Raw genomic sequence first — 56,795 nt, forward strand, 5'->3', positions numbered from 1 at the left:
TCGCCCAGCGTCGTCACCGAAACGGCCTGGACGATGCCGCCGACCGGGGCGGTCAGGGTCTGCAGGCCGCGCTTCTGCTGGGCCTTGCGCAGGGCGTCGCCCCGGGTGGCGGCCAGGCCTTCGGCCTCGGCCCGTTCCTGGGCGGCTAAGCCGCCTCCCCCCGCGCCTTGGCGCCGGGGTCGTAGTTGAGGATCGGCGACAGCCACTTCTCCGCATAGGCCAGGTCCCAGCCCTTGCGGCGGGCATAGTCCTCGACCTGGTCGAGATCGACCTTGCCGACGCCGAAATAGTGGCTCTGCGGGTGGCTGAAATAGAAGCCCGACACCGCCGCCCCGGGGCTCATGGCGTAGCTCTCGGTCAGGATCATGCCGGTGGCGGCCTCCGCGTCCAGCAGCTTGAACAGCGTGCCCTTTTCGGTGTGGTCGGGCTGGGCCGGATAGCCGGGGGCCGGGCGGATGCCCTGGTATTTTTCGGCGATCATCACGTCGGTGTCGCGGGCCTCATTGGCGGCGTAGCCCCACAGCTCGACGCGGGCCTGGTAGTGCAGCCACTCGGCGAAGGCCTCCGCCAGGCGGTCGGCCAGGGCGCTGGCCATGATGGCGCTGTAGTCGTCGCCGGCGTCCTTGAAGCGCTTGACGATCTCGTCCTCGCCATGGCCGGCGGTGACGGCGAAGCCGCCGACATAGTCTGGGCCGTGCCCGATCGGCGCGACGAAGTCAGCCAGGGCGGCGTTCATCTTGCCGGCGCCCTTGTCCATCTGCTGGCGCAGGGTGAACAGGCGCGACAGCTCGGTCTTGCGACTTTCGTCAGTGTACAGAACGATGTCGTCGCCGTCGGCCTGGGCCGGCCAGAAGCCGATCACGCCCTTGGCCCCGAACCACTTTTCGGCGACCACCTTGTCGAGCATTTCGCGGGCTTCGCGATAGAGGTCGGTGGCGGCCACGCCGACCACGTCGTCCTCCAGGATCTGTGGGAAGCGGCCGATCAGCTCCCAGCTGGCGAAGAACGGCGACCAGTCGATGAACGGGACCAGCTCGGCCAGCGACGGCTCGAAGGTCCGCACGCCGATAAAGCTGGGCTTGGGCGGCTGGTAGCCGGCCCACTCGATCTCGAACTTCTTCTTGCGGGCATCGGCGATGCTGGTGCGCGCCTTGTTGCTCTGCCCCCGCGCATATTGCTCGCGGATGCGGACATACTCAGTGCGCGTCTCGGCCTGCAGGCGGTCGCGCTCGCTGAGCGACAGCAGGCCCGAGACCACGCCCACCGCCCGGCTGGCGTCCAGCACATAGGTGGTCGAGCCCTTAGAATAGGCCGGCTCAATCTTGACCGCCGTGTGAGTGCGGCTGGTTGTGGCGCCGCCGATCAGCAGCGGCATGGTGAAGCCCTGGCGCTCCATCTCGGCGGCCACGAACACCATCTCGTCCAGCGACGGGGTGATCAGACCCGACAGCCCGATCATGTCGACGTTGTGCTTCTTGGCCTCTTCCAAGATGCGGTCGGCCGGGACCATCACGCCCAGGTCGATGACCTCGTAATTGTTACACTGCAGCACCACGCCAACGATGTTCTTGCCGATGTCGTGGACGTCGCCCTTTACCGTGGCCATCAGGATGCGGCCGGCCTGGACGCGCGGCTTGCCGGCCTTCTCGGCCTCCATGAACGGCTCCAGCCAGGCCACGGCCTGCTTCATGACGCGGGCCGACTTGACCACCTGCGGCAGGAACATCTTGCCCGAGCCGAACAGGTCGCCGACCACGTTCATGCCGTCCATCAGATGGCCTTCGATGACGTGTAGCGGTCGCTCGACCGACAGGCGCGCCTCCTCGGTGTCCGCCTCGATGAATTCGGTGATGCCGTTGACCAGGGCGTGGGTGATGCGTTCGTTGACCGTGCCCTTGCGCCATTCGAGATTGGCGGTCTGGACCTGGCTCTTGTCGCCCTTGTACTTGGGGGCCAAGTCGACCAGCCGCTCGGTGTTGGTGACGTTGGTGCGCTGCGGGCGGTTGAGGATCACGTCCTCGACGGCCTCGCGCAGTTCGGCGTCCAGCGCATCATAGACCGGCAGGTCGCCGGCGTTGACGATGCCCATGTCCATGCCCGCCGCGATGGCGTGGTACAGGAACACCGAGTGGATGGCCCGTCGCACCGGCTCGTTGCCACGGAAGCTGAACGAGACGTTCGACACCCCGCCGCTGATGCGGGCGTAGGGACAGCGCTTCTTGATCTCTCGCGTGCCCTCGATGAAGTCGACGGCGTAGTTGTCGTGCTCCTCGATGCCCGTCGCCACGGCGAAGATGTTGGGGTCGAAGATGATGTCTTCGGCCGGGAAGCCCACCTTGTCGACCAGGATGCGATAGGCCTTCTCGCAGATCTCGATCTTACGGGCGGCGGTGTCGGCCTGGCCCTGCTCGTCGAAGGCCATGACCACCACGGCCGCACCGTAGCGCAGGCATAGCTTCGCCTGTTCGATGAACTTGGCTTCCCCCTCCTTCATCGAGATCGAATTGACGATCGCCTTGCCCTGGACGCACTTCAGGCCGGCCTCGATCACCTCCCACTTGGAGCTGTCGATCATCACCGGCACCCGCGCGATGTCGGGCTCGGCCGCCATCAGGTTCAAATAGGTGATCATCGCCTGCTTGGAGTCGAGCAGGCCCTCGTCCATGTTGACGTCGATGACCTGGGCCCCGGCCTCGACCTGCTGGCGGGCCACCGACAGGGCGGCCGGATAGTCGCCGTCGATGACCAGCTTCTTGAACTTGGCCGAGCCAGTAACGTTGGTGCGCTCACCGATATTGACGAAGACAGGTCTCATTTCGCGGCACTCAAGGTCGTTTGCAGGGCGGCGATCTGGGTGAGCCACGCGTCGTGATCCTCCCCCTCCTGCCACAGTTCGTCGAGTTCAGAGGCCGGACCGACGACGCGCGCCAGGGCCGAGCGCGCCAGGGCGACCGCGCCGTCCGGAGCCGCGCCCAGCGCCGTCTTCAGGTCGCGGTGGCTGTCGGGCAGGATGGTGACGTCGCCGATCGATGCGGCGACGATCGCCGCGGCTGCCACGGCGATCTCGCCCTCGGGGGCTTCCAGATAGCCGGCCGTCTTCGTCACATGGTCCAGCATCTGGACGACCGTGCGCCAGTCCGGCGCCTCGGCCAGGTCGCCGACGAAATCCATCGCCTCGTCATTGTCGAACAGTCCGCTCGCCCAGGCCATGCTCAAACCGCCTCGGTCTTGGCGCGGGCCGTCGCCAAGGTGATCTGGCCGGCCAGGAAGTCGGTGAAGGCGATCCCCTGGGCTTTCAGCGACTTGGGATAGAGGGACGCTGCGGTCATGCCTGGCAGGGTGTTGATCTCCAGGAAGATCGGGCCGTTCGGCGTGACGATGAAGTCGCTGCGCGAATAGCCGCCGGCCCCCACGGTTTCGTGGGCCTTGAGAGCGCAAGTCTGGATGGCGGCGATGATCTCCGAGGGGAAGGTGGCGGGGCAGATCTCACGGGTCGCCGCCGCTAGATATTTGGCGGCGTAGTCGAAGGCTCCGTCGGCGGGATGGATCTCGACCGGCGGCAGAGCGATCAGCGAACCGTCGGCCTGTTCGAGCACGCCGCAGGTGGCCTCCAACCCAGCCACGAAGGGTTCGATGACATAGGCTGCCGAGCCGGCGGCCTCTTCGAGGGTTTCCAGATCGGCGGGACCGTTGACAAAGATCAGGCCGTAGCTGGAGCCATCGGCCACCGGCTTGGCGACCAGCTTACCGTACTTGGCCAGCGCCGCTTCGGCGTCGGCCAGTTCGACCGTCGAAGGCGCATCGACGCCGGCCTGAGCCACGGCGACCTTGGTCGCGATCTTGTCGAAAGCCAGGCGGCTGGACTTGGAGTCCGAACCGGTAAACGCCACGCGCCGCGCCTCGCACAGGGCGGCCAGGTCGCCGTTCTCGGCCTCGCCGCCGTGCATGCCCAGCACCAGAACGCGGTCCTCGGCCTTGGCCTTGTCGAGCGCCGCCTCGATGCCGCCAATCGACGCCCCTTCGGTGGGCAGGTCCAGCTCGAACGGCCGCTGATGGGCCTGAAGCACCGCGTCGCTGGCGACATAGACCTTGTCGTCCGGGGCCCAGAACCACAGGTCGGCGCCTGGCAAGGCCGTGGCCAAGGCCTTGGCGCTGGCTACCGAGACGAGACGCTCGCGGCTCATGCCGCCGAAGAGAATGGTGGTGCGCATCGTGAAATCTCTAAAGCATTTCAAGCCAAGCGGCGTTCGGTTCGCGTGAAGAAAATGCGTGGAAACAATGATCGAGAGGCCTGATCCGATGCGATCGGATCGGAGCCCCTAGGCCAGCTCGAACGGCTCAAGCCCCGCCAGGCGCATGGCCTTCGGGCGCTCGGGGATCGCGCGGGGCTTCACGCCGCGCACCTCGTCGGCCACATGCTTGATGTGGTCCGGCGTGGTGCCGCAGCAGCCGCCCAGGATGTTGACGATGCCGTCCTTGGCCCACTCGTGCAGTTGGTGGCCGGTCTGGTGCGGCTCCTCGTCATATTCGCCCATGGCGTTGGGCAGGCCAGCATTGGGATAGGCCGCGACCAGGGTGTCGGCGATGCGAGCCATCTCGGCGATGTGCGGCCGCATCAGGTCGGCGCCCAGGGCGCAGTTGAAGCCCACGGCGAACGGCTTGCAGTGCTTGATCGAGTTCCAGAAGGCTTCCGCCGTCTGGCCTGACAGGGTTCGGCCCGAGCGGTCGGTAATGGTGCCGCTAATCCAGATCGGCAGCTCCTCATAGCCCTCGTCGACCAGGTCCATGATCGCCTTGATCGCGGCCTTGCAGTTCAGCGTGTCGGTGATGGTCTCGATCAGGAACAGGTCCACCCCGCCGTCGTGCAGCGCCGCCACCTGCTCGCGATAGGCCTGGTAGACCTGGTCGAATGTGACCTTGCGCGCGCCGGGATCGTTCACGTCCGACGACATCGACAGCATGACGTTGAGCGGCCCCATCGAGCCGGCCACGAAGCGCGGTTTTTCCGGCTCCCTGGCCAGCCACTCGTCGGCCACGGCGCGGGCGATGCGCGCGCCGTCGTAATTGATGTCGCGCACCACGTCGGCCCCGAGGCGATAGTCGGCCTGGGCGATGGTGGTGCCGGAAAACGTATTGGTCTCGGAGATGTCGGCGCCGGCCGCGAAATACTGGTGATGCAGGTCGGCGACGATGTCGGGCCGTGTCAGGCAGAGGATGTCGTTATTGCCCTTCATCTGGCCGTCATAGTCGGCGAAGCGCTCGGCGCGGTAGTCGGCCTCGCTCAGCTTGCGCTTCTGGAACATCACGCCCCACGAGCCGTCGAGGATCAAGATCCGTTCCTTGGCGGCGGCCCTCAGGGCCGCGACGCGGCCTGTTCTTGTCGAAAGATCCGGGCGGGTGGTCAGATCGGTCACGCGGCGGCCTCCGAAGGCGCCGGGACGGTCTCGCGGACGCCCAGCACGCGGCAGATGGCGTAGACGAGGTCGGCCCGGTTGAGGGTGTAGAAGTGGAAGTCCGAAAAGCCCTGCTCTTGCAGCTTGGCGCACATCTCGGCGGCCACCGAACAGGCCAGCAGGCGACGGGTGTCGACGTCGTCGTCCAGGCCGTCGAAGAGATTGGCCAGCCAGCCAGGCACAGCCGTGCCGCAGGCCCTGGACATCTTCACCAGGCCCTTGAAGTTGGTCACCGGCATGATGCCCGGCACGATCGGGATGGTGATGCCGGCGGAGCGGACCTTGTCGACGAACCGCAGGAAGGCGTCGGTGTCAAAAAAGAACTGGCTGATGCCCAGCGTGGCCCCGGCGTCGATTTTGGCCTTCAGCACCTCGATGTCGTGCCCGATCGACGGACTTTCAGGATGCTTTTCCGGATAGACCCCGACCAGCACATTAAACGGCGCGACGGCCTTCAAGGCCGAGGTCAGCTCGGTGGCGTTCTTGTAGCCGTCTTCGCGGGGCACATAGACGCCGCCGATGCCGCCCTCGCCGGGGGGCGGGTCGCCGCGCAGCGACACCACGTGGCGTACGCCGGTCTCCCAATATTCGCGGATCACCTCATCGACCTCGGCGCGGCTGGCGCCGACGCAAGTCAGGTGGGCGGCGGGCTTGAGGCTGGTCTCTTCGAGGATGCGCTTGACCGTGCGGTGGGTGCGCTCGCGGGTCGAGCCGCCGGCCCCATAGGTCACCGAGACGAAGGCCGGATCCAGCGGAGCCAGCCGATTGATCGCCGCCCACAGGTTCTCCTCCATTTGCTCGGTCTTCGGCGGGAAGAACTCGAACGAGACGCGCGGGCGGTCGGTGCGTTCGCCGGCGCGGGCGACCGGGCCAAGGACGCGGGGGTCGAGCACACGGGGGTCGAGCGGGGTCGTCATGCGGCGCTTCTTTCGGCGGTCTTGATAGCGGGACGGCGAGCCGTCCAGATCTTGACGGTGAGCCCTTCGTTGCTGGTCGGCGGCAGGGCGATGTTGCTGTCGAGCACCAGGCCCGCAGCCTCGACCCAGGCGGTGATCTCGCCGTCGGCGAAGCCCAGGCGGCGATGCTGGTGCGCCTCACGCAGGAACTCGTGATCATGCGGCGCGAAATCGGCGATCAACAGCAGGCCGCCGTCGGCCACCAGTCGGGCGGCCTCAGCCACGGCCGCAGCCGGGTCGCCGAGATAGTGCAGCACCTGGTGAACGGTCACCAGATCGGCGCAACCGCCCGGCAGGCCGGTGGCGAAGATGTCGCCATGTCGCAATTCGCACTGGACCAGGCCTGCCTTGGCCACCTCGTCGCGGGCGATGTTGAGCATCTGTTGTGAAAGATCCAAACCCAAAGCCGTGCCCGCCCGACGGCCCAGCAGGGTCAGCATGCGACCCGCGCCGGCCCCCAGGTCGACCATCTCATCGAAGGGCCCCTCACCGGCCGCCTGCAGGATAGCGGCCTCGACCTCGGCTTCATCGACATAGAGCGAGCGAATCTCGTTCCAGCGCGCGGCGTTGCGGGCGAAATAGGCCTGGGCGCCGGCGGCGCGTTCGGTCCGCACCCGGGCCAGCTTCTCGCCGTCAGCGCGCGCGGCCGGATCTGCGGCGTCAATCAGGTCCAGCGCCTGGGCAATCAGGGCCCGGCCCGGCGATTTGGCGGCCAGACGGTAGAAGACCCAGGCGCCGTCGGGAAAGCGTTCGACGAGCCCGGCCTCGGCCAGCAGCTTCAGATGGCGTGATACGCGGGGTTGGCTCTGATCGAGGATTCGGCACAGCTCCAGCACCGACAGTTCCTCATGGGCCAGTAGCGCCAGCACGCGCAGACGGGTCGATTCCCCGGCCGCGCGCAGCAGATCCACAACCTTTTCGGATGACGCCTTCATGGGGATATAAAGATATCTTTATGTCCCATTTTGCAAGTGGATTTTGTTGCGCCGCCTCGGCTTCAGGCCTCCTCAGGCGCCGGTTGCCAGAGTTCGATCTTCACCCCAGCAGGGTCGATCAACCAGGCAAAACGGCCCAGATCCTCGTCCTGTCGACCCGTCGGCTCAACCCCTTCGGCTGCGGCCCTCGCCAGCACGCCGTCCAGGTCATCGACGATGAAATTGATCATGAACGAAGCGTCCGACGGCTCAAAATAGCCAGTGTCGGCGGCGAATGGCGCCCAACTCACGGCGCCGGTTTTCGGGTGGTTGAAGGTGGCGCCCCAGTCGTGGACTTCGAAGCCCAGCACGCGGGCGTACCAGGCGCGAACCGCGGCCGGATCCTCCGCCTTGAAGAACAACCCACCCAGTCCCAACACCTTCGCCATGCTAGCCCTCTCGCGCCCGATCGGCGGCCCCGAGGTCTTGCGCCCCAAGATCCCGGGCCCAAGCTTCCGACCAAGTCAGCAAAGGCGCAAGAGCCTCGATCAGTTCGACGCCCTTTGCTGCGCCGTTCCCCGCCTAAACCTCGACCGGCGAGGCCAGACCTTCGCCCTTGAAGAACCGCCGCAGGTTCTCCAGAGTCAGCCCGACCATGGCGGGGATGCTGTCGAGGGTCGCGCCAGCCGTGTGGGGAGTCAGCACGGTGTGCGGCACGCCGGCCCAACGCGCGGCCGGGGTCGGTTCGTGATCAAACACGTCCAGCCCCGCCATGCCCAACCGGCCGTCCTTGAGCGCCGCGATCAGGGCGTCCTCGTCGACCAGCGAGCCCCGAGCCACATTGACCAGCAGGCCCTGGGGCCCGAGCGCCTCGATCACCGCCTGGTCGATCATGTGGCGGTTGCTGGCGTCGGGCCGGGCGCAGACCACCAGGATGTCACTGTCGCGGGCCAGGTCCAGCAGGCTCGCGGCGCGCGGCCGGTCGGTGTCCTTGGGCCGGGGCGCCCACCACGAAATCTTGAGCTCGAAGGCTTCCAGCCGGCGGGCGACCGCCTCGCCGATATGGCCCAGGCCGACGATCCCGGCCTTGCGGCCGCGCAGGCCATGGCGGGGGCTCATCCGCTCCATGTTGGTCCAGTGGCCGGTGCGAAGCCGCGTGTCGCCCTCGACGACGCCCCGCCAGGCGGCCAGCACCAGACCCACCGCGTGATCGGCGACATCACCAGCATTGAGGCCCGTCGAATGGCTGACCGCGATGCCATGCGACTTGCACCACGGCACGTCGATCCCGTCATAGCCGACGCTGACGCAAGCGATCAGACCCAGCTTGGGCATTTCCGACAGCAGGTCCTTGGTCAGCACCATCTCGCCCGCATGGACGATGGCCCTCACCTCTCGTCCCGGCCCCTCCAGGAACGCCAGCCGATCGGGATAGTCCCACAGGCGGTGCACCTCGTAGGCACCCTCCAGCATCGACTGCAGCGGCGTCAGCATCTCGTGCGAGATTAGGATGTGGGGCTTGTCGGCGGGCGTTTGCGGCATGCGCTTCCTCCATCCCGGGATGGAGCCCGAGATAGAGCCGCCGGAACGCGACGCAAACTACTCCAGTTGCAACCGCGCGCCACCCAGAACCGCAGGGAGATAACTGCCTAGCTGTGTAGTCCCTTGGCGAATTCCTCAATCATCTTGGCGCAGAAGGCCGGCAGGTCGTCGGGCTTGCGCGAGGTGACCAGCCCCTGGTCGACCACCACGTCGCGATCCACCCAAAAGGCCCCGGCGTTGCGGAGGTCCATCTCCAGCGATGGCCAGGAGGTCATCTGCTTGCCCTCGACGCCGCCGGCGTTGATCAGCGTCCAAGGGCCATGGCAGATCGCCGCGATCGGCTTGCCGCTGGTCACGAAGTGCTTGATGAAGGCGATGGCCTCCGGCTCGATCCGCAACGCGTCGGGGTTGATCACACCGCCCGGCAGGACGAGGGCGTCGTATCCTGCGGGGTCGGCGCTGGCCAGGCCGCGATCGACCGGCACGACGTGACCCTTGTCCTGATGTTCCCAGCCCTGGATTTCGCCGGCCTTCGGCGAGACGATCTCGACGGTGGCGCCCGCCGCCTTCAAGGCCTCGACTGGCGTATCCAGCTCCGACTGCTCGAAACCGTCGGTGGCCAAGACGGCGACCTTGCGGCCGATGAGCGAGGGCGGACGACCGGTCAGGGGTGGGTTGGACATGGGCGACTCCTGCGAACAATGCGCCATCCAAACTCGACCAACGACGTGGGGGTTCCCGGCCCCCACCCAAGTCACGCAAGGTTAAGCTGTGAACTCCCTGTCTTGCCACGGGTTTTGTCCGTGGCGCCGCCCCGACGCCTGAAGATCCTGGAGGAATTCCCATGATGATCAGAACGCTCGCCGCCGGCGCCGCGCTGGCCATGGTCTTGTCTGGCGCCGCTTCGGCCGCGCCGCAGGCCAAGGCTTCGGCCGCAGCCGCCGCACCCAAGCAGCCGATCCCCTATTCGCAGTTGGACGCCTATATGAAGGCCTCGCCCAAGGTCCGGGCCAGCAAGGACTGGTGGAGCGGCTCGGCCTCGACCGGCATGTCGAGCGACACCTCGGCGACCATGCCCGCAGCCCCGGCCATGACCGGCGCCTCGATGGGCTCGCCGGCCGGTAGCATGCCGTCCACGACCATGCCTTCCGACAGCACGAGCAGCATGCCAGCTACACCGCCGACCATGCCAGAATCCACTGGCCCCGAGCCCGGCTCGAACCTTCCCGGCTCAAGCTCCACGCCGGGCACGATGACCGAACCAAAGTAGATTCAGAAACGATGACAGGGCGGCCCTGGCGGCCGCCCTGTCGCGGAGTCCGGAAAAAAGTCGGCGCGTTAGAGCATTTTTCGAGCGAAGTGGTTCCGGTTCTCGTGAAGAAAAATGCGTCAAAACAGAAGATTAGAGCTGACGGTCTGACGCAGTCAGGTCGGGAAATTCTCTAGCGCGCGAATTTCTGGAACTTAATGCGCTTGGGGATCAGGCTGTCGGCGCCCAAGCGGCGCTTCTTGTCTTCCTCATACATCTCGAAGTTACCCTCAAACCACTCGACGTGGCTGTCGCCCTCGAAGGCCAGGATATGGGTGGCCAGGCGGTCCAGGAACCAGCGATCGTGGGAGATGACCACGGCGCAGCCGGCGAACTCCTCCAGGGCCTCTTCCAGGGCCTGCAAGGTTTCGATGTCCAGGTCGTTGGTCGGTTCGTCGAGCAGCAGAAGATTGCCGCCGGTGGCCAGGGTCTTGGCCAGGTGGACGCGGTTGCGCTCACCGCCCGACAGCAGGCCGACCTTCTTTTGTTGGTCCGCGCCCTTGAAGTTGAAGCTGCCCACGTAAGCGCGGCTGTTAATCTCGCGCTTTCCGACGATCATGATGTCGGTGCCGCCGCTGATCTCTTCCCAGATGGTCTTGTTGGCGTCGAGCGCATCGCGCGACTGGTCGACGTACGAAAGCTTGACGGTGTCGCCGACCTTGACCGTGCCGCCGTCCGGCTGTTCGCGGCCGGTGATCAGCTTGAACAGCGTCGACTTGCCGGCGCCGTTGGGGCCGATGACCCCGACGATGCCGTTCGGCGGCAGGCGGAACGACAGGTCCTTGAACAGCACCTTGTCGCCATATTCCTTTTCCAGATTCTCGACTTCCAGCACCAGATTGCCCAAGCGCGGGCCAGGCGGGATCTGGATGTGGGCGTGGGTCTGGGCCAGACGGGCGTTGTCCTGGGCGGCGACCATCTCATCATAGCTTGCCAGACGGGCCTTGGACTTGGCCTGACGGGCCTTGGGGCTGGAACGCACCCACTCAAGTTCGCGGGTCAGGGCGCGCTGGCGGCTGTCGGACTCCGACTGCTCCTGCACGACACGCTTGGTCTTCTGCTCCAGCCAGCCGGAGTAATTTCCCTCGTACGGCACGCCCTTGCCGCGATCGAGCTCGAGCGTCCACTTGGTGACCTGATCCAGGAAGTAGCGATCGTGGGTGACCAGGATCACACAGCCCGGGAAGTTTTCCAGGTGGTGCTGCAGCCAGGCCACCGACTCGGCGTCCAGGTGGTTGGTGGGTTCGTCCAGCAGCATGATGTCGGGCTTGCTGAGCAGCAGGCGCGCCAGGGCGATGCGGCGCTTTTCACCGCCCGACAGGTCTTCGATGCTGGCGTCGTTGGGCGGGCAGCGCAGGGCGTTGATGGCCATCTCGACCTTGGAGTCGATGTCCCACAGGTCGCGGGCGTCGATGATCTCCTGGAGCTTGGTCATCTCCTCCATCAGCTCGTCGGAATAGTCCTCGCCGAGCCGGTTTGCGATCTCGTTGTACTTGTCGAAGATCAGCTTGTCCTCGCAGTCGGCGATGACATTGCCCCAGACGTCCTTGGTCGGATCCAGCACCGGCTCCTGCGGCAGGTAGCCGCGCCGGATGCCCTCGGCGGCCTTGGCCTCGCCCGAAAACTGGTCGTCAAGGCCAGCCATGATCTTCAGCAGGGTCGACTTGCCCGAGCCGTTGACGCCCACGACGCCGATCTTGGCGTCGGAATAGAACGACAGCCAGATGTTCTCGAAGATCTTCTTGCCACCGGGGAAGGCCTTGGTGAGGCCCTGCATCTGGAAAATATATTGCTGAGCCATGGGGGGCGTCGGCCTCTTGCGTATCGGATCGGGGGGTCGGGCGCTCAGATAGCCCCCGGGGCGGGATTGCGCAATGTCGGCGGTCGTGGCGGAGCGTCACGGCGGCGTCGCGCCGCCGTCGGAAACCCGACACGAAAGCGTCAAAGGACTGTCGCGCAGCGCTGTTACCCGAGGTTCCTAAGCCGGCGCCGCTCTCCCTGAGCGCCGGCGTGGGGATCCAATTATGAGACAACACCTGATGCTGGGCGCCGCCGCCTGCGCGCTGTTGCTGGCCGCGCCCGCCCTCGCCGCCGAGACCGTCTCCGCCGCCACGCCAGCGCCCGGCGCCGACGCTCCGGCCGACGCCAACGAAGTCGACGCCGTCGTCGTGTTGGGCCAAGGTCAGAGCCGGCAGGTCCAGACCCTCAAGACTGAGCAATTGCTGCTCGAAGCCGCCGGCAGCAGCCCGCTGAAGGCGATCGACAAGCTTCCGGGCGTGACCTTCCAGTCGGCCGACGCCTTCGGCGCCTATGAGTGGTCGACCCGCATCTCGATCCGCGGCTTCAACCAGAACCAGCTGGGCTTCACCCTGGACGGCGTGCCGCTAGGCGACATGAGCTACGGCAACCACAACGGCCTACACATCAGCCGCGCCATCGCCAGCGAGGACATCGGGCGGGTTGAACTGGCGCAGGGCGCCGGCGCGCTGGGCACCGCCTCGACCTCGAACCTGGGCGGTACGCTGCAGTTCTTCTCGCGCGATCCCTCCGAAGCCTTCGGCGCCCAGATCAACGCTACAGCGGGTTCGGAAAGCATGTACCGGCTGTTCGGCCGCGTCGACAGTGGCGCCATCGCCGGTCTGGGCGGCCTGCGCGGCTATCTGTCGATCGCCGACCAGAACACCGACAAGTGGAAGGGCGGCGGCGAGCAGAAGCAGCGCCAATATGACCTCAAGGTCGTTTTGCCGATCGGCGAGGGCGACTTGACCGCCTTCTACAATCGCTCGGAGCGCCGCGAGCAAGACTACCAAGACCTGTCGTTCGACATGATCAAGCGCTTGGGCCGCGACTGGGACAATTTCCAGCCCAACTGGGCGGCGGCGGTGTCCACGGCGGCTGCCTATCTGAACCCCGCGAACTACACCGCCGGCGCGGCCCGGCTGGACGGCAACGGCTGCTACACGGGCACGGGGACGAATCCCTATCCGGCGCCGGTCAAGTGCGTTGACGACTCCTATTACGCCGGGGCCGGCATCCGCGACGATGACCTCTACGGCCTGGGACTGAACCTGCCGATCACCGACAAGGTCCGCCTCACCGCCACCGCCTATGGTCACACCAACCAGGGTCAGGGCCTGTGGTACACGCCGTATGTGCCCAGCCCCGGCTTCGGAACTGCGGGTTCGACGGCCGCCCCCCTATCGATCCGCTCCACTGAGTACGATATCGACCGCAAGGGCCTGATCGCCGAACTAGCCGTCGATCTGGGCGCCCACATCGTCAGCGGCGGGTTCTGGACCGAGCAGAACGACTTCAACCAGGCACGCCGCTTCTACGCCGAGACCGCCGCGGCGCCTTCGCGCGACGCGCTGGACTTCCAGTCCAACCCGTTCTTCACCCAGTGGCAGTACAGTTTCGACACCAAGACCACGACGGCCCATATCGAAGACACCTGGACCGCGACGGATGATCTGAAGGTCAATTTCGGCTTCAAGGCCATCAAGGTCGAGAACGGCGTCAAGACCGTGGTCGGCTCTCCCCTGTCGGGCAAGATCGAGTCCAAGGACAGCTTCCTGCCGCAGTTCGGCGCGGTCTACGATCTGAAAAACGGCGGAGAGCTGTTTGCCGGCTATACGGAGAACATGGGCGCCTATGTCTCGGCGGCCACGTCCGGTCCGTTCGCCTCGCAAAGCCAGGCTCGGGTCGACTACATCGCCAAAACCTTGAACCCGGAAAGCTCCAAGACCATCGAACTGGGCGCCCGCTACCACAACGAGCGCTTTCAGGGCGTGGCGGCCTTCTATCACGTCGCCTTCGATGATCGCCTGCTGGCCTTGGCTCAAGGCGCGACGATCCAAGGCAACGCGCCGGTGCTGTCGAACGTCGGTTCGGTCGAGACCAAGGGCTTGGAACTGGCTGGAACCTATCGCCTGTCTGACGCCTGGTCGCTGTACGGCGCCTACTCCTATAACGACTCGAAGTACGAGGACGACGTCGTCGCCGCAGACGGCACGATCAAGGCCAGAACAAAGGACAAGACCGTCGTCAACACGCCCAAGAACATCTTCAAGGGCGAAGTGTCGTTCGAGCAAAGCGGCTTCTACGGCAAGCTAGGCGTCGCCTATACCGACAAGCGCTACTACACCTACGAAAACATCGGTGGTCAGGCGCCTTCAACCACCGTGGCGGACCTGACGGTCGGCTATCGGTTTCCTGATGACAATGTCTGGACCAAGGGTCTGGAAATCCAGGCCAACATCACCAACCTGACCGACAAGGACTATATCTCCACCATTGGTTCGGGCGGTTTCGCCAATAATGACGCCGCCGGCACGGCTCAGACGGTGCTGACGGCGCCGCCGCGCCAAGGGTTCGTGACGGTGAAGAAGGCCTTCTAGTCGTTCATCGCCCGAAATGAGCGAAGGGCCGGGAGCGATCCCGGCCCTTTTTCGTGCGGCGAACACTTGCCCTGCTAGGTGGGCGGACAGACGCTAACTTTCCCTGCTGACAACCGCCCCACGCACCTCTAGCGTCCCACGCCATGATCAGACCCTCGCTCCTGGCCATCACGGCCGCCCTCGCCCTCTCCTCGCCGGTCCTGGCGCAAAACCTCACCCCCGAACGCGTTTTCGCCGATCCGGCCCTGTCGGGCCCCACCGCCAAGGGCGTAGCCCTGTCGCCGGACGGCAAGCGCGTCACCTATCTGAAGGGCAAGGCTGACGCGGCCAATGTCCAGGACCTGTGGGCGGCCGACGTGGCGGGCGGCGAGCCCTATCGCCTGATCGACTCGGCGGCCCTGTCCTCGGGCGCCAAGGCGCTGTCGGAAGCCGAGCTGGCCCGCCGCGAACGGGCCCGCGTCTCGGCCCGCGGCATCGTCGAATATAGCTGGGACAGCCAGGGCCGCTTCATCCTCGTGCCGCTGGACGGCGACCTCTATCTGGACAGCGTCGCAAACGGCAAGGTCAGCCGGCTGACCGAGACCCCCGGCGACGAAGTCGACGCCAAGGTCTCGCCCAAGGGCGGTTTCGTCTCCTATGTCCGCGACCAGAACCTCTACATCAAGCCGATCACCGGCGGCGCCGAGAAGGCCTTGACCGCTGGCGGCAAGGACGCTCTGTCGTTCGGCGTGGCCGAGTTCGTCGCTCAGGAGGAAATGGACCGTTTCACCGGCTACTGGTGGAACCCCAACGAAACGAGCATCGCCTATACCCGCGTCGATGAGAGCGGCGTCGATGTCGTGCCGCGCGCCGACATCGGTCCGGGCGGCGCCACGGTGGTCGAGCAGCGCTATCCGCGCGCCGGCCGTCCCAACGCCGTGGTCGACCTGTTCGTCCAGGACATGGCTTCGGGCAAGACCATCCAAATCGACCTGGGTTCGAACAAGGACATCTATCTGGCCCGAGTCGACTGGTCGGCCGACGGCAAGACTCTCTATGTCCAGCGCCAGGCCCGCGATCAGAAGACGCTCGAGCTGATCGCCTATGACCCCGCGACGGGCGTGGGCAAGACGATCCTGACCGAGACCGACGCCCACTGGCTGGAGCTGAACGACGATTTCAAGCCGTTGAAAGACGGAAGCTTCCTGTGGTCGTCGGAGAAGTCTGGCTACAAGCACCTCTATCACCACGCCGCCACCGGCAAGTTGATCGCCCAGGTCACCAAGGGCGACTGGCCCATGGCCGACCTGGAAGGCGTCGACGAGGCCCGCAAGGTGGCGATCTTCAGCGCCTCGATCGAGACGCCGCTGGAGCGCCGCATCTACGAAGTCTCCTACGGGAAGCCCCCCAGCGGAAAGAATGGCGCGCCCAAACCCCTGACCTCGGCCGGCGGCTGGTGGAGCGCCAAGGTCGCCCCCAACGGCGCCTTCGCCGGCAGCTATAGCGACATCAAGACCCCGCCCCAGACCGCGCTCTACGCGCCCGACGGCCAGCGCGTGCGCTGGATCGAGGAAAACAGGCTGGCCGAGGGCCATCCCTACTGGCCCTATGCCGCGACCCTGCCGGTTCCGGAATACGGCGTGCTGAAGGCCGCCGACGGCGAGGTGCTGCACTACGAAATCCTCAAGCCGATCGGCTTCGATCCGGCGAAGAAATACCCGGCCATCGTTTCGGTCTATGGCGGCCCACACGCCCAGACGGTGAACAAGGGTTGGCAGAGCGTGCGCGAGCGGCCCTATCTCGAAGACGGCTACGTCATCTTCAAGCTGGACAACCGCGGCAGCACCAACCGCTCCGCCAAGTTCAAGCGGGCGCTGGACCGCCGCATGGGGACGGTGGAGGTCGACGACCAGTTGGTGGGGGCCAAGTTCCTGCAGACCCTGGCCTATGTCGACGCCGGGAATCTGGGTGTCATGGGCTGGTCATACGGCGGGTTCATGACCCTGATGCTGATGACGGCGCCCGACACCCCGTTCAAGGCCGGCGCGGCTGGCGCCCCGCCCACGGCCTGGGGCCTGTACGACACCCACTATACCGAGCAGTTCATGGGCAAGCCGGACGAGAACAAGGACGGCTATGCCAAGTCCGACGCGCTCAATCGCCTGAAGAACCTCAAGCCCAACAGCTTGCTGCTGCTGCATGGCATGGCCGATGACAACGTGATCTTCGAGAACAGCACCCGCCTGATCGCGGCCCTGCAGAAGAACGCCACGCCGTTCGAGATGATGCTCTATCCCGGCGAGCGCCACAGCGCCCCCGGCAGCCGTACCAAGGGCCTGCACGTGCTGAAGACCCACCTGGACTTCTTCGATCGCCAGTTGAAGGGGAAGTAGTCGCCAAAAGAACATATCCTTCCCTCCCCTCGCGGGAGGGTGGCCCCGAAGGGGTCGGGTGGGGGGAGCTGGCCGCATGGAGCGCCGGGCGCCGGAGCCCCACCCGTCGGCTTCGCCGCCACCCTCCCCATAAGGGGAGGGACAAGAAACAAATCCATGCTCCCGTCTCCCGCCGTGTTTCCCAAGCAAAATCAACGCCTGAAAAAGACTTATCCTCCGTGACTCCCGGCGCCCGTATCCTTCTCTCACCTCGTCGCGAGGAAAGGGCGCATGGCCAGCGACCGATGCGGCGGCGGGGGGCGATCGAGCGGGACTGGGCTGAAGGGGGTTACTTCAGCGTGTCCGGGGACTCCCATCGTTGGGGAGCCCGCCCGCCGTCGGCGTCAGCTGGGGAATCGGCGTGCGTGTCTTCTGGATCCGCGTCCCCCGGCGCCGGCCCTCGTCGGAAACGGCGAACCGGTCATCCGGCTAGGCCTTAACAGGGCCGCCTACCGGACGCGGACGGATAACGATGGCGCGGAGCGATCGGCTTCGTCGAAACGGTATACACTAGAAAACACTCCGGACGATGTCCGGCGCTCCGCGACCCTTTCCACCTCTTCAGCGGCCGTCCGCGTGAAGTCCTCCCCCCGTGGCGGAGATGTCGGCGAAGCCGACGGAGGGGGGCGTGATCGGACGCCGGCCAGTCCCGCGATCTTCGATCTGAAAACTCCCCCACCGGTCGCTGCGCGACCCCCTCCCCCACGGGGGGAGGACTGTCCGTTTGACTTCCGTAGCGAAAGAAGACGAACCTTGGCCGCGAACCAAAAGGACCCGCCGTGACCATCTATACCGACCTGATCGCCGCCCTCGCCCCGACCGACACCGGCTTCACCGCCCAGGTCACCCCCGACTGGCAGCAGGGCCGCACCACCTATGGCGGGCTGTCGGCGGCGCTGTGCCTGGAGGCGGCGTTGAAGGCCGCGCCGGACGCTCCGCCCCTGCGTTCGGGCCAGTTCGCCTTCGTCGGACCGGCGGCGGGCGAGTTGGCGATCAGCACGCAAGTGCTGCGGCGCGGCAAGTCGACCCTGTTCATGGGCGTCGACCTGTTCGGCGAGCAGGGCCTGGCCACCCGCGCCATCCTGACCTTCGGCGCGGCGCGGGACTCGCGGCTGAGCCATCTCGATCTGCCCATGCCAGCCGCCGCGCCGCTGGCCGACGCTCCGGACTTCTTCCCCAGCGGGGCAGGTCCCAACTTCACCCAGCAATTCGAGTTCAGGCTGGCGGGCGGCACGCGGATCGGCACGCCCGGCGCGCCGGATTTCCTGGTCTGGATCCGCCACAAGGACCCCGCCGCCCGGTCGCTGGCCGCCCTGGTCGCTTTGGCCGACGCCCTGCCCCCGCCGGCCATCACGCTCTTTCCCGAACGCGCCCCGATCTCGACCATGACCTGGTCGCTGGACGTGCTGGCCGAGCCCTCGGCGGACGACGACGGCTGGCGCCTGATGAAAAGCCGGGCGGACACGGTGCTGGACGGCTACTCCGCCCAGGACATGGCGGTCTGGGACGCGGCCGGAACGCCATTGATCGTTGCGCGCCAGTCCGTGGCGGTGTTCATCTGATTCCCCACACTCCGTTCCTCCCGGCGAAAGCCGGGATGAACGGAATTAAGGGACAGAATTGAGTGGGAGACCGCGTGATCCGAAAGAGCTTGTTGATTGGCGCCGCGACCGTCTGCGTTGTGGCCTTACCGTGCCAGCCGGCGCTGGCGGATCCGGCGAAGGCCAAGGTCGCGTCCAAGGCCCCTCAGGTCGAGGAGGTCATCACCGCCTATCGCCCCCAAGGCCCGCCGCCGGCCAGCCAACTCTGGGCGGTCCCTGAGTTAATGACCTCCGAAGCGGCAACCGCGCAGCGCCTGGGCTGGATCCGATCGCTCAACCCGAAGCTCCACGCCGTGATCGCCCTGAACCCCCACGCCCTGGCCGACGCCCGGGCGCTGGACGCCGAGCGCAAGGCCGGCAAGGTCCGGGGGCCGCTGCACGGCGTGCCGATCCTGCTGAAGGACAACATCGAAACCGCCGACGAAATGCCTACCACCGCCGGTTCCTTGGCGCTGAAGGACAACGTCAACGGCCGCGACGCCCCGCTGGTCAAGCGCTTGCGTGACGCCGGCATGGTGATCCTGGGCAAGACCAACCTGTCGGAATGGGCCAATATCCGCTCCGACCATTCGATCAGCGGTTGGAGCGCGGTGGGCGGTACGGTGCGCAACCCCTATGTGCTGGACCGCAGCGCCTGCGGCTCGTCCAGCGGTTCAGGCGCCGCGGTGGCGGCCGGCCTGGCCCCGGCGGCGATCGGCACCGAGACCGACGGCTCGATCACCTGCCCCGCCGCTATCAACGGCCTGGTCGGCCTGAAACCCACCGTCGGCCTGGTGTCGCGCACCCACATCGTGCCGATCAGCCACAGCCAGGACACCGCCGGCCCGATGACCCGCACGGTCATGGACGCGGCCCTGATCCTCACCGCCATCGCCGGCTCCGACCCCGCCGACGTGGCGACAAAGGAGGCCGACGCCCACAAGACCGACTACGCCAAGGGCCTGGACAAGGACGCGCTGAAGGGCGTGACCCTGGCTGTCGCCCGGTTCTATACCGGCTCCTCGCCGGGCACCGACGCGGTATTCGAACAGGCCTTGAAGGACCTCAAGGCCCAGGGCGCGACCCTGGTCGAGGTCAAGGATTTCGACGAGGCCCCGATCGGCAAGGCCGAGGGCGTGGTGCTCTATACCGAGCTGAAGGTCGATCTGAACGCCTACCTGGCCTCGACCGATCCGACCAAGGTCAAGACCCGCACCCTGGCCGACCTGATCGCCTTCAACGCCGCCACCCCCAAGGAGATGGAGTGGTTCGGCCAGGAAACCTTCGAGAAGGCTCAGGCCACCAAGGGCTATGACGATCCTGAATACAAGAAGGCCCTGGCAGACTCCAAGCGCATGGCCGGTCCCGAGGGCATCGACAAGATCTTGAAGGACACCGGCGCCATCGCCATCGTCGCCCCGACCACCGGTCCGGCCTGGACCATCGACCCGCTGAACGGCGACCATTATGGCGGCTCGTCCACCACCCTGCCCGCCGTGGCCGGCTATCCGCACCTGACCGTGCCGATGGGCGCGGTCGGCGGCCTGCCGGTGGGGCTGAGCTTCATCGGCCCGGCCTGGAGCGAGGCGCGATTGCTGGGACTGGGCTACGCCTACGAACAGGCGACCCACCGCCGGATCGAACCGAAGTTCCTGCCGACCGTGGCGCCGGAGAAATAAGTCCTCCCTCTGTGGGGGAGGTGTCGGCGAAGCCGACGGAGGGGGGAGTGATCGGGGGTCAACCGAAAGCCTGATCTATCGATCTTAAACCTCCCCCACCGATCCCACGGGGGGAGGACCGGCGCCTACACCTTCGGCCGGATGACATCGACCGGCGGTGGCGGCGGCGTTACCTGGTAGGCGTCCGGCGAGACCGGCGGCGGTGGGCCACCGGACGGGTAATAGGGATAGCGCGGCGCGCAGGCGGCCAGCGCCAGCAGCAGACCGCCGAGCAGGAGCGCCGTCCTCAGCATCCCGAACGCCCGCCGTCGCGGGGATCGGGACGCGGACCAGAGGCCAGGCTACCGTTCGGGCTGAGGCCCAGTCCGTCGCGGAAGCAGCGATTGTCGGCGCGAGGATCCCAGTACTGGGTCGAGCCGTCCGGCGCCCGGAACGACCAGCGTTCGCCCGTCCGGCCTGTGCGGCCGCTGACATTTATGTCGCCAGGGCCGTCGGAGCTGACGCGATAGGAGTCGCCCGACAGCTTGTCGACCGCGCAGGTCTCGGTTACGCCGGCCCGGCTGAGGTCGCCACGCATCGCCGCCGACGAGCCCGTCTCGCGGTTGAAGGCGCTGACCTCGGTCTGGCCTTTTCCCCCCACAAACACCTGGGTGCCCGTGGCGCGGTCATAGGTCATGACGTCGGGCGCCTCGCCGGTCAGCGGCGCGCCGCACGGCGTGGGGCGGCGGCTTGGCGGGCCATTGGAAGGTCCATAGCCGCCGGGAACGCCATAGGCTCCGGACTGTTGCTGGGCCCAGGCGCCGGTCGAGGCGGTGGACGCGATCAGGGCGGCCAACAGGCCGGTGGCAAGCTTGCTCATCGCGAGGCTCCTCCTCTAGGCGCCTTGGCCGGACACGCGACCTGGACAGCCAGACCGGACGGAGACGAAACATAGCAAGGCGGCGGATAGGGTTGGGGCGAACCAGGACCGGCGGGGCCGCCGGCGGCGGCCGAGGCGTCCTGCAAGTCAAGCGACCGGCCGGCCAAGTACGCGTCACCCGGCAGGGTCGGCATGGCGGCGGTGGCGGTCAGGGCGGCGACCGGCCAATAGTTGTCGAAATCGACCCGGGCCCGGTCGCGCGGGGTACGGAACAGCTCCGGCCCCTCGAACCAAGGCTCGCAGGTCAGCTTGCCGTCGAAATAGCCGGTGATCAGCGCCTCGCAGCCGCCCGGCTTGGCGTAGACGCGGTTGTCGCGAGCCCGTACCTGGGCGCCGTTGTCGGCGAACAGGCCGGCGCGCATGACGCCGGCGATGGCGTTGTCGGACGCGTAGACCGTGCCCGAACCGGCATAGATGCCGACATCGGTGGCCTCGAGCTTACCTTCCAACACCCGCAGGTCGGCGTTCTCCAGCACGATGGCCCAGTCGCTGTCGCGCACTACAGGACGCAGCAGGGTCGTCTCGTCGCCGCCGCCCACATAGACGCCGCGCGAGAAGCCGTCGACATACAGGCCCTCGATCTGCACCAGCTGCGAGCGGTTCATGCCAGCCAGCACGAAGCCGGCCGAACTTCGACTACGACTCGAGCCGGTCCAGTCGCCCAGGCGAATGACCCGGAAATCGCGGATGCGGCTGTCCTCGCTGGCCTCGAACGCCGCGCCGATGGCAGTGGCGGCGACCTCGACATTTTCGGCCATGATCGCGCCGGTGGCCTTGACCACTGCCTGGCGCGTGCGGCCGATGACCGTGACATTGGCCAGCTCCAGCCGGCTTTCGCCGAGGTCCAGCGCCGAGGCGTCGCCTTCATAGCGGATGACAACGTTCTTCAAGGCCAGTTCGGTGGCCCGGCCGCTGATGCAGGAGGACGAACCGGCGCGCAGCGCCTCGATGCTCAGTCCCTCGATGACGACATATTGCACGCCGGCGGCGATGCGGATGCAGGGTTGCCCAGGGGGCGTGACCAGAACCGGCCGGCCGCGCATCGGCGCCGGTCCGTCGAAGATGATGTTCACGGCCCGCGTGACGTTCAGTGAATCAACACAGGCCCGGCCGTTGCGTGACCGCAGGGTCAGGGTGTCGCCTTCATAGAGATGGTCGAGCACGTCGCTGACCTCGCCCGGATAGGCGCGGTCGCAATCCACCGAGGTACGATAGCGGCCCCGCGAGTCGCCGTAGCCGTAGCCCGTGCCATAGCGTGGTTTCTTCTTGCGATAGTGCTTGACCCGGCAGCCGTCCGACAGGTTGGGTTCGAGCAGCAGGCCAAAGCATGGACGGATCTGCTGGTCGATCTTGGCGTCGGGCGAGCCGGCCAGGGCGGGCTGCGGCGTCACGCCGACGATCAAACAGAGAACCGCCAGGGCCGCGATGAGCTGGCGAAAGCGGGTCATCGATAGTCCCTTTCGATATAGGGCCGTTGGCCGTCGGGCTGGCCGCGATCGCCGGCGGCGCGCGGCGGCCGTGAGACCTGCGACAGCAGTTGCTGCAGACGCCAGACCGAGGGCTTGAAGCCGGCCAAGGCGCCGTCCAGCTGATAGACCACGGCCTTGGCCCGGTCCTGGTCGGCCACGCCCTGCAGGCCTAGCGAGAAGAAGGTGGACATGGCGTACTTGGCCTCAGGGGATCCCTGGCGCTCGGCCTCCTCGTACCAGTGATAGGCCCGGGCATAGTCACGCGGCACGCCGACGCCCTCGGAGTACATCACCGCCAGCACCAGTTGGGCCTTGGACGAGCCATTGGTCGCCGCGTACTGCACCGCCCGCACCTTCTCGATCCCGGTCAGGCGGCCGGTGATCGGCCGGCCGATCATCGCCTGGAAGGTCTGGGCGGCGTTGAGGCTGAGCAGGCGCTCGTCGAGGATGGGCGCCGGGATGACCCGCAGATAGGCCAGGGCCTCGCCGATGTGCACGAAGGGCAGTTCGGGCAGCCGCGCCAGGGCCGCCTCCTTGGCGTCGCCCGAGGGGTCGCTTTCGTCGGAGTGTGGCACGCCGGAGTCCGGCGAATCGGGCGGGTAGAACTCGTAAGGCGGGATCCAGCGCTTGGCCTTGGTCTCGACGAAGCCGCCGTAGGACGCGCGCTGCGGCGAGGACCGTTCGAAATCCTTGAGCATCACATAGGCCGACACGTCACCGGTCTGGACGGCCAGATAGTTGTAGAGATAGGCGTCCACGTCGTTGCGTCGGAACAGATCCAGGGCTGCGGCCGCACCGCTGCGCTTGGGCGTTCCGTAGGCCTCGACGGCCTGGAGGTTGTCGGAGGGCTCGCCGAACGGTCCGAAGAAGCCGTCATGCATCCGCGCCAGCACCCGGTAGCCGTCGGCGCCCTGGGTGGAAAGAATGTAGATGACGCGGTTGCGGACCTTCTCGCGTTCCTCGGTCGACATCCGCGACAGCAGGCGATCGAGCGCGCCATAGGCGGCGTGGCGCTCGAAGGCCCTACAGTCGTCGAATCGCGACAGTGCGCCACCGCCGTTCTGGCCGCGGCGCTCGTAGGCGGCGATCGGCGAATAGCCGCCGGCGTTGGAGAGGGCCATGGCGTACCACACCGCCGCCTCGACCTGATCCTCGAGATTCTTGTCGACCGCGCGCTGTCCCTCATAGCGCCGGGCCAGTTCCAACTGGGCAAAGAAGTCGCCGTGGAAACCGCCCTGGCGCAGGGCGCGGATTTCCTGCTGTTGCTGATTGAACTGGCCAGAAACCCCTTGCGCCGCTTGTGGACGCGGGCAGGCGCTGGCGCGCTTGTGAAACCAGAAGGACGGGCCGGTGTCGCAGCCGACCAGCGGGATCACCACCGCCGCCACCACGGCCGTGACCGGCAGGCGGCGGATCAGGGTGACCCGGTTATCGACCACATAGGCCAACGCTCTTCGGAGCGCCACGAGATGAGAAACAGCATTGCTGGTCTCGCGCATCGCTCCCCCTCAGCACGTCGTTAACCATAAAATCCGAAATCACTCATGTGCCTGGGGGCAAACCCTGTCAAGCTCGCGGAACGCTGTTCTGAGCCTCATCACGAGACTGCTCACAGAAGGATTCTCGTCTCAGGTGAATCCCTAGGTTTTTAGTCAAGGCCCAGCTTTGGCCACAAGCCGGGAAGCACCATGGTCTGCAACCTCGGGAGGTTTTCAGATCATGGCGTCATGCATCGCTCGCGTCCTCGGCTCCACGGCGCTTTCGCTGCTAATCGCGGCGAGCGCCAGCGGCCCCAGCCTGGCCCGGCCTGACGTCGCCGATGGCGCGGTGACGCCCGAGGCCTGCGCGGCGCTGGGGTACGCTTCGCCGGCCAACGATCACGAAAGCGTCACTGTGACTGCGACGCGCGCGCGCCCGACGGGAGCCGAGACGGCAGCGCCCCTGCGGCCGATCTCGCCGGCTCGTCGCGCCGAATCGAAGTTTCCGCCCCCTCCTCCGCCTCCGCCTCCCCAGGCCTCCTACAGCGTCGCGGCGCCATCCGTGACGCCGCCGTCCCCAGGCTACATGGCGCAGTATCGCGACACCGAGAAATACCCCGGCGCCGTCGCCAATCCGGTGAAGCGCACCGCCGAAGAGCCGGTCTCGACCTTCTCGATCGATGTCGACACCGCCGCCTACGCCAATGTGCGGCGGTTCCTCAACGAGGCCGCCGCTCCGCCCAACGACGCTGTGCGGGTCGAGGAACTGATCAACTATTTCGACTACGGCTATGCCCGGCCCTCCGCCAAGGACGCGCCGTTCAAGCCGACCGTCGTGGTCGTGCCCTCGCCCTGGTCGAAGGACCGCCAGCTGTTGCACATCGGCGTCCAGGGCTACACCACCCCCCACGCCGACCAACCCCCATTGAACCTGGTGTTCCTGATCGACACCTCGGGTTCGATGTCGTCGCCCGACCGCCTGCCCCTGGCCAAGAAGGCGCTGAATGTCCTGATCGACCAGCTGCGGCCGCAGGACCGGGTTTCGATGGTGGCCTATGCCGGCTCTGCCGGCGCGGTGCTGTCGCCGACCGATGGCCGTTCGAAGCTGAAGATGCGCTGCGCCCTGACCGCCCTGAACTCCGGCGGCTCCACCGCCGGCGGCCAGGGGCTGGAACTGGCCTACGCCCTGGCCAAACAGAACATGGATCCAGATGCGGTCAATCGGGTGATCCTGATGACCGACGGCGACTTCAATGTCGGCGTCAGTGATCCGTCGCGCCTGAAGGACTTCGTCGCCGACCAACGCAAGAGCGGCGTCTACCTGTCGGTCTACGGCTTTGGCCGCGGCAACTATAACGACACGATGATGCAGGCCCTGGCCCAGAACGGCAACGGAACCGCCGCCTATGTCGATGGCTTGCAGGAGGCGAGCAAGCTGCTGCGCGACGACTTCGACAGCGCCCTTTTCCCGATCGCCGACGACGTAAAAATTCAGGTCGAGTTCAATCCGGCCAAGGTCGCCGAATATCGACTGATCGGCTACGAGACCCGGCTGCTCAATCGCGAGGACTTCAACAATGACCAGGTCGACGCTGGCGAAGTCGGTTCAGGCGCGGCGGTGACGGCGATCTACGAGATCACACCCGTCGGCGCGCGGCCGTCGTCCGACCCGCTGCGCTATCGCGGCAAGGCGCCGGTCAAGAGCGGCGGCGACGAGCTGGCGTTCCTGAAGATTCGCTACAAGCCGCCGGGGGGCTCGACCTCGAAGCTGATCGAGCGGCCGATCGGAGCCGGCGACGTGCGCGCCAGCCTGGCCGCCGCGCCGGAGGCGACCCGCTTCGCCGTGGCGGTCGCCGCCTATGGACAGAAGCTGCGGGGTGATCCGTGGGTGGAGGACCGTTTCGGCTGGGATGACGTCACGGCCCTGGCCCAGGGCGCGCGGGGCGATGATCCCTACGGCCTGCGGGCGGAGTTCGTGCAGCTGACGCGGGCGGCGAAGGGCGTGAAGGGCTAGGCGCTCTGCGTCCTTCGAGGCCCGCTGCGCGGGCGCCTCAGGATGAGGAACGCTCTGCTGATTTCCTCATCCTGAGGTGCGAGGCAAAGCCGAAGCCTCGAAGGACGCACATAGCTACCGCCCCGTCGGCATGTCCTTGAACGCCACGTCCTTGTCCACGCGCACGTCGCCCGGCAGGCCCAGCACCCGCTCGGCGATGATGTTCTTGAGGATCTCGTCGGTGCCGCCGGCGATGCGCAAGCCCGGCGCCCACATCAGGCTGGCCTGGAAGGCCGCCTCCATGGGGGCAAGGGACGGATCGGTGAGGATGCCGTATTCGCCCTGGGCCTCGACAGCGGTATTGGCCATTTCCTGCATCTGGTTGGCGGCGATGATCTTGCCGATCGAACTTTCCGGGCCCGGCGTCTGGCCGCGCGACAGGGCGGTCATGGTGCGAAAGCGAGTATATTTCAGGCCTTGCGAGTTGACATACCAATCGGCCAGCTTCTCCCGGAAGGCGTTGTCCTTCAGCGCCGGACCGCTGGGACCGGACAGGCCGCGGGCCAGTTCCATCACTTGGCGGTAGTCGGGCCCGCTGGAGCCGCCGACCGCCAGGCGCTCGTTCATCAGGGTGACCAGGGCGACCTTCCAGCCGTCGCCGACCGCGCCCAGCCGCTGGCTGTCCTTGACGCGCAGGTCGGTGAAATAGACCTCGTTGAATTCGCGGCCGCCCGACATCTGGTGGATCGGCCGGCACGCGACGGCGGCGTCGCGCATGTCGATCCAGAACATGGTCAGGCCCTTGTGCTTGGGCACGTCGGGATCGGTGCGGACCAGGACGATGCCGTAGTCGCAGTAGTGAGCGCCGGTGGTCCAGACCTTCTGGCCGTTGATCACCCAGTCGCCATCAGGATCTGGGCCGTCCTGGACGGCCCGTGTCCGCAGGGCCGCGACGTCGGAGCCGCCGGCCGGTTCGGAGAACAGCTGGCACCAGATCTCCTCGCCCTTCACGGCCGGGGAGACAAAGCGCTGCTTGGTCTCGTCGTTGGCGAAGGCCATGACCGTGGGCACGCACATGCCCAGGCCTATGGTGAAATAGCCGTAGGAAACGCCCGCCTTGGCCTCTTCCTGGCCGAAGATCACCGACTGGATCGGCGTGCCGCCGCCCCCGCCGACCCCCGCGGGCCAGGTAATGCAGGCATAGCCGGCGGCGGCTTTACGGGCCTGCCAGGCCTTGCCGGCCGCCATGTGCTCGGGCGTGGTCGGCTTGGGCTCGCCGTGCTCGGCGCGATGCGCGGCGGCGGCCTCGACCAGCCAGGCGCGAGCCGTCTCGCGATAGGCGATTTCTTCGGGGGAGTCGTTGAAATCCATCTTGGTTCTCCTTGCCTTCTCCCCTTGCGGGAGAAGGTGTCGGCCAGCGGCCGACGGATGAGGGGTCGAAAGGCCTGTCCGGAGAGGTCTGAGAGACCCCTAACCCGGCCCTGCGGGCCACCCTCTCCCGCAAGGGGAGAGGGATAGCGTCAGGCGGCGTTCTTCTTTTCCAATTCAGAAACCAGCCGCTCTTTCCAGAGCTTGGGCGAGCCGGCGACCAGCGCGAGTTGCCGCGAGCGGCGGTAATAGAGGTGGCAGTCGACATCCCAGGTGAAGCCCATGCCGCCATGCACCTGGACGCTTTCCTTGCTGGCGAACCAGAAGGCGTCGGAGGCGGCGATGCGCGCGGCGGCTGCGGCGGTCGGCAATTCCGGCGCGTCGACGTCTAGGGCCCAGGCCCCATAATAGGCGTTGGAGCGAGCGACCTCGTTCTTGACGTACATGTCGGCCATCTTGTGCTTCATCGCCTGGTAGCCGGCGATCACGCGGCCGAAGGCGTAGCGTCCCAGCGCATATTCGCGGGCCATTTCCAGGCAGCGATCAGCGCCGCCCAGTTGCTCGAAGGCTAGCAGCACGGCGGCGCGGTCGAGGATGGCCTGGAGCAGTTCGAAGCCCCGTCCGGACTCGCCAAGACGGTCGGCGGTGGCGCCGTCGAAGGTCAGGCGAGCCACACCCCGTGTCGGATCCAGGCTCTCCAGGGTCTCGACCTTGACGCCGCCAGCCCGCAAGTCGACCAGGAACAGGCCGGGCCTGCCGCTCTCGGCCGCCAGCACGATGGCGATGTCGGCCGCGTCGCCGTCGGTAACCGGGATCTTGACGCCCGACAGCTTGCCGCCCTCGACCTTGGCCGACAGGCTGGACGGGGTGACCGCGCCCGGTCCTTCCGACACCGCCAGGCAGCCGATCAGTTCACCAACGGCGATGCGCGGCAAGATGGCGGCCTTCTGGGCGGCCGTGCCGTACGCCATCACGGCCTCAGCCAACACATAGACCGTCGAGGCGAAGGGAATGGGCGCGACGGCGCGGCCCAGTTCCTCGGCGATGGCGCACAGCTCGACCCGCCCTAGGCCCAGGCCATTGTAGTCTTCCGGAATGGCCGCACCGAGCCAGCCCTGCTCAGCCACGGCGGTCCATAGCCCCGCATCATAGCTCTTGGCCGGATCGTCCAACACGCCGCGCACCACCGAGGGCGCGCAACGGGCGGCGAGGAACTTGCGCGCCTCGTCCTTGAGGAACTTCTGGTCGTCGGAATAGTCGAAATCCACTTGGACTTCCTCCTTGGGTCGCTCTGGCGGCGGCGTCGAGACACGATGGACCGCCTTGGCCTCGAGGGAAAGATTGACCTCGCGTCAAGGATTTCACGTTCTTATGGCGGCCTCGAAACGAGTGAGAGCGCGTGCGTGGCCAAGACCGTCTTTCAGCGGAACCAGAAGGTGTGGGTCGAGAGCGTTGGCGCGTGGGCGACGATCGAGAAGATCGTTCCCATCTGGGCCAAGGGTTTCGACGAACCGGTGCGCGTCACCTACGACGTCGGACTGAACCGCGAGTTCCAGGCCCATGAGCTGAAACCCGAAGACCGCATCGGCGAGGACGGCGGCGTCGCGCTCGCCAACTGGCGCATCCTGCGGGCCCGCAACAAGTGGCAGCAGGAAAGCGACTGCCTGCACCACCCCTATCCCGGGACCTATCCCGTGGTGGTGACCGACGCCAATGACTGGGGCGGCTGGCGCACCCCCGGAGCCGAGTACGATCGCGATCCGCGTAAGATGGAGTTCCAGGCGCGACTGATCGCCGCCGCGCCCCAACTGCACGCCTTGGCCCGCCAGTTGATTGAACTGGCCGCCGATCATCCGGAGGACGCGCCACCGGCCTTGGTGGCCATCGCCCAGCGCGCCGCCGCCATCGAACGGGCCCTGCACGAGGTGCCCGCCGCCGACGCGTCGGTGACCATCCTCGAGGCCAGTTAGCCGGCCTCGATCTGCGCCACCGAAGGCTCGTCCGGAGTCGCTTTGAAATTGCCCTTCTTCCAGGCCCAGTAGAGCACCAGGATCGCTACGCCGGTGCCCACGACCATGGCCGGGACGGACGCCTCGGGCCCGAAGCCGCCGCCGCTCAGCCATTCCGGCGCCCCGGCCTTGGGGGTGCTGAAATACAGGCTCTCCTTGACCTCGATGCCTGACACCCGCGCGCCCCAGATCCAGCCCTGGGCGAAGTTCCAGGCCGCATGGACGCCCACCGACATCCAGATTCGGCCCGTCAGCATGTAGAAGGCCGCCAGCATCAGGCCCGCCTCGATGCTGATGGCGAAGGCGGCCGTCGGCGTGGCGTTGTCGTTGCCCAGGTGCATCAGCCCAAACAGGGCGGCTGAGATGGCCAAGGCCCACCAGGCGCCGAACGCGCGCATCAGCAGGCGCAGGATGATGGCGCGGAAGACCAGCTCTTCCATGGAGCCCGAGAAGATGGCGACAGTGATCATGCCCCAGGCCGACGCGGCGCGCGGTCCGGTGACGTCATAGAGTCCAAAGCCGACCAGCAGCCCAACCACCACGGTCATCATCGCCGCGCCAAGCAGCAGGCCGATCGCCAGCTCCGACAAGGCGGGTCGCAGAGCCAACTCCGAGGGCCACCGCGCTTCGGCCAAGCGCATCACGCCAGCGTAGAGACCATAGCCCGCCGCGCAGATGGCGAGAGTCGCCAGGGCGATCAGCGGCTCGTGCCCGTTGAACCAGACGCCCGGCAGGATCGTGGCCGCCGCGTCGATCAACATGAACGCGACGAACAGCAACACCCCCCAACCCAGGCATCGCAGCCACCGCAGGGGCCCCGGATGCACGAACCGGCGCGAGCCCAGGTCAAGGCCGGCGCTTGGCGCCGTATCGATCAGCGACATTGAATCAGACCCCAGAACAAGCACCGACCTTTGGCGGGATCACGCTTGGCTTCAAGTGACGAACGGTTCAGGTCGCGTTGCGTCGGCCAGTGGCGGCCAGTCCATGCCCGAGCCCGGGCGACGCAGGCGGCTGTGCGAGCTGAATTCCACCGCCGGGCGCGTGACGCCCAGGTCGATCTCGCCGCCGTTCGGCCCAAGCCGCCAACAACGGCGTCCGACCCAGATCAGCACTTCCAGCCCGTCCGCCGCCCCGGCGCTGGCCCAGCCGCGCAAGGTCGCCTCGAACGGTGCGCGCCGCCAAGCCGTGGGCTTGGTCGGGTCGAGCTCGACATGGATCGTGCGGCCGCCCTTGCCGGCGTGCAGGACAAAACCGCTACGGTCTGGCCGCCACGTCTCGTCCAGGCGCTGATCGAGCAGCCAGTCGCAGGCGAAGTCCGCGCAGCCTTGCGGGCGGCCCTCATAGACGCAGCAGCCCTTGCCACGCTTGTAATAGCGGCACCAGACTTGCGGCGCCTTCTCCAACTCGCGCACGCCGATCAGCTTGCAGCACTGGCCGCACTCGCCGCATTCCCGCCCGGTCATCGACGCCCCCTGTGGACCCAGCGGGGTCATGGCGCGGAACTCGCGACAATTCTGCAATCGGGTCAAGTGCGCCCTCGCCCCGACACATCTCCTTGCCTACATTGGCCGGATGCGCACCGACACGCCCCAGCCCGTCCAGCTTTCGGACTATCGCCCCTTCCCGTTCACGATCGAGACCACCGATCTCGAGTTCCTGCTGAATCCCGAGGCGACGCGGATCAGGGCGACCCTGACGATCAAACGCAGCGGCGCGCCCGGCGAGCCCCTGTTCCTGAACGGCGAACGCCTGAAGCTGATCTCGGTGGCCATCGACGGCCAGGCCCTCGGCGCGAACGCATACGCCCTAGACGGCGAGGGCTTGACGATCCACGCCGTGCCAGACGCCTTCGTCCTGACCACCGAGGTCGAGATCAACCCGTCGGCCAACAAGGCGCTGATGGGCCTCTACATGTCCGGCGGCCGGTTCTGCACCCAGTGCGAGGCTGAAGGTTTCCGGACCATCACCTTCTTCCCCGACCGGCCCGACGTGCTGAGCCGCTACACGGTGCGGATCGAGGCGGACGTGGCGTTCCCCTACCTGCTCAGCAACGGCAATCTGTGGGAAGGCGGCGAACTGGACTCCACGGTGGAAGGCGGCCGCCACTACGCCGTCTGGAACGACCCCTTCCCCAAGCCGGCCTATCTGTTCGCCCTGGTGGCGGGCCAACTGGACGTGCTGGAAGATAGCTTCGTCACCATGACCGGCCGGACGGTGGCGCTGAAAGTATTTGTCGATCCTGGCATGGCGCCGCGCGCCGCCTATGCGATGGACAGCCTCAAGCGCTCGATGAAGTGGGACGAAGAGGCGTTCGGCCGCGAATACGACCTGGACCTGTTCATGATCGTCGCCGTGCGCGACTTCAATTTCGGGGCGATGGAGAACAAGGGGCTGAACATCTTCAACAGCTCCCTGCTGCTGGCTGCCCCCGAGACCGCCACCGACATGGATTACGAGCGCATCGAAAGCGTCGTGGCCCACGAATATTTCCATAACTGGACCGGCAACCGCATCACTTGCCGCGACTGGTTCCAGCTGTGCCTCAAGGAAGGCCTGACCGTCTTCCGCGACCAGAGCTTCAGCGCCGACATGCGCGGCGAGGCCGTGCAGCGGATCAAGGACGTCAAGGCCCTGCGCGCCCGGCAGTTCGCCGAGGACGCCGGTCCACTGGCCCACCCGGTCCGGCCGTCCAGCTACATGAAGATCGACAACTTCTACACCGCGACGATCTATGAAAAGGGCTCCGAACTCATCCGGATGCTCAAGACGATCCTGGGCGCCGAGACTTTCCGTAAAAGCCTGGACCTCTATTTCGACCGCCATGATGGCGAGGCCACCACGGTCGAGGCCTTCATCGCCTGTTTCGCCGACGCCTCGGGCCGCGACATGGGCGACTTCTTCGCCTGGTACGAGCAGGCCGGCACCCCAGCGGTATCGCTGACCCACGTCTATGACGAGGCCACCCAGGCGCTGGAGATCACCCTTACCCAGGTCACCGCCCCGACCAGCGGTCAGCCCACTAAGCAGGCTCTGCCGATCCCGGTGACCATCGGCCTGCTCGACAGCGAGGGCGAAAGTCTGCGCGATAGCGAGGTGGTGCTACTGGACACGCCGACCAAGACCGTGCGCTGGGAGGGCGTCGCCAGCACCCCGGTGATCTCGGCCCTGCGCGGCTTTTCGGCGCCAGTGAACCTGACCGTGGACACGCGCTCGGTCAATCGCTACGTGCAGTTTGCCGCCGATCCCGACCTGTTCAACCGCTGGGAGTCCGGTCAGACCCTGGCCCGCGAACTGATCCTCGGCCGCGCCGCCGGGGCCCCCGACGAGGTTGGCGAGGAACGCTATGCCGACGCGCTGGGCAAGGCTCTGATCGACGAGGCCTCCGATCCGGCCTTCAAGGCCCTGCTGCTGACCCTGCCCAGCGAAGGCGACCTCAGCCTGGCCGTCGATCCGGTCGATCCCGCCGCGATCCACGCCGCGCGTGGTCACCTGAAGACGGTCATGGCCGTCCATCTAGGCGACCTGCTGCGACGTCTGCACGGTGATCTGCAGAGCGGCGGCGAGTTCTCGGCCGACGCCAAGGCGGCCGGAAAGCGCGCGCTGCGTAACGGCTGCTGCGACCTGCTGGCGGCCGATCCGCACGCGGTCAATGTCGAGCGCATCGTCGGTCATTTCGAAAGCGCCGCCAACATGACCGACACCATGGGCGCTATCTCAGCCCTGATGACGGTCGGCGGCGAGCCGGCCGAGAAGGCCCTGGCCGACTTCCACGCCCAATGGCGCGACGAGCCGCTGGTGCTTGACAAGTGGTTCTCGGTCCAAGCGCGCGACCCTGGCGACGGTGCGATCGGCCGCATCCTGGCTCTGACGGCGCACCCCGATTTCGACGCCGGCAATCCAAACCGCATGCGGGCCCTGGTCCAGGGATTTTCGAGCGGCAACCCAGCCCAGTTCCACGACGCCAGCGGCGCGGGCTATCGTTTCCTGGCCGACCAGATCCTGGGGGTTGATGGCTTCAACCCCACGACCGCCGCGCGGTTGGTCGAACCGCTGGGCGCTTGGCGACGCTACGTGCCGGCCCTGGGCTTGCTGATGCGGGAACAGCTAGAGCGCATCTGCGGTCATGTCGGCCTGTCAAAGAACGTGTTGGAACTGGTGTCCCGCGCTCTGAATTGACGGCTTGCGGTGCAGCTTGAGCCGAGCGTGGCGCGATTCTCAGCGCCACGGGTTGCGACTAAAAGGCTCATGCGACGCCAAAACCGCCGTTCGTCGGTGACGCATCGGTCGCGGGTGCGGTAGATTCACCATGTCGGCGAAGTGACTCGCCGGGGCTGGCGGGAGCATCGGGCGTTGGAGCGTGGTGGGGCGAGGACCGGGAGGTTGGCGGGAGCCAGTCTGTCGGCGGCGGGCGCGGCCCGTCAGCGCGCCGCGCAATCGCCTTCGCAGGCCTATGTGCGGGTGGCGATCCTTGCCGCCCTGTTGCTGCTGGCCGTCTACACCGCCTTTGGCGTCAACCGCCTCAAGCAGGAAGCCAGTATTCCACCCGGCGGCGCGCCGCTGGCCGCCCAGGCCAAGCTGGTGGCTGGCGCCGTCGAAACCAATCTCGCCGCTCAGCGCGCCGGCTTGTCGGCCGCCGCCGATTTGCTGCAGCGTGACCCTAGCGCTCCCATGGACGCGGCCGAGACCGCTCTGCGCGCCGCCGGCGGCGAGGCCATGGCAGTGGCGGTGGTCGGCTCCACCGCCCCCCTGGCGGTTGCCGGTCGCGACCCGTCAGCCGACTGGATGGTCGCCGCCCGCGCCGCCGCTGCATCGGGCCGTAATGTCTGGATCGGCGCGCCGACCTCCGGCAGGCTCTATGTGGCCGTCGCGACGCCCGTCGGGGGCGGGCGCGGCTTCGTAATCGCCTCCAGCGATCCTTCGCGCCTGATCGCCGCCCCCCCCAAGGGCGCGGCCAGCGCCCTGATGCTGGCCGACGGCCGGATCTTGGCCTCCTCCGGCCGACCCATCCAGGGCGCCGCCAACTTGCGCGAGGCCTTCTCCCTATCGGTCGAGGACGTCAGCGACAGCGCCTCCGCCCTGCGCGGCCAGTCCGCCGATGGCCAGGCGCTGGATGTCGCGGTGCAGCCTCTGGCCCAAGGCGCTCTGTTGGCCGCCGCCAGCGCTCAATCGCGCACCGTGGCCAATGTTGATCGCCAGGTGATGCAAGGCGCGTTCTCGCTGCTGGCCCCGCTGGCCGTTGGCATCGCTTTGGCCCTGATGTTGATGCTGCAGAGCCGCCGGGTCGAGACCGCGCAGAAGGAGTTTGTCGACAGCGAGCAGCGCTTCCGCCTCGCCGTGGAAGCCGCCCGCTGCGGCATTTGGGAATGGGAGCTGGGCGCCGACCAGGTGTTCATGTCCGACGTCACCGGCGCGATGTTCGGCTGGGGCGGCGGCGGCGTGGTGGGCGGACAGGAGCTGCTGGACCGCGTGTCGGTCGACCATCGCGACAAGCTTCGCCAGGCCCTCGCCAATGCCGCCATGTACGGCGCCTTCGACGTATCGTTCCGGGTGCCGGGTCGCGACGGAGGTCGCTCGATCTGGGTCGACGCCCGCGGCCAGGGCTTTGGCAAGCCCGGCGAGGACGGCTATTCGCGGATCATCGGCGTGGCGCTCGATGTCACCGAGGAGCGTCTGGCCCAGGCCCGTGCTCAAGCCGCCGAGAACCGCCTGCGCGACGCCATTGAGAGCGTGTCTGAAGCCTTCGTGCTGTGGGACCGCCAGGGCCGGCTGCTGATGTGCAACCGTAACTATCGCAACGTCTTCAACCTCGAGCCCAAGCTGCTCAAGCCTGGGGCCCCGCGCAGCGAGGTCAACCGCTTCGCCGCCCTGGCCATCAAGCACGACCAACCCGCCCCGGACGGCGCCAAGGGCGTGCGCGAGGCCGAGCTGAACGACGGCCGCTGGATACAGATCAGCGAGCGCCGCACGGCTGAAGGCGGCCTGGTGATGACCGCCGCCGACATCACCGCCATCAAGAACCAGGAAGAAGCCCGCCGCCTGAATGAGGAGCAGCTCCAATACGCCGTGACAGGCCTTGAGCGCAGCCAGGAGCAGCTGGCCGAGCTGGCCCGCAAGTACGAGATGGAGAAGGTCAAGGCCGAGGGCGCCAACAAGGCCAAGAGCGAGTTCCTGGCCAATATGAGCCACGAGTTGCGGACGCCGCTGAACGCCATCAACGGCTTCTCCGAGATCATGATGAACGAGATGTTCGGCAAGCTCGGCGACGCCCGTTACAAGGGCTACAGCCTCGATATCCACAATTCCGGCCAGCATCTGCTGGCCCTGATCAACGACATCCTCGACATGTCGAAGATCGAGGCCGGCAAGATGAACCTGAAATTTGAGCCGCTGAGCCTGGAGGACGTCACCGAGGACGCCGTGCGCCTGGTGCGCAATCGCGCCGAGGCCGCCGGCCTGCAGCTGGAGATCGACTTCCCGGCCCTCCCCGAGGTCGAGGCCGACTACCGCGCGGTCAAGCAGGTGCTGCTAAACCTGCTGTCCAACGCCATCAAGTTCACGCCCCGCGCCGGCCGTGTCACCGTACGGGCCGAGATGCGCCGTGATCCGCTGGGCGAGCGCGTCCGCGTCTCCGTTATCGACACCGGCATTGGTATCGCCGCCGAGGATCTGGCCCGCCTGGCCAAGCCGTTCGAGCAGGTCGAGAGCCAACACGCCAAGACCACCCAAGGTACTGGCCTGGGCCTGGCCCTGACCAAGTCGCTGGTCGAGATGCACGACGGCTCGCTGGAAATGACCAGCGCCCCGGGCGAGGGCACCACGGTCAGCTTCGTGCTGCCGATCAACCAGGGCGGTCTGTCGTCCCTGCGCGACTTCGCGGCGGCGTGATCCGGGCTTGAAGAAGGTGCTGTTCGTCTGCAGCCAGAACAAGCTGCGCAGCCCCACGGCCGAGCAGGTGTTCTCGACCTGGCCGGACCTGGAAGTCGATTCGGCCGGCACCAATAATGACGCCGAAAACCCACTGACGGGTGAGCTGGCGGCCTGGGCGGACGTGATCTTCGTGATGGAGCAAGCCCATCGCAACAAGCTGGCCAAGCGCTTCAAGCGCCAGCTGAAGGCGTGGCTGGTTTGCCTCGATATTCCAGATGACTACGCCTTCATGGATTCCGCGCTGGTGAGCTTGCTGCGGGCCAGGGTCGCACCCTACCTGCGCTGAGCGTTATCGCATTCGTCGCCAGCGTCAATGAGCTAACTCTCGAGCGGCGCAACGGCTATTCCTGGTCCAATGCCAGCCCGAAAAAGGCGCTTGAGGCCTATGCCACCTGGAAAAAGGCCCATTCTGCGGCGAGGTGAAGCTCCGTCACAAACCCTTGGCCAAATTCACGCCGAAGTGTCGCAACCTTCGCCTAACACCCCCTCCAACACGCGTCCGCAATCGGACGACTCTGGAGGGGTTCCATGTCCAAGATTTTCAATCGGAAAGCGCTGCTGGCCGCCTGCGCGTTGGGTACGTTAACGCTGGTTACCGCCGCCAACGCCGCCGAAACCGCAGCAACCGCGCCGGCCGCGGAGCCCAACGACATCAACGCCGTCGAGCAGGTGCTGGTCACCAGCCTATCGACCACCCGCTCGGCCGTGCAGCTATCTGGTTCGGAAATGCAGAAGATCCTGCCAGGCCTGTCGCCAATGAAAGCCATCCAGACCCTGCCGGGGGTGATGTATGTCACCGCCGATCCCTGGGGCAACAACGAGCAGAACACCTCGTTGTTCATCCATGGATTCAACGGTCAACAGTTGGGCTACACGCTCGACGGCGTGCCGCTGGGCGACCAGAGCTACGGCAACTACAACGGCCTGTCGCCGCAGCGCGCGGTGATTAGCGAAGTGGTCGGCAAGGTCATCCTGTCGTCAGGCGCCGGCGCGCTGGGCACCGCCTCGACCAGCAACCTGGGCGGCGCGATCGAGACCTTCAGCAACGACCCGCGCGCCGAATTCGGCGGACAGTTCAACCAGACGCTGGGCAGCTACGACACCAGCCGCACCTTCGTGCGCCTCGACACGGGCGCGTTCGGCGGGAACAACAGCCTCTATCTCGCCTACGCCCATCAGAAAGCTCGCGCCTGGGACTTCAACGGCAAGCAGGGCGGCGACCAGGCCAACCTGAAATACGTGAACGACGGCGAGCACGGCAAGCTGACCTTCTACCTGTCCTATTCGGACAAGATCGAACCGAACGAGGACGGCACCACCCGCTATTTCCCCAGTCGCGCAAATCGGCCGACGGACGCCTACCAGCCCTATACCCGCCCGTTCCTTTATCCGGACTTCGCCGCCGCCCTGGCTTATCTGGACGCAGCCGGCAACTATCCCGCTTCGCAGGGCGACAACTATCGCAACTATTTCAGCGCCGCCCAGCGCAAAGACTATCTCACCTACATCAAGTATGACGCCAAGCTGAGCGACAACGTCACCTGGTCGAACCAAGTCTACTATCATGACGACCACGGCCGCGGCATCGTCGCCGGCCCGATCCGGGTGGCGGGCCTGCCGAACCTGTTCAACTTCTACTTCCCGGGCCAAGACCTGAAGAAGGTGTTTGGTAATTCGGGTTTCGCCACCCGCACCACCGAGTACCAGATCGACCGCGTGGGCAGCATCTCGACCCTGAACGCCACGTTCGGCGAGCACCAGATCGAGGCCGGGTTCTGGTACGAGCACAACAAGTCGTCGGCCTATCGCCGCTGGTACCCGTTCGACGTCAACCATCCGACCTCGCCCTATGACGTGCCCACCGGCTGGCTGATCACCCAGTACGGCAGCGAGATCGACAACAAGGTCTACCAGTTCCACGTCCAGGATCAGTGGCGCATCCGCGAGAACCTGGTGTTGCAGGGCGGCTTCAAGAGCAGCGTGCAGGACGCGACCGGCGCGGTGGCGGTGCAGCCCATCGTCGGTTCGCTGGTCAACTCGATCGGCCTGCCGGTCGGCAACATCAAGACCAAGGAATGGTTCCTGCCCCAGATCGGCGCGGTGTGGACCGCTTCGACGGGCGACGAGTTGTTCGTCAACATCCAGAAGAACCTGCGCCACTTCCAGACCTATGGTGGTGGCGGCCTGTCGCCGTTCAGCCTGGGCAGCCAGGCGGCGTTCGACCAGTTCAAGAAGAGCGCCGACCCGGAGACCGCCTGGACCTACGAGGCCGGCCTACGGGGCAAGCGCGAGATCGCGTTCGGCCCGTTCACCGCGATCGACGGCCAAGTGAGCGTTTATCACACCGACTTCAGCAACCGCCTGCTGGGCGTGGCCCCTTCGGCGGCCGCGATTTCGATCATCGGCGGCGCGGCGATCGTCCAGAACGTGGGCAGCGTCAAGACCGACGGCGTCGACGTGGCCGCCACCCTGCACATCGGCGAACACTTCTCGTTCTACAACGCGCTTTCGTACAACCGCTCGGTCTATCAGGACGACTACACCAGCGGCTCGACCACGATTGGCGGCGTCATCACCCCGACCGTCGTGCACATCGCCGACAAGAAGGTGCCCGGCAGCCCCGAATGGCTAAACAAGTTCGTGGCCACCGGCAATTTCGGCAATTTTGAAATCCAGGTGATCGGCGACTTCGTCGGCGACCGCTTCGCCACTTACACCAACGACCTGAAGGTCAACAGCTACATGCTGTACAGCCTGCAGGTCAGCTATGACTTTGAGACCCCGGCCAGCTGGCCGGTGAAGGGCCTGAAGCTGAGCGGCAACGTCACCAACCTGACCGACGAGGAGGGCGACCTGAACGTCACCGTCTCGCAACCGGCTGGCAGCTACAGCACCTTCCCCATCCCGCCGATCCAGGGTTTCGTCACCCTGTCCACGCGGTTCTAGAGACGGGCGACTCGCCGCCTTTTCTTCTCCCCTTTCCGGGGCGAGTCACGCCTGCATCGAGCGCCCCGGACCTGGTCCGGGGCGCTTTTCGTTCGAAACGCAAAGCAGCAGATTTCGCCTTCCGCCGCTTTGTGCCGGGCTTGGCAAATGGTGAGGTCAAGGCCTCAGCAGAGAGACCTCCCATGTCCCTGACCCTGCACATGCAGCCGCTGGCCTCTTGCTGCTGGAAGGTTCTGATCGCGTTCTATGAGAACGACACGCCGTTCGAGGCAAAAATCGTTGATCTAAGTGGCCCGGCCGAGACAGCGGCGTTCCAGGCGCTGTGGCCGACCAGCAAGATGCCTTTGCTGCGTGACGACGCGCGGGATCAGACTGTGCGGGAGACGCCGGTCATCATCGAATATCTACAGACCTGGTCTCCGGGTCCGGTCCGCTTCATCCCCGGCGGGGCAGAGGCCGCGCTGGACGTGCGCCTGATGGATCGCCTGTTCGACCTCTATGTCCAGGAGCCGATGCAGAAGATCGTCGGCGACCAGATCAGGCCGGCTGTCGCCAAGGATTCCTACTGCGTGGCCCAAGCTCCCGCTCAGTTGGCGATGGCCTATGACCTGATCGAGGCGCGCCTGGCGGATCGGCCTTGGGCGGCGGGCGAGGTTTTCGGACTAGCCGACTGCGCCGCCGCCACGGCACTGTTCTATGCCGACAGGGTGGCGCCACTGGCTCCGGCCCATCCGAACACCAGCGGTTATCTCGACCGCTTGCTGGTCCGTCCTTCGGCCTCGCGGGTGATCGAGAAGGCCCAGCCCTATTTCGCGATGTTCCCGACCTAGGCGGCGCGCGCCCGCGTGTTCGAGAGACGCGATTGGACCTGTTCCTGGCCCGTCTCGAAGCGCGCTACCAGTCGCGCCAGTTCCGAGGCTTCGGAGCGCAGGTTCGAGGCCGCGGCCGTCGCCTCTTCGACCATGGCCGCGTTCTGCTGGGTCACCTGGTCCATTTGATTGATGGCGGCGTTTACCTGGTTCAGGCCCGTGGCCTGCTCTTGCGATGACTGGGCGATCTCGGAGATCAGGGTGTCAATCTGGGTGACCTTGCCCACGATGCCGTTCAAGGCCTCGCCCGTGTCGCCGACCAATTGCACGCCGCGCGCCACCTGGGCGGTGCTGCTGGCGATCAGGGTCTTGATCTCCTTGGCGGCCTCGGCTGAACGCTGGGCCAGGGCGCGCACTTCCTGAGCGACGACGGCAAAGCCACGACCCGCGTCACCGGCCCGAGCCGCCTCGACCCCGGCGTTCAGGGCCAGCAGGTTGGTCTGGAAAGCGATCTCGTCGATCACGCCGATGATCTGGGTGATCTGGCCGGAACTCTGCTCGATCTCGCCCATGGCGGCCACCGCGTCGCGCATGACTTCGCCTGAACGAGCCGCGTCCCGGCGGGCGCCGCTGGCCGCCGTCGAGGCCTCCTTGGCCCCCTCGGCGCTGCGGCGGACCGTGGCGGTCAGCTCATCCAAGGCGGCGGCGGTCTCTTCGAGCGATGCGGCCTGCTGCTCGGTACGGCGCGATAGGTCATCCGAAGCGCTGGCGATTTCGTCCGACCCGGCCTGGAGCCCGCCGGTCGCGGAGGCGATAGCACCCATGGCGACGCGCAGGCTGTCGATAGCGGCGTTGAAGTCATCCTTGATCTGCTGGTACCGCCCCTCGAACTGCACTCGGATGCCTGCGGTCAGGTCGCCGTCGGCCAGACGTCTGAGGCTGTCGGCGAGAGCCGAAACCACGGCGCCCTGTTCGTCGTCCACCTGACGGCGCGCGGTCTCGCCGCGCGTTCTTTCCAGCTCGATCTCGGTGACGTCAGTGGCGAACTTGATGACCTTGTAAGGCTTGCCGGATGTGTCGAGCACGGGATTGTAGGACGCCTGAATCCAGATTTCCTTGCCACCCTTGCCGATCCGCATGAACCTGGCGGCGATGAATTCGCCGCGATTAAGCTGCCGCCAGAATTCCTGGTACTCGGCGCTCGCGGCCTCGCCTGGCGATACGAACAGGCTGTGGTGGCGGCCTTCGATCTCATCGGCGGCGTAGCCGATGGCGTGGAGGAAGTTGGCATTGGCCCGGATGATCGTGCCATCAAGCCGAAACTCGATCACCGCCTGCGACCGATCCATCGCCGCGAGCTGCGCTTCGAGCTCCAACACGCGTTCAGCGGCGACCTTGGTTTGCTTGCGATTTGAAAACATCGTTTTTCGCCTCCGGCCAATGCGGCTTTTCGGCTTCTAGCCATGAAGACCCCTAACGATTCCCTAATTAGAAAATCATCCGGGGTCACAACTCCAAAGTGAGCCACGACGCCTATATTTAAGCTGTCAACTCGGCCTTTCGCGGTAACGAGGGGTGAATTTGGGATTCGGATACGAAAACGCTCCGTGCGCGCACAAATCGCTCCGAGCTAAACCCCCGGAATATCGTATGTCTTTAGCGTGACCTGATCGCGGTCTTCGGGGATGACCTGGATACCGGTGTTGTGCTGACCGACGAGATGCTCGGTCCGCCCGGCCCTCACATCCTCTACGTCAATACAACGTTCGAGCGCATGACCGGCTTTAACCGGGACGAAATCGTGGGAAAAGATCCGCGAATTTTTCAGGGTCGAGGCCCTAGTCTGGCGGCGCGAAAGCTAATGGCGCGCGCTTTGCGAGCCGGTGAGCGCCGCGCCACCACCCTGGTCAATTACCGAAAATCCGGCGGGGCCTATCTCTGTTCGATCGAGGTGTTCCCGCTCCTCGATCCGGATGGCGTGCTGGTCAACGTCGTGGCTCTGGAGCGCGAGGTCGAGCGGCGACCGGGGCGGCATCCCTCCTATCGCCCGACCACCATCGAGGATGAACGCTCCTAGGCCAGGGCGTCGGCTTTCCAGGCAAGGTATTCCGGAGTTTGCAGCAAGCGTTCGCAATAGGCCTCGGCGGCGCCTGTGTCGCCGTGGTCGGACAGCCTGATCCCGTAGGTGCGGAAGCGCGTCGCCACCGGCGTGTAAAAGGCGTCGGCGATCGACCATTTGCCCAGCAGGAACGGTCCGCCCGAGCGCTCCAGCAGCTGGTTCCAGCGCAGGACGATCTTGCGGACGTCGGCCTGGGTGGCCGGAGAGATGTCCAAGACCTTGCGGGTTTCCAGCTCCATCGGGCATTCGCCGCGCAGGGCCGAGAAGCCCGAATGCATTTCGGCCGCCGCCGCGCGGCCGATGGCCCGCAGGGCCGGATCGGCAGGCCACAGCAAGGCCTCCGGATAGGTCTCGTGCAGGTATTCGCAGATCGCCAGCGAGTCCCAGACCACCAGGTCGCCGTCCTTGACCACCGGCACCAGGCTGGTGGGTGAGTGCTTGGCGAGTTCGGCCTCGGAGGTCTCGGCATGGCGCAGCTCGACCAGGGTCTCGGTGAAGGTGGCGCCCGTGTGCTTGAGCGCCAGCCAGGGGCGCAGCGACCAGCTGGACCACCTCTTGGTGCCGATGACGATTTCCATGGCGGTCTCCTTGAGGTCAGACAGGCGAGCGTCTGGGCTTAGCGCGCCTGCCGCTGGCCGACAACGCCAGGATATCTAGGGTCTTTGACTTGTGGCCTGACAGGCTGGAGAAGCGGCTTGGGGCCGCGGAAAAGCATAGGCCCAGGGATAGGTCTCGTTCGGCGCACCGGGGTCGGCGGCCACGGTCCGTAGCGAACGGGCGCGGTTGAGCGCCTCGACGGAAACAATCTGGGCCGAGCGCCAAGGCGTCGACGGGCGTTGCGCGGAGGGATGCATGACGTGGCCTCGAAGACGACCGTCTGTCGCGGCCATGAGGTCCATTGAAAACCGCCGCGCCTGAACCGGCATCAGCGTCTTTGTTGTCGAGCGTTCATCTCCACGTCTGGAATGACCGCGATTTCCCCTCTGGCCTTGGCGCTTCCCTTACGTCTATGGTCGGCGCAACGATTAGAACAAGTGTTTGAAGGGAGAGGCCCAGGATGGCTCAGGCGAATGCGCCGAGCAGCGGCAAACCGCTGTACTCGAATGGCTACAAGGCCACGGTTCTGGGGCTGCTGCTGGCCACCTACACCTTCAACTTCATCGACCGCACGATTATCGCCACCATCGGCCAGGCCATCAAGGTCGATCTCAAGCTCACCGACACCCAACTCGGCCTACTTGGCGGCCTCTATTTCGCCCTGCTCTACACGCTGCTCGGCATCCCGATCGCCCGGCTGGCGGAGCGCTGGAACCGGGTCAGCATCATCTCGATCTCGCTGGTCGTCTGGTCGGGCTTCACCGCCCTGTGCGGCAGCGCCGGCAGTTTCGCCCAATTGGCTCTCTATAGATTCGGGGTCGGGGTCGGCGAGGCGGGTTGCTCGCCCCCAAGCCACTCGCTGATCAGCGACTATTATGCGCCCAAGCAGCGCGCCTCGGCGCTGTCGATCTACTCGTTCGGCATTCCCCTGGGCACGATGTTCGGGGCGATCATCGGCGGCTGGCTGGCCCAGGAGTTCAGCTGGCGCGTGGCCTTCGTCATCGTCGGCCTGCCCGGCATCATCCTGGCGGTCATCGTCAAGCTGGTGGTCAAGGAGCCGCCCCGCGGCCACTCCGAGGCCAAGGAGCATCCGCTCGAAGCCGAGGATGTGGTGGTCGAGCCGCCCAAGCCGGCCTTCTCGCTCGCCAATGAGTTTCGCGAGATCTGGGCGGTGATGAAGACACTGTTCGGCAAATGGCCCGTGCTGAACATGATGCTGGGCGTCACCATCGCCTCGTTCGGCTCCTACGGCTCGGGCGCCTTCGTGCCCTCCTATTTCGTCCGTGAGTTCCATCTCGGCTATGCCCAGGTCGGTCTGATCACCGGGGTGGTCGCGGGCTTTTCGGCCGGCATCGGCACCCTGGTCGGCGGCTTCCTCGGCGACTGGGCGGGACGGCGCAGCGCCAAGTGGTACGCCCTGGTCCCGGCCATAGGCTTGCTGATCGCCACCCCGATCTACATTACCGCCTATCTGCAGACCGACTGGCAGACCACCGCCCTGATCCTGCTGATCCCCGGCATCTTCCACTATGTGTATCTGGCCCCGACCTTCGGCGTCGTCCAGAACTCGGTCGAGCCGCGCCGCCGGGCCACCGCCACGGCCTTGCTGTTCTTCTTCCTCAACCTGATCGCCCTGGGTGGCGGGCCGGTGTTTACCGGCTGGCTGATCGACCATCTGGCGCAGCACAATTTCAATACGCCCGACGCTGGCGGCCTGATCGACACCGTGCTGGCCTCGTTCGGCCGCCATGCCGACGCCGCCAACTTCGCGGCGACCTGCCCAGGCGGCGTCGCCCCCAAGGGCTCGTCCGTCGAACTGGCCAAGCTATGCAACACCACCCTGGCCCATTCCAGCAAGCAGGGGATCATCGTCTCTCTGTGCTTCTATGCCTGGGCGTCGCTGCACTACGCCTTGGCCGCCATCGGCATGGTCAAGCACATGAAGGAGCGGTCGGTGGCTCAGGGTTAGGAACCCGCTAGAGTGGGTTTGCTTGAGACTGAACCGTTGCCTTTTGATCCTTTCATCCCGGCGAAGGCCGGATAAAAAGGAGTTTAGGGGTGACGCTTCAATGTGAAGCGAACGCGCTCTAGCCCGCTCACGCCCCCACCGCCCAATACCGATAACAATAGGCCGGAGCGAACCCCAGCCCGCTGTACAGCGCGATAGCCGGGGCATTATCGGCCTCGACCTGGAGGTAGGCCCGCCGGGCGCCCTGTCCCTCGGCCATGTCCAGCAGCGCGCCCAGAATCCGCCGCGCCAGGCCCTTGCGGCGGTGGCCAGGCAAGGTGCGCATGCCGAAGATCCCGGCCCAATCGCCCTCGACCGCCGCGGCGCCCAGGGCGGCGGTCTGGCCGTCGATGTCCATCCGGCCGAAGAAGGCCGGGGCGGGGATACGGCCCAGGGCGTCCAGCCGCTCGCGGGCCTCGGCGGTGTTGCCGGCCGCGCTCGCCAGGAACACCGCCTCGAAGGCTGGATCTGGGGTGGCGGAGAGAGTCACGGCTTCGTCCGCATCGCCCGTCGTGGCGCCCGTCATCACCAGGGTCTCGTGGGCGGGCCGGTAGCCCCGGGCCGTCAGGTGCTCGGCGAGATTGGCGGGGACCGCCGCCCCGTCCGCCAGCTTGAAACAGGCCGGCGCGCCGCGCGCCGCGTAGAAGGCCTCGACCGCGTCGATCGCCTCGTCGGCGGGTCGGCCGGGCTCGTCCAATGGCCAGCAGGCGTTGATGCGCCGCGACCAGCCATCCGAAGCCTTCAGCCGCCACCCGCCCAAGGCGGCAGTTTCGCGGGCCGGCCAGGCGCGGTCGGCGATCGGTTCGAGCAGGCGCGGATCGATGATCATGCAGCCTTTGTAGCAGACGAGCGCCCCAAAGGTCCTCGCCGTGGGGCCCCGTGGGGGAAGCGGTCGCGAAGCGACCGGTGGGAGGAGTTTTAGGAGGGTTGATCCGGGCTGGGCGGCCTTCCGCACACTCCCCCCTCCGTTGGCTTCGCCGACACCTCCCCCACAGGGCCCCACAGAGGAAGAAGCTGCGCCTAAAGCGGCTTCAGATTGTTGGCGGCGATCTTTCCGCGCTCCTCGGCGCTGTCGAAGCTTACCTTCTGGCCCTCATCAAGGCTGCGCAGCCCCGCGCGCTCGACGGCGCTGATGTGAACGAACACATCCTTGCCGCCGTCATCGGGTTGGATGAAGCCAAAGCCCTTGGTGCCGTTGAACCATTTCACAACGCCGGTCGCCATGCGGAAGTCTCCTCGAGAGCGCCAAACCAGTGCCCGGACAAGCGGGCGGGTAACAATCGCAGTTGTCCGGGTAGCGGTAGCAGGCCCAAATCCAGGATTGCGCGGCAGAGTGGACATGCCCCTGTTGAGGGGTCAATTCAAAAAACACCGGTATACTCAAACGTGCGCGGGGGCCTAGTGCTCGGCCAGAAGGGCCTCGACCAAGCCATAGGCCTCGGGGCTAGACCAGTCGGCGTCGCCCGCCAACCTGGCGCGCTCGCGGCCCTGCTTGTCGTAGATCACCGTCGTCGGATAGCCCTCGGCGCGGGGATCCAGCGCGAACGACAGCTTGTAACCGGGGTCGCGATAGACCTGCAGTGGGCTGTTGGCGGTCATCTGAGCCTGGACCAGGTTGAGGTCGCTGTCGCGATCGACGCTGATCGGCAGCACCTTCAGCGGCTGGGTCGCGTAGCTGGCCTGCAGCTTGGCCAGGGTGGGCATCTCTTTCTTGCACGGCGCGCACCAGGTGGCCCACAGGTTCATCACCACCACCTGGCCCTTGAAATCGGCGAGGGTCAGGGATTTTCCGGCGCCATCGGTAAACACCGTGGTCGGCTGGCCGCGCGGCGCGGCCGGCACATCCAGCTTCGCCAGGGACGCTTTCTTGAATTCGTTGAGGTCGGTGACACCTGCGGGTTTGAACGAAGCTGCGCCGATGACGTATAGAACCGCCGCGACGCCGATGATCACCGCGGCGGCGATGACCCACTTCAGCGGGCCGGGCTTGCGCGCGGCTTGTTCCCTGTCCGACTGGAATTCGCTCATATGACCGACAACGCCTCCGATAAGCCCCAGACCGCGACGGGCGGACAGGGCCAAGCCATGTGGGGCGGCAGGTTCTCGGCCAAGCCGGCGGAGCTGATGCAGGCGATCAATGTCAGCATCGGCTTCGACAAGCGCCTGTGGAGCCAGGACCTGGCGGGCTCCCGCGCCCATGCGCGGATGTTGATCAGTCAAGGCGTGATTGCAAGCAAAGACGGCGAAGAAATCCTCAAGGGTCTCGACGCCATCGAGGGCGAGATCACGGCGGGAGCCTTTCCGTTTCGCGACGAATACGAAGACATCCACATGAACATCGAGGCCCGGCTGCGCGAGTTGATCGGCCCGGTGGCCGGCCGCCTGCACACCGCCCGCTCGCGCAACGACCAGGTGGCCGTCGATTTCCGGCTGTGGGTGCGCGAGGCCTGCGAGAGGTCTGCAGCCCAACTGGCGTCTTTGCAAAAAGCGCTGGTCGCCCAGGCCGAGGCCTATGCCGACGCCCTGATGCCGGGCTTCACCCACCTGCAACCGGCCCAGCCGGTGACCTTCGGCCACCACCTGATGGCCTATGTCGAGATGTTCGGCCGCGACGCTTCGCGGTTCCGCGACGCCCGAACCCGGATGAACGAGTGCCCGCTGGGCGCTGCGGCCCTGGCCGGTTCGCCCTTCCCGATCGACCGCCACGCCACGGCCGCCGAACTCGGTTTTGACCGCCCGACCGCCAATTCGCTGGACAGTGTCTCGGCGCGTGACTTCGCGCTGGAAGCCCTGTCGGCCGCCACGATCGCCGCCACGCACCTGTCGCGCCTGGCCGAGGAGATCGTGCTGTGGACGACGCCAATGTTTGGCTTCATCAAGCTGACCGACGCCTTCACGACCGGCAGCTCGATCATGCCGCAAAAGAAGAACCCCGACGCCGCCGAGCTAATCCGAGCCAAGGTCGGGCGGATCCTGGGAAGCCTCACCACCCTGACCGTGGTGATGAAGGGCCTGCCGCTGGCCTATTCCAAGGACATGCAGGAGGACAAGGTCCCGACCTTCGAGGCCTTCGACGCCTTGGAGCTGTCCCTGCTGGCCATGGCCGGCATGGTCGCCGACCTGACGCCCAACACCGAGAAGATGGCCGCCGCCGCCGGCGCGGGTTTCTCGACCGCGACGGACCTGGCCGATTGGCTGGTCCGCGAACTGAACATGCCTTTCCGCGACGCGCACCACGTGACAGGCTCGGCGGTGAAGGCGGCCGAAACCAAGGGCGTTGATCTGGCGGAACTGGCGCTCGCCGACTTGCAGGCAATCGAGCCGCGCATCACCTCTGAAGTTTATACCGTGCTCACGCCCGCCGCCTCGGCGGCGAGCCGCATCAGCTATGGTGGGACCGCTCCCACCCAGGTTCGCGCCCAGATCGCGCGTTGGAAGGAACTGCTCGGATGATCCGTCCTATCGCCCTCATCACCCTGGCCGCCCTGGCCCTGTCGGCCACCGCCTGTGGCAAGCAGGCCGAGTTGGAGCGCCCCGCTCCGCTGTGGAACGCCCAGAAGAAGGCCGTCTACGAGGCCCAGCGCCGGCAGTCCTCGGCCCAGGTCAACAAGCCGGCGCGCGCCAATGGCACGCAGGAAAACATTGACCCGGCGTCCAGCAACCGCACCACCCGCGCCGCGCCCCTGGCCGGCACGGCCCCCGACCCCTTCGGTGGCCCCTCGGGCGCCGGCTTCCCGAGCGCGCAACCGAACTAGCGCGTCCCTTCACCAACGCCGCATCGTTTTCCCCGTCTCCCCGGCGAAGGCCGGGGCCCAGGTGAAACCCTGCCGTGGCTCCTGATGAATCTGGGTCCCGGCCTTCGCCGGGAAGACGGAGGTTGGGGGCTTGACCTTAGAGAGCTGCTAGACTCGTGAACCATTTCGAATACGGCCCCGAGGGGTTGGCCTGTGAAGGCGTCCCGCTGGCTCGCATCGCGGCCCAGGTCGGCACGCCGGTCTATGTCTATTCCCGCGCCACGCTGGAGCGGCACTTCACGGTGTTTCGCGACGCCCTGACGGCCGCCGGTGTGGTTGATCCGCTGATCGCCTATGCGGTGAAGGCCAATTCCAATGTGGCCGTGTTGAAGGTGCTGGGCGACCTGGGGGCCGGCGCCGACACGGTATCCGAGGGCGAGGTCCGACGGGCCCTGGCGGCCGGCATCCCCGGCGATCGCATCGTGTTCTCGGGCGTCGGCAAGAAGCGCGGCGAGATCGCGTTTGCCCTGCAAGCTGGCGTCGCCGAGATCAACGTCGAGTCAGAGCCCGAGCTGAACCTGGTCGCAGCGGTGGCCGCCGAGCTGGGCGTCAAGGCCAAGGTGGCGTTTCGGGTCAATCCAGACGTCGCGGCCGGCGGTCATGCCAAGATCGCCACCGGCAAGTCCGAGAACAAGTTCGGCGTGTCGTTCGCCGAGGCCGCGCGGCTCTACGCCAACGCCAGCAACCACGCGAACCTCGAACCGATCGGCGTGGCCTGCCATATCGGCAGCCAGATCACCGACCTTTCGCCCATGCGCCAGGCCTTCACCAAAATGCGCGGCCTGGTCGAGCAGCTGCTGGGCGAGGGCTTGCATGTCGAGCGCCTGGACCTGGGCGGCGGCTTGGGCGTGCCCTATTTCGACATGCCCGCCCCGCCCTCGCCCGCCGACTTCGCGGCCATGGTCAGCGAGGTGACCCAGGGCCTGCCCGTCAAGCTGGCCTTCGAGCCGGGCCGGGTGATCGCCGCCAACGCCGGGGTGCTGGTCAGCGAGGTGATCCATGTCCACGAACGGCCGGAGGGCAAGCGCTTCCTGGTCATCGACGCGGCCATGAACGACTTGATCCGCCCGGCCATGTACGACGCCTTCCACGACATCCGCCCGCTGATCCCGCGCGCCGGCGAGATGACCTATGACGTGGTGGGACCCATCTGCGAAACGGGCGACACCTTCACCCGCGATCGCGCCCTGCCGCCGCTGGCGTCGGGAGATCTCGTGGCCTTCATGTCGGCCGGCGCCTATGGCGCGGCCATGGCCAGCGAATACAACACACGCCCGCTGGCGCCCGAGGTGCTGGTGGACGCCGATAAGTTCGCGGTCATTCGCGAGCGGCCGACGTATGAGGAGATGCTGAGCCGGGACGTGGTGCCGGACTGGGTCTAAGGGCGTCGTTGTCAAATCGACCAAGGCGGCCTATGCTCAGGCCTATGCCAGAGGCTTCGACCGTGGGTTACGAGAAACACGTCAGACTATTCCGTAACGGCCGAAACCAAGCCGTGCGAATTCCGCGCGGGCTGGAGTTTCCCGGCGATGAAGCAATCCTGCGCAGAGATGGTGACAAGCTGATCCTCGAACCAGCCCCGCCTCGGTCGTTGTTGGCCGTACTGGCGTCGTTGCAGCCAATCGAAGAGGATTTCGATCCAATCGACGATCCGGCGCCGGAGCCTGTCGAGCTTTGAGTCAGGGTTGGCTGCTAGACACCAACATCCTGTCGGACTTGGTGCGCAATCCAGCGGGTCGGGTGGCCGAACACATCAGGCAACGTGGCGAAGCCAATGTCCGCACCAGCGTCATTGTAGCCGCGGAACTGCGATTTGGCGCTGCCAAGAAGGGCTCCGCGCGCTTAGCTACGCAATTGGAAGCGATCTTGGCGGTGATCCAAATCCTACCGCTCACGCCTCCTGCTGACCGCCTCTACGGCGAAATTCGCGCTAAACTGGAAAGCGTCGGCACGCCGATAGGCGGCAACGACATGTTGATCGCTGCCCACGCCCTAGCCGGTGACGACATTTTGGTAACCAACAACGATCGTGAATTCTCGCGTGTCGAAGGCCTGTCGATCGAGAACTGGCTCCGTTAGTCCAGCGCCCCGATATAGGGCAGCCCCCGGCTCTTGCCCTCGTCGTCCAGCCCATACCCGACCAGATACCGGGCAGGGGCTTCCCAGGCCACGAAGTCGGGTTCGATGCGGGGCTTGTCCCAGGGCTTGCGGGCGAAGACGGCGGTCATGACTTCGCTGGCGCCGGCGTCCTTGACCAGGCGGGCGGCTTCGCCCAGCGACAGGCCGGTGTCGAGCACGTCGTCCAAGACCAGGGCGCGGCGGCCGATCAGCGGGCGTTGCAGGTCGGCGCGGACCTCGCAGCGGCCAGAGCTCTTGCGTTCGTCATGGTAGGAGGCCAGCCACAGGGCGTCGAAGCGCACGTCGCGGCCGGCGCGCCACAGGGCCCGGGTCAGGTCGGCGGCGAACCACAGGCCGCCGGTCAGCAGGCAGACGGCGACGGTATCGTTGTCGATGCGCGGCGCGATGGCCTGGGCCAGGGCTTCCACCCGCTCGGCGATCTCCTCTTGCGAGATCAGGACTTCGGGGGCGACGCGGTCGGTCATGTGCGGATTCTTCAGTGGTGGGGAGCCGGCTCGGCCGCTCCGGTCTCATGAGCGGGGCCCTCATGTCCAGCCCCTTGCGCGCTCTGGAACGGGGAAGCGTCGCCCGCGGCGATGTGGGCCGGCTGGTCTTGCGCGCCGCGCAGGGTGGGCGCCTCGTGGTCGGAAACCTTCTCCACATGCGGCGCCGCGCCGGCCGACCTGGCGGCCCCAGGCTCCAGGGCGAAGCCGATCTCCAGGGTGTTGGCGGTGCGCGGCGGATCCAGCAGGGTGACCGAGAAGTGGCGGGTCTGACTGGGTGGGATCATCGGATCGGCCGCGGCGGCCAGCTTGCCGGCAACGCGCTTCTGGTGCTCGTTCAGCAGCGCGACCCGCAGCGGCGGGGTGGCGACGGTGTGGTCGGTGATGTTGCGGATGACGCCGGTGATGGTGATGGCGGCGTGGCCCTCGTGCATCGTCGGCTCGGCCTTCAGGCCCTCGACCACCAGGCCGACATTGTTCACCGGCATGCGGGCGAAGGCGTAGGCGCCGGCCGTGGTCGGCCACAGGTGGGCGACGTTCAGGCGGAAGACGCCGGCTCCGACCAGGATGACGACCATCACCGCGACCATGCCGCCCCAGATGACGCCGGTGGTCTTGGCTTCCTTCAGCCGCCGCTCGGCGTCGGCGCGGGCCCGGAACACCTTGGGCAGTTCCTCGCCGGGAAGAGCGCTGACGGGGGCGTCGGGATCATCGACCGGGTTGGTCGGGCCATCCAGCGCGGCCATGGCGGGATCAGCCGCCAGGTCAGCCGCCGAGGGTTCGTCGAACAGGTCGAGGGCGTCTTCGTTGCGGGCCGTCCAACGGGCGCCGCAGGACGCGCAACGCACGACACGGCCAGCCGCGCCAACCTTTGAGTCATCGACGAAATAGCGGCTGGCGCACTCTGGACAGGTCAGTATCATGGCCGCGAATCGGACGCTCCCCGCTCCTACCTCACGAGGTCGCCGATTTTGCCAGCCATGTCCACAAGCCCCAGCGACACACCCTTGCGCATCGACGAAGATCTGGACGATGGCTCCGTCCCCGTCGTTCGCTTCGAGGGCGTCTCGATGCGGTATGGACGAGGGCCTGAAACCCTGAGCGACCTCGCTTTTTCCTTATACCCAGGGTCTTTCCATTTCCTCACCGGCCCGTCTGGCTCGGGCAAGAGTTCGTTGCTCAAGCTGATCTATCTGGCTCACCGTGCGTCACGGGGTCGCGTGCAGTTGTTCGGCCGCGACGTGAGCCTGGTGAAGGGCGAGGACCTGCCGTTCCTGCGCCGGCGCATCGGCGTGGTGTTTCAAGAATTCCGGCTGCTGGAGCACCTGTCAGTGTTCGACAACGCGGCCTTGCCGCTGCGCATTTCGGGCCGCAAGCCGGCCACCTATCGCGACGACGTGGCCGAGCTGCTGCATTGGGTGGGGCTGGGCGAACGCATGCACGCTCTTCCCGCCACTCTGTCGGGCGGCGAGAAGCAGCGGCTGGCCATCGCCCGCGCCGTGGTCGACCGGCCCGACGTGCTTCTGGCCGACGAGCCGACCGGCAATGTTGATCCGGCCATGTCGCTGCGCCTGCTGCGGCTGTTCGTGGAGCTGAACCGCCTGGGCACCACGGTGCTGATCGCCACCCACGACGAGGATCTGGTCGCCCGTGCCAACCGCCCTACCCTGCATCTGGAAAACGGCAGGCTGGTCGATTTCGGCGAGGCCGAGGCCGACGGCGAAGACGACTATGGTGACGAGCCCTACGACGAGGAGGACGAGGCATGAGCCAGGCCTTCACCGTCGCCCGCTGGAAGCCGGGTCCGCTACTGCCACCGCGCGACGCCCGTGACGGCTCGCTGGTGTTCGTGGTCGCGGTGCTGTGCTTTCTCGCCTGCCTGACCGCCCTGGCCGCCCTGGCCTCGACCCGAGCCGCCACCGGCTGGACCTCGCAACTGACCGGCTCGGCCACCGTCGTGGTCCGGCCCCGGTCCAACGAGACGCCCGACAGCGCCGCCGCGCGCGCGGCCGAGACCCTGTCGGGCGTCAAAGGCGTGACCGAGGCCCGCGCCTTGACCAAGGACAAGGCCGAGGCCCTGCTCGAACCGTGGATCGGCCGCGAGGCGCTGATCGCCGACCTGCCCGTGCCGCGTCTGGTTACCCTGGATCTCGATCCCAAGGGACCGGCCACGGCCGAAACCCTGGCTGCGGCGCTCAAGGAAGCCAATGTCGACGCCGTGGTCGATGACCATAGCCGCTGGATCGCCGACATCGAGCGCGCCGCGCGCCTGGCCGGCTGGGCGGCGATCGGCGTCTTCGCCCTCATCGCCTCGGCGGCGGCGGCGGTGATCATCTTCGCCACCCGCGCCGCCTTGGCCGCGCGGCACGATGTGATCGAGATCCTGCACTTCTCCGGCGCCGAGGACGGCTTCATCGCCGCCCTGTTCCAGAACCGGTTCGCGGGCATGGCCTTCATCGCCGGCTTGCTGGGCGGCGCGGCTGCGGCCATGATCGGGGCGGCGGCGCGGCTAGTGGGGGGCGGCCAGGGACTGACGCCAGTCCTGCCGCTGGCCTGGATCGATCTGCTGGCGCCCTTGCCCTGCCCGTTGGTGGCGGCGCTGGTGGCCGGGATCGCGGCCCGCGCCGCCTCCCTACGCCTGTTGAGAGCCATGCCATGAAGAGCATCGCAGCCATACTGATCCTGGTGATGATCTGGTTCGTGGGCCTGCTGGCCTTCACCAGTCGCGTGGATCAATCGACGCCTGCCCAGGAGCCGCCGGTCTCGGACGGGGTGGTGGTGCTGACCGGCGCCTCGAACGTTCGGCTTGAAGAGGCGACCAAGCTACTGGAAGCCGGCAAGGGCAAGCGCCTGCTGATCTCCGGCGTCAACCGCGAAGCGTCCCGCGAAGACGTGCTGGGCGTCACCAAAGCGGTGCGGCCGATCTACGAGTGCTGCGTCGACCTGGGCTACGCCGCCGCCGACACCATCGGCAACGCCAGCGAAACCGCCGAATGGGCCAAGGCCAAGGACTATCGCAGCCTGATCGTCGTCACCGCCGACTATCACATGCCGCGCTCGATGCTGGAACTGCGCGCCGCCATGCCCGGCGTGTCCCTGCATCCCTATCCAGTCGTCACCGAGAGCCTCAACGCCCACCGCTGGTGGAAGGGCGGCACGAGCGCCCGGCGGATGACCGTGGAATATTGCAAGTACCTGGCGATTCTGGGCCGCGAGGCGTTCCTGAAGCTGGGTCCCAGGGAGAAGGCGAGCCAGAACACCGGCAAGCCCGCGAAGGAAGCGTCTTGATCTATCTACGGTCTTTCCTGTTCCAGCTGTTCTTCTGGCTGTGGTCGGTGGCCACGGCCATCGCCATGATCGTGACCTTCCCCCTGCCCCGCCGGTTCAACACCTGGTCACTGTCGATCTGGGCCAAGGGCCTGATCTGGGGGCTGCGCTGGCTGGCCGGCGTCAAGGTCGAGGTGCGCGGCGAGCAGTTCCGGCCGACCGGACCGGCCCTGGTCGCGGCCAAGCACCAGTCGATGTTCGACGTCTTCAGCCAGTTCGCCCTGCTGCCCGACGCCTGTTTCGTGATGAAGAAGGAGCTGCTGATGGTGCCGCTGTTCGGCTGGCATGGTCAGAAGGCTGGCATGATCGTCATCGACCGCGCCGGCCACTCCACGGCGCTGAAGAAGCTGGTGCGCGACGCTGTCGAGCGCATGAAGGAAACCCGCCAGGTGGTGATCTTCCCGGAAGGTACGCGCGGCGATGTCGGGGTCGCGGGCGACTACAAGCCCGGCATCGCGGCCCTCTATCGCGAGCTCGACATGCCGGTCACGCCCCTGGCCCTGAACTGCGGCGTCCACTGGCCCAAGGGCATGCTGCGGCCGCCCGGCACGATCGTCTTCGAATACCTGCCGCCAATCCCCGCCGGCCTGAAGCGCGGCGAGTTCATGCGCGAGCTCCAGACCCGCATCGACACCGCCACCAAGGCGCTGGAAGACGAAGGGCTGTAGGCAGCACGCGGAAATTGCGGGAGACCTCGCCTAGTATAGGCTCCTCCCAAAAGGGAGTGATCAAAATGGGCGGCCTGCGGCTTGCAGCACGGGCTGCTTTAACAGGCGCCGCGACTCTGCTCGTCTCGATGAGTCTCGGCCTATCCAACGCCGTGGCGGGCGAAAAGGTTGTTCGGGCGACCGCCGACGACTGCGCGGTGCTATCGGCGGTGTTCAGAGAACCCGAAAGTCTCGTGAGCCTGCGCGACCTGCTAGCCGGACATTTCAGCTACGGCCCGGCCGACGCGGCTGGCTTTCAGAATGCCTTTCCCCAACTGACTGACACCGAGGCGACTGACCTTGCCCTGGGCGCTCCAAAGTCCGAAGGCCGGCATTTCGTCCCGGCTTGCGATTGGCGCAAACTCGGCTTCGGCTGGAGTGAAAGATCCCTACACGTCGCCGACTATCCTTGGAACGAAGTCGGCCGACCGGTCATCTCCGCCTCTGGCACGATCGCCTTCGTCTCCACCTATGCACAGTGGGCGTCGCTAGCCGGCAAAGGCCGCAACTGTCTACTGCGCAAACGCAACGGCACCTGGCGGACGGAGAGTTGCGTAAGCAACGGGATTGTGTCGTAGAATCCGTTAGGCGGCCTCTCGCGCCTCCACCATCGCCAGCAAGGTCTCCATCGCCCGGTCGCGCAACCCGTCCTCGCGCAGGTGCAGTACGAGGTCGCGCAGGTAGTCGATATTGCGCCCCGACAGGCCCGTCGCCCCGGCGATCAGCGCGCATTGCTGGTCCAGGGTGAGGGAGCCCGCCCACTGGCTGTGCTTCATGTCCGACAGGAAGACGAGCGCGGAAGTCTTTCCGTCTCCGTCGATCTTCACCTCTGACCAGGCCTCGAAATAGGTCTCGGTCGGCTGCTCGCGTTCGCGCAGATAGGCATAGACTTCAGGCCATTGCGCCGCCGCGACGCGGTAGACCACGCCACGCGTCGCGCCGCCGGGCGCCAAGCCTAAAACCAGCCCCGGGCGCTCATGGGTCCCCCGGTGATGGACCGAATAGATGCAGAACGCCCGCCGTCGCCCATGGAGCACGGCCGTTCTTCGCTCTATGAACGGGAACCCAGGCCGCCACATGAGCGATCCATACCCAAATACCCAGCGGTCTTCGCTGTCAGACGCCATCACTCTTCCCGACCGGAGCCGCTCTTTTCATGACCAATAACGCCGCCGCACCGTCCCGCAAGCCCCGGCGTCGTGGTCTGCTGGCGCCTTTCGTGGTGCTGTTGATAGTTGCTCTGGCCTGGAGCCTCGGCTGGTTCTGGCTGCGCGGCCAGGTCGAGCAGCGGATGGACGCTACGGCCTTGTCGATGAAGTCGCGCGGCTACGACCTGTCGTGGGAAACCCGAACCTTCAGCGGCTTTCCCTTCCGCATGGATATCACCCTGACCGACGCCCGGGTCGCCGAACCGTCGGGTTGGGCCTTGCGAGCGCCGCGGCTAAAGGGCGAGGCCAACG

At 66.5% G+C, this 56,795-nt stretch carries 52 protein-coding genes and 2 pseudogenes (1 of these 54 running past the window's edge); 26 read left to right on the forward strand and 28 right to left on the reverse strand.

Annotated features, from left to right (window positions below):
• The 10 genes and pseudogenes from ACP696_RS12585 to ACP696_RS12630 form a co-directional block, all read right to left on the reverse strand.
• Positions 1-206 (reverse strand): annotated as a pseudogene (locus ACP696_RS12585) (hypothetical protein); the annotation flags it as partial.
• Positions 146-2,815, reverse strand: coding sequence for a methionine synthase (gene metH, locus ACP696_RS12590; RefSeq protein WP_426043857.1), 2,670 nt, complete (start codon positions 2,813-2,815; stop codon positions 146-148). The gene metH and the pseudogene ACP696_RS12585, both read right to left, overlap by 61 nt.
• Positions 2,812-3,210 carry a DUF4259 domain-containing protein gene (locus ACP696_RS12595; protein WP_426043858.1) on the reverse strand — a complete coding sequence of 133 codons (399 nt, stop codon included), beginning with the start codon at positions 3,208-3,210 and terminating at the stop codon, positions 2,812-2,814. Before ACP696_RS12595 ends, metH begins: the two co-directional genes overlap by 4 nt.
• A gap of 2 nt (positions 3,211-3,212) precedes the next feature.
• Entirely contained in the window at positions 3,213-4,211 is a 999-nt protein-coding gene (locus ACP696_RS12600; RefSeq protein ID WP_426029793.1) for a D-alanine--D-alanine ligase family protein, read from the reverse strand.
• A 108-nt stretch (positions 4,212-4,319) separates the two neighbouring features.
• On the reverse strand, positions 4,320-5,405 hold the full coding sequence (locus ACP696_RS12605; protein WP_426043894.1) for a homocysteine S-methyltransferase family protein: 1,086 nt from the start codon (positions 5,403-5,405) through the stop codon (positions 4,320-4,322).
• A 5-nt stretch (positions 5,406-5,410) separates the two neighbouring features.
• Complete coding sequence (gene metF, locus ACP696_RS12610) at positions 5,411-6,370, reverse strand: methylenetetrahydrofolate reductase [NAD(P)H] (RefSeq protein WP_426043859.1); 960 nt, start codon at positions 6,368-6,370, stop codon at positions 5,411-5,413.
• Positions 6,367-7,344 carry an ArsR/SmtB family transcription factor gene (locus ACP696_RS12615; RefSeq protein ID WP_426029792.1) on the reverse strand — a complete coding sequence of 326 codons (978 nt, stop codon included), beginning with the start codon at positions 7,342-7,344 and terminating at the stop codon, positions 6,367-6,369. The genes metF and ACP696_RS12615 overlap by 4 nt, the downstream gene beginning before the upstream one ends.
• Positions 7,345-7,406: 62 nt before the next feature.
• On the reverse strand, positions 7,407-7,772 hold the full coding sequence (locus ACP696_RS12620; RefSeq protein WP_426043860.1) for a VOC family protein: 366 nt from the start codon (positions 7,770-7,772) through the stop codon (positions 7,407-7,409).
• Positions 7,773-7,905: 133 nt separating this feature from the next.
• A complete protein-coding gene (locus ACP696_RS12625; RefSeq protein ID WP_426013524.1) occupies positions 7,906-8,865 on the reverse strand; it encodes a 2-hydroxyacid dehydrogenase in 960 nt (319 codons plus the stop codon).
• Between the two features lie 107 nt (positions 8,866-8,972).
• Positions 8,973-9,548 carry a type 1 glutamine amidotransferase domain-containing protein gene (locus tag ACP696_RS12630; RefSeq protein ID WP_426029789.1) on the reverse strand — a complete coding sequence of 192 codons (576 nt, stop codon included), beginning with the start codon at positions 9,546-9,548 and terminating at the stop codon, positions 8,973-8,975.
• Positions 9,549-9,709: 161 nt separating this feature from the next.
• Here ACP696_RS12630 and ACP696_RS12635 point away from each other — a divergent pair, with 161 nt between their 5' ends.
• Positions 9,710-10,135: a hypothetical protein gene (locus tag ACP696_RS12635; protein ID WP_426043861.1), complete on the forward strand. Its 426-nt coding sequence runs from the start codon at positions 9,710-9,712 to the stop codon at positions 10,133-10,135.
• Between the two features lie 172 nt (positions 10,136-10,307).
• Here the strand turns inward: ACP696_RS12635 and ettA are convergent, their stop codons facing one another.
• Entirely contained in the window at positions 10,308-11,975 is a 1,668-nt protein-coding gene (gene ettA / locus ACP696_RS12640; protein WP_426013529.1) for an energy-dependent translational throttle protein EttA, read from the reverse strand.
• Positions 11,976-12,198: 223 nt separating this feature from the next.
• On the opposite strand from ettA, the gene ACP696_RS12645 reads away from it, so the two are divergent.
• From ACP696_RS12645 to ACP696_RS12660, 4 genes are all read left to right on the forward strand, one after another.
• Entirely contained in the window at positions 12,199-14,571 is a 2,373-nt protein-coding gene (locus ACP696_RS12645; protein ID WP_426043862.1) for a TonB-dependent receptor, read from the forward strand.
• Between the two features lie 143 nt (positions 14,572-14,714).
• Positions 14,715-16,943, forward strand: a complete 2,229-nt coding sequence (locus tag ACP696_RS12650) for a DPP IV N-terminal domain-containing protein (protein WP_426013532.1) — start codon at positions 14,715-14,717, stop codon at positions 16,941-16,943.
• 818 nt (positions 16,944-17,761) lie between these two features.
• Positions 17,762-18,544, forward strand: coding sequence for an acyl-CoA thioesterase (locus ACP696_RS12655; RefSeq protein WP_426013534.1), 783 nt, complete (start codon positions 17,762-17,764; stop codon positions 18,542-18,544).
• 263 nt (positions 18,545-18,807) lie between these two features.
• A complete protein-coding gene (locus tag ACP696_RS12660) occupies positions 18,808-20,241 on the forward strand; it encodes an amidase (protein WP_426013795.1) in 1,434 nt (477 codons plus the stop codon).
• Between the two features lie 125 nt (positions 20,242-20,366).
• Here ACP696_RS12660 and ACP696_RS12665 read toward each other — a convergent pair whose 3' ends face one another.
• The 4 genes from ACP696_RS12665 to ACP696_RS12680 are packed head-to-tail and all read right to left on the reverse strand — an operon-like array spanning position 20,367 to position 24,128.
• Complete coding sequence (locus ACP696_RS12665; RefSeq protein ID WP_426013535.1) at positions 20,367-20,534, reverse strand: hypothetical protein; 168 nt, start codon at positions 20,532-20,534, stop codon at positions 20,367-20,369.
• Positions 20,528-21,100: a hypothetical protein gene (locus ACP696_RS12670; RefSeq protein ID WP_426013537.1), complete on the reverse strand. Its 573-nt coding sequence runs from the start codon at positions 21,098-21,100 to the stop codon at positions 20,528-20,530. The genes ACP696_RS12665 and ACP696_RS12670 overlap by 7 nt, the downstream gene beginning before the upstream one ends.
• Positions 21,097-22,608, reverse strand: a complete 1,512-nt coding sequence (locus ACP696_RS12675) for a hypothetical protein (protein WP_426013539.1) — start codon at positions 22,606-22,608, stop codon at positions 21,097-21,099. Before ACP696_RS12675 ends, ACP696_RS12670 begins: the two co-directional genes overlap by 4 nt.
• Positions 22,605-24,128: a tetratricopeptide repeat protein gene (locus tag ACP696_RS12680; protein WP_426013540.1), complete on the reverse strand. Its 1,524-nt coding sequence runs from the start codon at positions 24,126-24,128 to the stop codon at positions 22,605-22,607. The genes ACP696_RS12675 and ACP696_RS12680 overlap by 4 nt, the downstream gene beginning before the upstream one ends.
• Positions 24,129-24,348: 220 nt before the next feature.
• Between ACP696_RS12680 and ACP696_RS12685 the strand changes: the two genes are divergently transcribed.
• Positions 24,349-26,121 (forward strand): vWA domain-containing protein, encoded by a 1,773-nt coding sequence (locus ACP696_RS12685; RefSeq protein WP_426043863.1) that lies wholly within the window; start codon positions 24,349-24,351, stop codon positions 26,119-26,121.
• Here ACP696_RS12685 and ACP696_RS12690 read toward each other — a convergent pair.
• Together ACP696_RS12690 and ACP696_RS12695 are read right to left on the reverse strand one after the other, a co-directional pair.
• A pseudogene (locus tag ACP696_RS12690) lies at positions 26,119-26,231 on the reverse strand (hypothetical protein); the annotation flags it as partial. The gene ACP696_RS12685 and the pseudogene ACP696_RS12690 overlap by 3 nt on opposite strands.
• A gap of 4 nt (positions 26,232-26,235) precedes the next feature.
• Positions 26,236-27,471, reverse strand: a complete 1,236-nt coding sequence (locus ACP696_RS12695; protein WP_426013544.1) for an acyl-CoA dehydrogenase family protein — start codon at positions 27,469-27,471, stop codon at positions 26,236-26,238.
• On the opposite strand from ACP696_RS12695, the gene ACP696_RS12700 reads away from it, so the two are divergent.
• Positions 27,466-27,618, forward strand: a complete 153-nt coding sequence (locus ACP696_RS12700) for a hypothetical protein (RefSeq protein ID WP_426013797.1) — start codon at positions 27,466-27,468, stop codon at positions 27,616-27,618. The genes ACP696_RS12695 and ACP696_RS12700 overlap by 6 nt on opposite strands.
• Positions 27,619-27,620: 2 nt before the next feature.
• Here the strand turns inward: ACP696_RS12700 and ACP696_RS12705 are convergent, their stop codons facing one another.
• A complete protein-coding gene (locus ACP696_RS12705) occupies positions 27,621-28,736 on the reverse strand; it encodes an acyl-CoA dehydrogenase family protein (RefSeq protein WP_426013545.1) in 1,116 nt (371 codons plus the stop codon).
• Between the two features lie 135 nt (positions 28,737-28,871).
• Here ACP696_RS12705 and ACP696_RS12710 point away from each other — a divergent pair, with 135 nt between their 5' ends.
• Positions 28,872-29,438, forward strand: a complete 567-nt coding sequence (locus ACP696_RS12710) for a hypothetical protein (RefSeq protein WP_426013547.1) — start codon at positions 28,872-28,874, stop codon at positions 29,436-29,438.
• Here ACP696_RS12710 and ACP696_RS12715 read toward each other — a convergent pair.
• Both ACP696_RS12715 and ACP696_RS12720 read right to left on the reverse strand, forming a co-directional pair.
• On the reverse strand, positions 29,435-30,361 hold the full coding sequence (locus ACP696_RS12715; protein WP_426013549.1) for a CPBP family intramembrane glutamic endopeptidase: 927 nt from the start codon (positions 30,359-30,361) through the stop codon (positions 29,435-29,437). The genes ACP696_RS12710 and ACP696_RS12715 overlap by 4 nt on opposite strands.
• A gap of 51 nt (positions 30,362-30,412) precedes the next feature.
• Positions 30,413-31,009, reverse strand: a complete 597-nt coding sequence (locus ACP696_RS12720) for a YkgJ family cysteine cluster protein (RefSeq protein ID WP_426043864.1) — start codon at positions 31,007-31,009, stop codon at positions 30,413-30,415.
• Between the two features lie 43 nt (positions 31,010-31,052).
• Here ACP696_RS12720 and pepN point away from each other — a divergent pair, with 43 nt between their 5' ends.
• From pepN to ACP696_RS12745, 5 genes are all read left to right on the forward strand, one after another.
• Complete coding sequence (gene pepN / locus ACP696_RS12725) at positions 31,053-33,656, forward strand: aminopeptidase N (RefSeq protein ID WP_426013552.1); 2,604 nt, start codon at positions 31,053-31,055, stop codon at positions 33,654-33,656.
• Positions 33,657-33,830: 174 nt separating this feature from the next.
• Positions 33,831-36,365 (forward strand): ATP-binding protein, encoded by a 2,535-nt coding sequence (locus ACP696_RS12730; protein WP_426013554.1) that lies wholly within the window; start codon positions 33,831-33,833, stop codon positions 36,363-36,365.
• Positions 36,366-36,381: 16 nt separating this feature from the next.
• Positions 36,382-36,693 carry a low molecular weight protein tyrosine phosphatase family protein gene (locus tag ACP696_RS12735; RefSeq protein WP_426013798.1) on the forward strand — a complete coding sequence of 104 codons (312 nt, stop codon included), beginning with the start codon at positions 36,382-36,384 and terminating at the stop codon, positions 36,691-36,693.
• Positions 36,694-36,935: 242 nt separating this feature from the next.
• On the forward strand, positions 36,936-39,353 hold the full coding sequence (locus tag ACP696_RS12740; protein ID WP_426013555.1) for a TonB-dependent receptor: 2,418 nt from the start codon (positions 36,936-36,938) through the stop codon (positions 39,351-39,353).
• Positions 39,354-39,535: 182 nt separating this feature from the next.
• Positions 39,536-40,183, forward strand: coding sequence for a glutathione S-transferase family protein (locus tag ACP696_RS12745; protein ID WP_426013556.1), 648 nt, complete (start codon positions 39,536-39,538; stop codon positions 40,181-40,183).
• Here ACP696_RS12745 and ACP696_RS12750 read toward each other — a convergent pair.
• Positions 40,180-41,583 carry a methyl-accepting chemotaxis protein gene (locus ACP696_RS12750; protein WP_426013557.1) on the reverse strand — a complete coding sequence of 468 codons (1,404 nt, stop codon included), beginning with the start codon at positions 41,581-41,583 and terminating at the stop codon, positions 40,180-40,182. The genes ACP696_RS12745 and ACP696_RS12750 overlap by 4 nt on opposite strands.
• Before the next feature lie 269 nt (positions 41,584-41,852).
• Here ACP696_RS12750 and ACP696_RS12755 point away from each other — a divergent pair, with 269 nt between their 5' ends.
• Positions 41,853-42,239: a PAS domain-containing protein gene (locus ACP696_RS12755; protein ID WP_426013800.1), complete on the forward strand. Its 387-nt coding sequence runs from the start codon at positions 41,853-41,855 to the stop codon at positions 42,237-42,239.
• Here the strand turns inward: ACP696_RS12755 and ACP696_RS12760 are convergent.
• The gene (locus ACP696_RS12760) at positions 42,236-42,859 is read right to left on the reverse strand and encodes a glutathione S-transferase family protein (protein WP_426013559.1); all 624 of its coding nucleotides are present in this window, start codon (positions 42,857-42,859) and stop codon (positions 42,236-42,238) included. The genes ACP696_RS12755 and ACP696_RS12760 overlap by 4 nt on opposite strands.
• Positions 42,860-43,338: 479 nt before the next feature.
• On the opposite strand from ACP696_RS12760, the gene ACP696_RS12765 reads away from it, so the two are divergent.
• Positions 43,339-44,847, forward strand: a complete 1,509-nt coding sequence (locus tag ACP696_RS12765) for an MFS transporter (RefSeq protein WP_426013560.1) — start codon at positions 43,339-43,341, stop codon at positions 44,845-44,847.
• Positions 44,848-44,974: 127 nt separating this feature from the next.
• On the opposite strand, the gene ACP696_RS12770 is transcribed toward ACP696_RS12765, so the two are convergent.
• The 3 genes from ACP696_RS12770 to ACP696_RS12780 form a co-directional block, all read right to left on the reverse strand.
• The gene (locus ACP696_RS12770) at positions 44,975-45,715 is read right to left on the reverse strand and encodes a GNAT family N-acetyltransferase (protein ID WP_426013562.1); all 741 of its coding nucleotides are present in this window, start codon (positions 45,713-45,715) and stop codon (positions 44,975-44,977) included.
• Positions 45,716-45,906: 191 nt separating this feature from the next.
• Positions 45,907-46,110: a cold-shock protein gene (locus ACP696_RS12775; RefSeq protein ID WP_426013564.1), complete on the reverse strand. Its 204-nt coding sequence runs from the start codon at positions 46,108-46,110 to the stop codon at positions 45,907-45,909.
• 174 nt (positions 46,111-46,284) lie between these two features.
• Complete coding sequence (locus ACP696_RS12780) at positions 46,285-46,914, reverse strand: TlpA family protein disulfide reductase (protein ID WP_426013565.1); 630 nt, start codon at positions 46,912-46,914, stop codon at positions 46,285-46,287.
• On the opposite strand from ACP696_RS12780, the gene argH reads away from it, so the two are divergent.
• The 5 genes from argH (at position 46,915) to ACP696_RS12805 (ending at position 50,759) form a co-directional block, all read left to right on the forward strand.
• Positions 46,915-48,339 carry an argininosuccinate lyase gene (argH, locus tag ACP696_RS12785; protein WP_426013567.1) on the forward strand — a complete coding sequence of 475 codons (1,425 nt, stop codon included), beginning with the start codon at positions 46,915-46,917 and terminating at the stop codon, positions 48,337-48,339. It begins immediately after the preceding gene.
• Complete coding sequence (locus ACP696_RS12790) at positions 48,336-48,641, forward strand: hypothetical protein (protein ID WP_426013568.1); 306 nt, start codon at positions 48,336-48,338, stop codon at positions 48,639-48,641. The genes argH and ACP696_RS12790 overlap by 4 nt, the downstream gene beginning before the upstream one ends.
• 155 nt (positions 48,642-48,796) lie before the next feature.
• On the forward strand, positions 48,797-50,062 hold the full coding sequence (gene lysA, locus ACP696_RS12795; RefSeq protein ID WP_426013569.1) for a diaminopimelate decarboxylase: 1,266 nt from the start codon (positions 48,797-48,799) through the stop codon (positions 50,060-50,062).
• Between the two features lie 62 nt (positions 50,063-50,124).
• Entirely contained in the window at positions 50,125-50,358 is a 234-nt protein-coding gene (locus tag ACP696_RS12800) for an antitoxin (protein WP_426013571.1), read from the forward strand.
• On the forward strand, positions 50,355-50,759 hold the full coding sequence (locus ACP696_RS12805) for a type II toxin-antitoxin system VapC family toxin (protein ID WP_426013573.1): 405 nt from the start codon (positions 50,355-50,357) through the stop codon (positions 50,757-50,759). Before ACP696_RS12800 ends, ACP696_RS12805 begins: the two co-directional genes overlap by 4 nt.
• Here ACP696_RS12805 and ACP696_RS12810 read toward each other — a convergent pair.
• A complete protein-coding gene (locus ACP696_RS12810; protein ID WP_426013575.1) occupies positions 50,756-51,283 on the reverse strand; it encodes a phosphoribosyltransferase in 528 nt (175 codons plus the stop codon). The genes ACP696_RS12805 and ACP696_RS12810 overlap by 4 nt on opposite strands.
• A gap of 11 nt (positions 51,284-51,294) precedes the next feature.
• Positions 51,295-52,224 (reverse strand): MJ0042-type zinc finger domain-containing protein, encoded by a 930-nt coding sequence (locus ACP696_RS12815; RefSeq protein WP_426013577.1) that lies wholly within the window; start codon positions 52,222-52,224, stop codon positions 51,295-51,297.
• A 57-nt stretch (positions 52,225-52,281) separates the two neighbouring features.
• Here ACP696_RS12815 and ftsE point away from each other — a divergent pair, with 57 nt between their 5' ends.
• From ftsE to ACP696_RS12840, 5 genes are all read left to right on the forward strand, one after another.
• Positions 52,282-53,070 (forward strand): cell division ATP-binding protein FtsE, encoded by a 789-nt coding sequence (gene ftsE, locus ACP696_RS12820; protein ID WP_426013579.1) that lies wholly within the window; start codon positions 52,282-52,284, stop codon positions 53,068-53,070.
• Positions 53,067-53,960 (forward strand): cell division protein FtsX, encoded by an 894-nt coding sequence (locus ACP696_RS12825; RefSeq protein ID WP_426013580.1) that lies wholly within the window; start codon positions 53,067-53,069, stop codon positions 53,958-53,960. The genes ftsE and ACP696_RS12825 overlap by 4 nt, the downstream gene beginning before the upstream one ends.
• Entirely contained in the window at positions 53,957-54,589 is a 633-nt protein-coding gene (locus ACP696_RS12830) for a YdcF family protein (protein ID WP_426013582.1), read from the forward strand. The genes ACP696_RS12825 and ACP696_RS12830 overlap by 4 nt, the downstream gene beginning before the upstream one ends.
• Positions 54,586-55,296, forward strand: a complete 711-nt coding sequence (locus ACP696_RS12835) for a lysophospholipid acyltransferase family protein (protein ID WP_426013584.1) — start codon at positions 54,586-54,588, stop codon at positions 55,294-55,296. The genes ACP696_RS12830 and ACP696_RS12835 overlap by 4 nt, the downstream gene beginning before the upstream one ends.
• Positions 55,297-55,361: 65 nt before the next feature.
• Positions 55,362-55,913 (forward strand): hypothetical protein, encoded by a 552-nt coding sequence (locus ACP696_RS12840; protein ID WP_426013585.1) that lies wholly within the window; start codon positions 55,362-55,364, stop codon positions 55,911-55,913.
• Positions 55,914-55,919: 6 nt separating this feature from the next.
• Here ACP696_RS12840 and ACP696_RS12845 read toward each other — a convergent pair whose 3' ends face one another.
• Positions 55,920-56,462, reverse strand: a complete 543-nt coding sequence (locus tag ACP696_RS12845) for a gamma-glutamylcyclotransferase (RefSeq protein WP_426013587.1) — start codon at positions 56,460-56,462, stop codon at positions 55,920-55,922.
• A 29-nt stretch (positions 56,463-56,491) separates the two neighbouring features.
• Between ACP696_RS12845 and ACP696_RS12850 the strand changes: the two genes are divergently transcribed.
• A protein-coding gene (locus ACP696_RS12850) for a DUF2125 domain-containing protein (RefSeq protein ID WP_426013589.1) crosses the window boundary here: on the forward strand, positions 56,492-56,795 show its beginning. 707 nt of this gene lie beyond the right edge of the window; 304 of the gene's 1,011 nt are visible here — the first part of the coding sequence; it begins with the start codon at positions 56,492-56,494; its stop codon lies off the right edge, out of view.

The organism is Caulobacter sp. DWR3-1-2, assembly GCF_049896225.1.
Classification (GTDB): Bacteria; Pseudomonadota; Alphaproteobacteria; order Caulobacterales; family Caulobacteraceae; genus Caulobacter.

Coding starts and splice junctions, on each gene's coding strand:
- ACP696_RS12620 (WP_426043860.1), bottom strand. CDS start 7,772: ATGGCGAAGGTGTTGGGACTGGGTGGGTTGTTCTTCAAGGCGGAGGAT.
- ACP696_RS12660 (WP_426013795.1), top strand. CDS start 18,808: ATGACCTCCGAAGCGGCAACCGCGCAGCGCCTGGGCTGGATCCGATCG.
- pepN (WP_426013552.1), top strand. CDS start 31,053: ATGCGCACCGACACGCCCCAGCCCGTCCAGCTTTCGGACTATCGCCCC.
- ACP696_RS12760 (WP_426013559.1), bottom strand. CDS start 42,859: ATGGAAATCGTCATCGGCACCAAGAGGTGGTCCAGCTGGTCGCTGCGC.
- ACP696_RS12680 (WP_426013540.1), bottom strand. CDS start 24,128: ATGCGCGAGACCAGCAATGCTGTTTCTCATCTCGTGGCGCTCCGAAGA.
- ACP696_RS12745 (WP_426013556.1), top strand. CDS start 39,536: ATGTCCCTGACCCTGCACATGCAGCCGCTGGCCTCTTGCTGCTGGAAG.
- ACP696_RS12635 (WP_426043861.1), top strand. CDS start 9,710: ATGATGATCAGAACGCTCGCCGCCGGCGCCGCGCTGGCCATGGTCTTG.
- ACP696_RS12675 (WP_426013539.1), bottom strand. CDS start 22,608: ATGACCCGCTTTCGCCAGCTCATCGCGGCCCTGGCGGTTCTCTGTTTG.
- ACP696_RS12645 (WP_426043862.1), top strand. CDS start 12,199: ATGAGACAACACCTGATGCTGGGCGCCGCCGCCTGCGCGCTGTTGCTG.
- ACP696_RS12830 (WP_426013582.1), top strand. CDS start 53,957: ATGAAGAGCATCGCAGCCATACTGATCCTGGTGATGATCTGGTTCGTG.
- metF (WP_426043859.1), bottom strand. CDS start 6,370: ATGACGACCCCGCTCGACCCCCGTGTGCTCGACCCCCGCGTCCTTGGC.
- ACP696_RS12790 (WP_426013568.1), top strand. CDS start 48,336: ATGATCCGTCCTATCGCCCTCATCACCCTGGCCGCCCTGGCCCTGTCG.
- ACP696_RS12750 (WP_426013557.1), bottom strand. CDS start 41,583: ATGTTTTCAAATCGCAAGCAAACCAAGGTCGCCGCTGAACGCGTGTTG.
- ACP696_RS12715 (WP_426013549.1), bottom strand. CDS start 30,361: ATGTCGCTGATCGATACGGCGCCAAGCGCCGGCCTTGACCTGGGCTCG.
- ACP696_RS12665 (WP_426013535.1), bottom strand. CDS start 20,534: ATGCTGAGGACGGCGCTCCTGCTCGGCGGTCTGCTGCTGGCGCTGGCC.
- argH (WP_426013567.1), top strand. CDS start 46,915: ATGACCGACAACGCCTCCGATAAGCCCCAGACCGCGACGGGCGGACAG.
- ACP696_RS12740 (WP_426013555.1), top strand. CDS start 36,936: ATGTCCAAGATTTTCAATCGGAAAGCGCTGCTGGCCGCCTGCGCGTTG.
- ACP696_RS12770 (WP_426013562.1), bottom strand. CDS start 45,715: ATGATCATCGATCCGCGCCTGCTCGAACCGATCGCCGACCGCGCCTGG.
- ACP696_RS12595 (WP_426043858.1), bottom strand. CDS start 3,210: ATGGCCTGGGCGAGCGGACTGTTCGACAATGACGAGGCGATGGATTTC.
- ACP696_RS12775 (WP_426013564.1), bottom strand. CDS start 46,110: ATGGCGACCGGCGTTGTGAAATGGTTCAACGGCACCAAGGGCTTTGGC.
- ftsE (WP_426013579.1), top strand. CDS start 52,282: ATGTCCACAAGCCCCAGCGACACACCCTTGCGCATCGACGAAGATCTG.
- metH (WP_426043857.1), bottom strand. CDS start 2,815: ATGAGACCTGTCTTCGTCAATATCGGTGAGCGCACCAACGTTACTGGC.
- ACP696_RS12630 (WP_426029789.1), bottom strand. CDS start 9,548: ATGTCCAACCCACCCCTGACCGGTCGTCCGCCCTCGCTCATCGGCCGC.
- ACP696_RS12695 (WP_426013544.1), bottom strand. CDS start 27,471: ATGGATTTCAACGACTCCCCCGAAGAAATCGCCTATCGCGAGACGGCT.
- ACP696_RS12615 (WP_426029792.1), bottom strand. CDS start 7,344: ATGAAGGCGTCATCCGAAAAGGTTGTGGATCTGCTGCGCGCGGCCGGG.
- ACP696_RS12625 (WP_426013524.1), bottom strand. CDS start 8,865: ATGCCGCAAACGCCCGCCGACAAGCCCCACATCCTAATCTCGCACGAG.
- ACP696_RS12825 (WP_426013580.1), top strand. CDS start 53,067: ATGAGCCAGGCCTTCACCGTCGCCCGCTGGAAGCCGGGTCCGCTACTG.
- ACP696_RS12670 (WP_426013537.1), bottom strand. CDS start 21,100: ATGAGCAAGCTTGCCACCGGCCTGTTGGCCGCCCTGATCGCGTCCACC.
- ACP696_RS12600 (WP_426029793.1), bottom strand. CDS start 4,211: ATGCGCACCACCATTCTCTTCGGCGGCATGAGCCGCGAGCGTCTCGTC.
- ACP696_RS12650 (WP_426013532.1), top strand. CDS start 14,715: ATGATCAGACCCTCGCTCCTGGCCATCACGGCCGCCCTCGCCCTCTCC.
- ACP696_RS12840 (WP_426013585.1), top strand. CDS start 55,362: ATGGGCGGCCTGCGGCTTGCAGCACGGGCTGCTTTAACAGGCGCCGCG.
- ACP696_RS12815 (WP_426013577.1), bottom strand. CDS start 52,224: ATGATACTGACCTGTCCAGAGTGCGCCAGCCGCTATTTCGTCGATGAC.
- ettA (WP_426013529.1), bottom strand. CDS start 11,975: ATGGCTCAGCAATATATTTTCCAGATGCAGGGCCTCACCAAGGCCTTC.
- ACP696_RS12810 (WP_426013575.1), bottom strand. CDS start 51,283: ATGACCGACCGCGTCGCCCCCGAAGTCCTGATCTCGCAAGAGGAGATC.
- ACP696_RS12685 (WP_426043863.1), top strand. CDS start 24,349: ATGGCGTCATGCATCGCTCGCGTCCTCGGCTCCACGGCGCTTTCGCTG.
- ACP696_RS12780 (WP_426013565.1), bottom strand. CDS start 46,914: ATGAGCGAATTCCAGTCGGACAGGGAACAAGCCGCGCGCAAGCCCGGC.
- ACP696_RS12765 (WP_426013560.1), top strand. CDS start 43,339: ATGGCTCAGGCGAATGCGCCGAGCAGCGGCAAACCGCTGTACTCGAAT.
- ACP696_RS12845 (WP_426013587.1), bottom strand. CDS start 56,462: ATGGCGTCTGACAGCGAAGACCGCTGGGTATTTGGGTATGGATCGCTC.